The organism is Ruegeria sp. SATB045 (assembly GCF_059613525.1).
Window position 1 is genome coordinate 1 of record NZ_JBXWSR010000034.1, and the last position, 55,505, is coordinate 55,505.

54 protein-coding genes and 4 tRNA genes (1 of these 58 running past the window's edge) are annotated in these 55,505 nt (G+C 57.9%); 30 read left to right on the forward strand and 28 right to left on the reverse strand.

Annotated features, from left to right (window positions below; all coding sequences use genetic code 11):
- Positions 1–75 (reverse strand) — tRNA-Asn (locus tag AC2FNR_RS17940).
- 75 nt (positions 76–150) lie between these two features.
- Positions 151–1,065, reverse strand: a complete 915-nt coding sequence (locus tag AC2FNR_RS17945; protein ID WP_496850506.1) for an MBL fold metallo-hydrolase — start codon at positions 1,063–1,065, stop codon at positions 151–153.
- Between the two features lie 44 nt (positions 1,066–1,109).
- Here AC2FNR_RS17945 and AC2FNR_RS17950 point away from each other — a divergent pair, with 44 nt between their 5' ends.
- Positions 1,110–2,429: an ATP-binding protein gene (locus AC2FNR_RS17950; protein ID WP_496850507.1), complete on the forward strand. Its 1,320-nt coding sequence runs from the start codon at positions 1,110–1,112 to the stop codon at positions 2,427–2,429.
- Positions 2,430–2,432: 3 nt separating this feature from the next.
- On the opposite strand, the gene AC2FNR_RS17955 is transcribed toward AC2FNR_RS17950, so the two are convergent.
- Positions 2,433–2,509, reverse strand: a tRNA-Ile gene (locus AC2FNR_RS17955).
- 107 nt (positions 2,510–2,616) lie between these two features.
- Here AC2FNR_RS17955 and purM point away from each other — a divergent pair.
- The 3 genes from purM to rnd all read left to right on the forward strand — a co-directional run bounded on the left by purM (position 2,617) and on the right by rnd (position 5,530).
- Positions 2,617–3,663, forward strand: a complete 1,047-nt coding sequence (purM, locus tag AC2FNR_RS17960; RefSeq protein ID WP_496850509.1) for a phosphoribosylformylglycinamidine cyclo-ligase — start codon at positions 2,617–2,619, stop codon at positions 3,661–3,663.
- The gene (purN, locus tag AC2FNR_RS17965) at positions 3,660–4,256 is read left to right on the forward strand and encodes a phosphoribosylglycinamide formyltransferase (RefSeq protein ID WP_496850511.1); all 597 of its coding nucleotides are present in this window, start codon (positions 3,660–3,662) and stop codon (positions 4,254–4,256) included. Before purM ends, purN begins: the two co-directional genes overlap by 4 nt.
- Positions 4,257–4,372: 116 nt before the next feature.
- Complete coding sequence (gene rnd, locus AC2FNR_RS17970; protein WP_496850513.1) at positions 4,373–5,530, forward strand: ribonuclease D; 1,158 nt, start codon at positions 4,373–4,375, stop codon at positions 5,528–5,530.
- A 5-nt stretch (positions 5,531–5,535) separates the two neighbouring features.
- Here rnd and AC2FNR_RS17975 read toward each other — a convergent pair whose 3' ends face one another.
- Positions 5,536–6,066, reverse strand: coding sequence for a hypothetical protein (locus tag AC2FNR_RS17975; RefSeq protein ID WP_496850514.1), 531 nt, complete (start codon positions 6,064–6,066; stop codon positions 5,536–5,538).
- Positions 6,067–6,204: 138 nt separating this feature from the next.
- On the opposite strand from AC2FNR_RS17975, the gene AC2FNR_RS17980 reads away from it, so the two are divergent.
- Positions 6,205–6,615, forward strand: a complete 411-nt coding sequence (locus AC2FNR_RS17980) for a SufE family protein (protein ID WP_496850516.1) — start codon at positions 6,205–6,207, stop codon at positions 6,613–6,615.
- A 6-nt stretch (positions 6,616–6,621) separates the two neighbouring features.
- Here the strand turns inward: AC2FNR_RS17980 and AC2FNR_RS17985 are convergent, their stop codons facing one another.
- Together AC2FNR_RS17985 and AC2FNR_RS17990 are read right to left on the reverse strand one after the other, a co-directional pair.
- Positions 6,622–7,278 (reverse strand): DUF1638 domain-containing protein, encoded by a 657-nt coding sequence (locus AC2FNR_RS17985; RefSeq protein WP_496850518.1) that lies wholly within the window; start codon positions 7,276–7,278, stop codon positions 6,622–6,624.
- 78 nt (positions 7,279–7,356) lie between these two features.
- Positions 7,357–8,055, reverse strand: a complete 699-nt coding sequence (locus AC2FNR_RS17990; RefSeq protein ID WP_209194530.1) for a corrinoid protein — start codon at positions 8,053–8,055, stop codon at positions 7,357–7,359.
- Positions 8,056–8,346: 291 nt separating this feature from the next.
- Between AC2FNR_RS17990 and AC2FNR_RS17995 the strand changes: the two genes are divergently transcribed.
- Positions 8,347–9,411, forward strand: a complete 1,065-nt coding sequence (locus AC2FNR_RS17995; RefSeq protein ID WP_496850520.1) for a PA0069 family radical SAM protein — start codon at positions 8,347–8,349, stop codon at positions 9,409–9,411.
- Between the two features lie 51 nt (positions 9,412–9,462).
- Here AC2FNR_RS17995 and gltA read toward each other — a convergent pair whose 3' ends face one another.
- Together gltA and gltX are read right to left on the reverse strand one after the other, a co-directional pair.
- A complete protein-coding gene (gene gltA, locus AC2FNR_RS18000) occupies positions 9,463–10,758 on the reverse strand; it encodes a citrate synthase (RefSeq protein WP_480865632.1) in 1,296 nt (431 codons plus the stop codon).
- 121 nt (positions 10,759–10,879) lie between these two features.
- Positions 10,880–12,280, reverse strand: coding sequence for a glutamate--tRNA ligase (gene gltX, locus AC2FNR_RS18005; RefSeq protein WP_496850657.1), 1,401 nt, complete (start codon positions 12,278–12,280; stop codon positions 10,880–10,882).
- Between the two features lie 78 nt (positions 12,281–12,358).
- On the opposite strand from gltX, the gene AC2FNR_RS18010 reads away from it, so the two are divergent.
- Entirely contained in the window at positions 12,359–14,404 is a 2,046-nt protein-coding gene (locus AC2FNR_RS18010; protein ID WP_496850522.1) for a ComEC/Rec2 family competence protein, read from the forward strand.
- Here AC2FNR_RS18010 and lexA read toward each other — a convergent pair.
- From lexA to AC2FNR_RS18040, 6 genes are all read right to left on the reverse strand, one after another.
- Positions 14,398–15,096: a transcriptional repressor LexA gene (gene lexA, locus AC2FNR_RS18015; protein WP_170354295.1), complete on the reverse strand. Its 699-nt coding sequence runs from the start codon at positions 15,094–15,096 to the stop codon at positions 14,398–14,400. The two genes, AC2FNR_RS18010 and lexA, sit on opposite strands and share 7 nt — an antisense overlap.
- A 78-nt stretch (positions 15,097–15,174) precedes the next feature.
- Positions 15,175–16,347 carry a molybdopterin molybdotransferase MoeA gene (locus AC2FNR_RS18020; protein ID WP_496850524.1) on the reverse strand — a complete coding sequence of 391 codons (1,173 nt, stop codon included), beginning with the start codon at positions 16,345–16,347 and terminating at the stop codon, positions 15,175–15,177.
- Entirely contained in the window at positions 16,344–16,817 is a 474-nt protein-coding gene (moaC, locus tag AC2FNR_RS18025) for a cyclic pyranopterin monophosphate synthase MoaC (protein WP_496850525.1), read from the reverse strand. Before moaC ends, AC2FNR_RS18020 begins: the two co-directional genes overlap by 4 nt.
- Positions 16,817–17,629 (reverse strand): indole-3-glycerol phosphate synthase TrpC, encoded by an 813-nt coding sequence (trpC, locus tag AC2FNR_RS18030; RefSeq protein ID WP_496850526.1) that lies wholly within the window; start codon positions 17,627–17,629, stop codon positions 16,817–16,819. Before trpC ends, moaC begins: the two co-directional genes overlap by 1 nt.
- Positions 17,626–18,645 carry an anthranilate phosphoribosyltransferase gene (trpD, locus tag AC2FNR_RS18035; protein WP_496850527.1) on the reverse strand — a complete coding sequence of 340 codons (1,020 nt, stop codon included), beginning with the start codon at positions 18,643–18,645 and terminating at the stop codon, positions 17,626–17,628. The genes trpC and trpD overlap by 4 nt, the downstream gene beginning before the upstream one ends.
- Positions 18,642–19,223, reverse strand: coding sequence for an anthranilate synthase component II (locus AC2FNR_RS18040; protein ID WP_496850528.1), 582 nt, complete (start codon positions 19,221–19,223; stop codon positions 18,642–18,644). The genes trpD and AC2FNR_RS18040 overlap by 4 nt, the downstream gene beginning before the upstream one ends.
- Positions 19,224–19,416: 193 nt before the next feature.
- Here AC2FNR_RS18040 and AC2FNR_RS18045 point away from each other — a divergent pair, with 193 nt between their 5' ends.
- On the forward strand, positions 19,417–20,925 hold the full coding sequence (locus AC2FNR_RS18045) for a divergent polysaccharide deacetylase family protein (RefSeq protein WP_496850530.1): 1,509 nt from the start codon (positions 19,417–19,419) through the stop codon (positions 20,923–20,925).
- A gap of 35 nt (positions 20,926–20,960) precedes the next feature.
- Here the strand turns inward: AC2FNR_RS18045 and trpE are convergent, their stop codons facing one another.
- The 5 genes from trpE to fabI all read right to left on the reverse strand — a co-directional run bounded on the left by trpE (position 20,961) and on the right by fabI (position 26,969).
- Complete coding sequence (trpE, locus tag AC2FNR_RS18050) at positions 20,961–22,472, reverse strand: anthranilate synthase component I (RefSeq protein ID WP_496850532.1); 1,512 nt, start codon at positions 22,470–22,472, stop codon at positions 20,961–20,963.
- Between the two features lie 11 nt (positions 22,473–22,483).
- Positions 22,484–24,325: a peptidyl-prolyl cis-trans isomerase gene (locus AC2FNR_RS18055; RefSeq protein ID WP_496850534.1), complete on the reverse strand. Its 1,842-nt coding sequence runs from the start codon at positions 24,323–24,325 to the stop codon at positions 22,484–22,486.
- Between the two features lie 79 nt (positions 24,326–24,404).
- A complete protein-coding gene (locus AC2FNR_RS18060; protein ID WP_170752938.1) occupies positions 24,405–25,580 on the reverse strand; it encodes an aminotransferase in 1,176 nt (391 codons plus the stop codon).
- 67 nt (positions 25,581–25,647) lie between these two features.
- Positions 25,648–26,157: a xanthine phosphoribosyltransferase gene (gene gpt / locus AC2FNR_RS18065; RefSeq protein WP_170354285.1), complete on the reverse strand. Its 510-nt coding sequence runs from the start codon at positions 26,155–26,157 to the stop codon at positions 25,648–25,650.
- Positions 26,158–26,162: 5 nt separating this feature from the next.
- A complete protein-coding gene (gene fabI / locus AC2FNR_RS18070) occupies positions 26,163–26,969 on the reverse strand; it encodes an enoyl-ACP reductase FabI (RefSeq protein ID WP_170354284.1) in 807 nt (268 codons plus the stop codon).
- A gap of 136 nt (positions 26,970–27,105) precedes the next feature.
- Between fabI and pdxH the strand changes: the two genes are divergently transcribed.
- The 4 genes from pdxH to AC2FNR_RS18090 all read left to right on the forward strand — a co-directional run bounded on the left by pdxH (position 27,106) and on the right by AC2FNR_RS18090 (position 28,954).
- Positions 27,106–27,711, forward strand: coding sequence for a pyridoxamine 5'-phosphate oxidase (gene pdxH, locus AC2FNR_RS18075; protein ID WP_170354283.1), 606 nt, complete (start codon positions 27,106–27,108; stop codon positions 27,709–27,711).
- A gap of 142 nt (positions 27,712–27,853) precedes the next feature.
- Entirely contained in the window at positions 27,854–28,360 is a 507-nt protein-coding gene (locus AC2FNR_RS18080) for a cold-shock protein (protein WP_174821856.1), read from the forward strand.
- 6 nt (positions 28,361–28,366) lie between these two features.
- Complete coding sequence (locus AC2FNR_RS18085; protein ID WP_480865622.1) at positions 28,367–28,834, forward strand: DUF192 domain-containing protein; 468 nt, start codon at positions 28,367–28,369, stop codon at positions 28,832–28,834.
- 43 nt (positions 28,835–28,877) lie between these two features.
- Positions 28,878–28,954: transfer RNA gene (locus tag AC2FNR_RS18090), tRNA-Pro, on the forward strand.
- 7 nt (positions 28,955–28,961) lie between these two features.
- On the opposite strand, the gene AC2FNR_RS18095 is transcribed toward AC2FNR_RS18090, so the two are convergent.
- Positions 28,962–29,372, reverse strand: a complete 411-nt coding sequence (locus tag AC2FNR_RS18095) for a hypothetical protein (RefSeq protein WP_353389949.1) — start codon at positions 29,370–29,372, stop codon at positions 28,962–28,964.
- Between the two features lie 559 nt (positions 29,373–29,931).
- Between AC2FNR_RS18095 and AC2FNR_RS18100 the strand changes: the two genes are divergently transcribed.
- Positions 29,932–33,546 carry a vitamin B12-dependent ribonucleotide reductase gene (locus AC2FNR_RS18100; protein ID WP_496850537.1) on the forward strand — a complete coding sequence of 1,205 codons (3,615 nt, stop codon included), beginning with the start codon at positions 29,932–29,934 and terminating at the stop codon, positions 33,544–33,546.
- 300 nt (positions 33,547–33,846) lie between these two features.
- Here AC2FNR_RS18100 and AC2FNR_RS18105 read toward each other — a convergent pair whose 3' ends face one another.
- Complete coding sequence (locus AC2FNR_RS18105) at positions 33,847–35,391, reverse strand: trimethylamine methyltransferase family protein (protein WP_496850539.1); 1,545 nt, start codon at positions 35,389–35,391, stop codon at positions 33,847–33,849.
- A gap of 414 nt (positions 35,392–35,805) precedes the next feature.
- On the opposite strand from AC2FNR_RS18105, the gene AC2FNR_RS18110 reads away from it, so the two are divergent.
- Positions 35,806–36,324, forward strand: a complete 519-nt coding sequence (locus AC2FNR_RS18110; RefSeq protein WP_480865619.1) for an outer membrane protein — start codon at positions 35,806–35,808, stop codon at positions 36,322–36,324.
- A 6-nt stretch (positions 36,325–36,330) separates the two neighbouring features.
- Here the strand turns inward: AC2FNR_RS18110 and AC2FNR_RS18115 are convergent, their stop codons facing one another.
- Positions 36,331–37,518 (reverse strand): pyridoxal phosphate-dependent aminotransferase, encoded by a 1,188-nt coding sequence (locus AC2FNR_RS18115; protein WP_496850541.1) that lies wholly within the window; start codon positions 37,516–37,518, stop codon positions 36,331–36,333.
- Between the two features lie 258 nt (positions 37,519–37,776).
- Between AC2FNR_RS18115 and cysS the strand changes: the two genes are divergently transcribed.
- From cysS to AC2FNR_RS18130, 3 genes are read left to right on the forward strand one after another with little or no spacing between them, the layout of a single operon-like run.
- Entirely contained in the window at positions 37,777–39,174 is a 1,398-nt protein-coding gene (cysS, locus tag AC2FNR_RS18120) for a cysteine--tRNA ligase (protein WP_496850543.1), read from the forward strand.
- Positions 39,174–40,808 carry a citramalate synthase gene (cimA, locus tag AC2FNR_RS18125; protein ID WP_496850544.1) on the forward strand — a complete coding sequence of 545 codons (1,635 nt, stop codon included), beginning with the start codon at positions 39,174–39,176 and terminating at the stop codon, positions 40,806–40,808. The genes cysS and cimA overlap by 1 nt, the downstream gene beginning before the upstream one ends.
- A complete protein-coding gene (locus AC2FNR_RS18130) occupies positions 40,805–41,587 on the forward strand; it encodes a squalene/phytoene synthase family protein (protein ID WP_170752956.1) in 783 nt (260 codons plus the stop codon). Before cimA ends, AC2FNR_RS18130 begins: the two co-directional genes overlap by 4 nt.
- A gap of 4 nt (positions 41,588–41,591) precedes the next feature.
- Here the strand turns inward: AC2FNR_RS18130 and AC2FNR_RS18135 are convergent, their stop codons facing one another.
- On the reverse strand, positions 41,592–42,818 hold the full coding sequence (locus AC2FNR_RS18135) for an MFS transporter (RefSeq protein WP_496850546.1): 1,227 nt from the start codon (positions 42,816–42,818) through the stop codon (positions 41,592–41,594).
- Positions 42,819–42,915: 97 nt separating this feature from the next.
- Between AC2FNR_RS18135 and AC2FNR_RS18140 the strand changes: the two genes are divergently transcribed.
- From AC2FNR_RS18140 to AC2FNR_RS18155, 4 genes are read left to right on the forward strand one after another with little or no spacing between them, the layout of a single operon-like run.
- Entirely contained in the window at positions 42,916–43,548 is a 633-nt protein-coding gene (locus AC2FNR_RS18140; RefSeq protein WP_496850548.1) for a DNA-3-methyladenine glycosylase family protein, read from the forward strand.
- Entirely contained in the window at positions 43,545–44,210 is a 666-nt protein-coding gene (locus AC2FNR_RS18145; protein ID WP_480865613.1) for an alpha/beta hydrolase, read from the forward strand. Before AC2FNR_RS18140 ends, AC2FNR_RS18145 begins: the two co-directional genes overlap by 4 nt.
- Positions 44,211–44,214: 4 nt before the next feature.
- Complete coding sequence (locus tag AC2FNR_RS18150; protein WP_496850550.1) at positions 44,215–44,709, forward strand: GNAT family N-acetyltransferase; 495 nt, start codon at positions 44,215–44,217, stop codon at positions 44,707–44,709.
- A 2-nt stretch (positions 44,710–44,711) separates the two neighbouring features.
- Positions 44,712–45,014, forward strand: a complete 303-nt coding sequence (locus tag AC2FNR_RS18155; RefSeq protein WP_496850552.1) for a putative quinol monooxygenase — start codon at positions 44,712–44,714, stop codon at positions 45,012–45,014.
- Here AC2FNR_RS18155 and AC2FNR_RS18160 read toward each other — a convergent pair whose 3' ends face one another.
- Together AC2FNR_RS18160 and AC2FNR_RS18165 are read right to left on the reverse strand one after the other, a co-directional pair.
- Positions 45,015–45,440 (reverse strand): VOC family protein, encoded by a 426-nt coding sequence (locus AC2FNR_RS18160; RefSeq protein WP_496850554.1) that lies wholly within the window; start codon positions 45,438–45,440, stop codon positions 45,015–45,017.
- Positions 45,441–45,471: 31 nt separating this feature from the next.
- Entirely contained in the window at positions 45,472–46,077 is a 606-nt protein-coding gene (locus AC2FNR_RS18165) for a pseudouridine synthase (RefSeq protein WP_496850556.1), read from the reverse strand.
- 211 nt (positions 46,078–46,288) lie between these two features.
- Here AC2FNR_RS18165 and AC2FNR_RS18170 point away from each other — a divergent pair, with 211 nt between their 5' ends.
- On the forward strand, positions 46,289–46,876 hold the full coding sequence (locus AC2FNR_RS18170; protein ID WP_170354266.1) for an HNH endonuclease: 588 nt from the start codon (positions 46,289–46,291) through the stop codon (positions 46,874–46,876).
- Here AC2FNR_RS18170 and AC2FNR_RS18175 read toward each other — a convergent pair.
- Both AC2FNR_RS18175 and AC2FNR_RS18180 read right to left on the reverse strand, forming a co-directional pair.
- Positions 46,846–47,331 (reverse strand): disulfide bond formation protein B, encoded by a 486-nt coding sequence (locus AC2FNR_RS18175; protein WP_496850558.1) that lies wholly within the window; start codon positions 47,329–47,331, stop codon positions 46,846–46,848. The two genes, AC2FNR_RS18170 and AC2FNR_RS18175, sit on opposite strands and share 31 nt — an antisense overlap.
- Positions 47,328–47,906 (reverse strand): YqaA family protein, encoded by a 579-nt coding sequence (locus AC2FNR_RS18180; protein WP_496850560.1) that lies wholly within the window; start codon positions 47,904–47,906, stop codon positions 47,328–47,330. The genes AC2FNR_RS18175 and AC2FNR_RS18180 overlap by 4 nt, the downstream gene beginning before the upstream one ends.
- A gap of 144 nt (positions 47,907–48,050) precedes the next feature.
- Between AC2FNR_RS18180 and AC2FNR_RS18185 the strand changes: the two genes are divergently transcribed.
- Positions 48,051–48,136 (forward strand) — tRNA-Leu (locus AC2FNR_RS18185).
- Between the two features lie 142 nt (positions 48,137–48,278).
- Here the strand turns inward: AC2FNR_RS18185 and AC2FNR_RS18190 are convergent.
- Positions 48,279–48,500, reverse strand: coding sequence for a hypothetical protein (locus AC2FNR_RS18190; protein WP_496850562.1), 222 nt, complete (start codon positions 48,498–48,500; stop codon positions 48,279–48,281).
- Between the two features lie 471 nt (positions 48,501–48,971).
- Between AC2FNR_RS18190 and AC2FNR_RS18195 the strand changes: the two genes are divergently transcribed.
- The 7 genes from AC2FNR_RS18195 to AC2FNR_RS18225 form a co-directional block, all read left to right on the forward strand.
- Complete coding sequence (locus AC2FNR_RS18195; RefSeq protein ID WP_496850564.1) at positions 48,972–49,922, forward strand: Bug family tripartite tricarboxylate transporter substrate binding protein; 951 nt, start codon at positions 48,972–48,974, stop codon at positions 49,920–49,922.
- A gap of 68 nt (positions 49,923–49,990) precedes the next feature.
- Positions 49,991–50,476: a tripartite tricarboxylate transporter TctB family protein gene (locus tag AC2FNR_RS18200; RefSeq protein WP_496850566.1), complete on the forward strand. Its 486-nt coding sequence runs from the start codon at positions 49,991–49,993 to the stop codon at positions 50,474–50,476.
- 5 nt (positions 50,477–50,481) lie between these two features.
- On the forward strand, positions 50,482–51,981 hold the full coding sequence (locus AC2FNR_RS18205) for a tripartite tricarboxylate transporter permease (protein ID WP_496850568.1): 1,500 nt from the start codon (positions 50,482–50,484) through the stop codon (positions 51,979–51,981).
- A gap of 2 nt (positions 51,982–51,983) precedes the next feature.
- On the forward strand, positions 51,984–53,159 hold the full coding sequence (locus AC2FNR_RS18210) for an L-rhamnonate dehydratase (protein WP_496850570.1): 1,176 nt from the start codon (positions 51,984–51,986) through the stop codon (positions 53,157–53,159).
- Positions 53,156–54,070: a dihydrodipicolinate synthase family protein gene (locus AC2FNR_RS18215; RefSeq protein WP_496850572.1), complete on the forward strand. Its 915-nt coding sequence runs from the start codon at positions 53,156–53,158 to the stop codon at positions 54,068–54,070. The genes AC2FNR_RS18210 and AC2FNR_RS18215 overlap by 4 nt, the downstream gene beginning before the upstream one ends.
- Before the next feature lies 1 nt (position 54,071).
- Complete coding sequence (locus tag AC2FNR_RS18220) at positions 54,072–54,782, forward strand: GntR family transcriptional regulator (RefSeq protein WP_496850574.1); 711 nt, start codon at positions 54,072–54,074, stop codon at positions 54,780–54,782.
- A gap of 3 nt (positions 54,783–54,785) precedes the next feature.
- Positions 54,786–55,505 carry the 5' portion of a 4-hydroxythreonine-4-phosphate dehydrogenase PdxA gene (locus tag AC2FNR_RS18225; protein WP_496850575.1) on the forward strand. 276 nt of this gene lie beyond the right edge of the window, so only the first 720 of its 996 coding nucleotides appear in the window; its start codon is at positions 54,786–54,788; its stop codon lies off the right edge, out of view.

Below are 55,505 nucleotides of genomic sequence, written 5' to 3' on the forward strand. Positions count from 1 at the left end.
TGGCTCCGGCGGTAGGGATCGAACCTACGACCAATTGATTAACAGTCAACTGCTCTACCGCTGAGCTACGCCGGAACTGAGGGCCGTATAACAACCTCGAAAATTGCCGTCCAGAGGGGAACGACCCGAAATAACGAAAAATTTTTCTGATCATGCAATTCGATGGAATTCGGCGTCTATAGCTAGGTTCCCTTTCGGTGAAGCCATTGATTTTACGGTTAAATCGACCAAATGAGCGAACACGTTGCGTTCGGCGGCAGGAAGCAACGCTTTGGGAGTTTCGATGTAGATACGCTCAGCCAATTGTCTCGCCGTGCCGGGTTGATCGGCAAGCGCACCCAGAATCTGTGCCTCGCGTGTTACGCGATGCTGTATCAGCCAATCCAACCGCGCAGCTGGATCAGTGATAGGAGCACCGTGTCCTGCGTGAAAGGTTGACCAAGTGCGGTCGCGCAGACGGTGACAGGCTTGCATAAAGTCCGTCAGATCTCCGTCAGGAGGTGAAACCAATGAGCTGGCCCATCCCATGACATGATCGGCGGTGAAACAGGTATTACCCCAGCCCAAAGCGATGTGGTTGCCCAAGTGCCCCGGGGTATGAATGACTTCAAGCTGCCACTCGTCACCTTCGATGGTTTCGCCATCGGCGAGTTCGATATCCGGACGAAAGGCGGTATCGATTCCTTCGCCGCCTCCGGCCAGGCCCTGTTGCGCCAGGTCCGCCATCACTGTACTGCGCCCGGCTTCGGGGCCTCCAAAAGCCAGAATCGGCGCGCCGGTGCGCCGCGCCAAAAGAGCGGCGAGCGGAGAGTGATCCAGATGGGTATGCGTGACGATGATATGGCTTATGCGTTGACCCGCTTGAAGGGCGGATAGAATCGCGTCCAGATGTGTCTCGCTCATCGGTCCGGGGTCGATGACCGCGCAATCCTTTGTGCCCAGCAAATAGGTATTCGTCCCGCGATACGTCATCGGCGACGGGTTCGGCGCCAGAATGCGCCTAAGCCCGGTTTGTAATTCGACCGCTTGGCCGGGCGGTGGGTTGAAATCATCGGGGGCCTGCATTCTGCGCTCTTTCTCTTGTCCGATCAGCCCGTTAGGTTTAGCGCATGTCGAGTGCATGGCTCAAACCCTATATGCCGCGAAGTCTTTATGCGCGAGCGGCCCTAATACTGGTTCTGCCAGTTATCGTGCTGTTGCTTGTTGTTGGCATCGCTTTTTTGCAGAAACACCTTGAAGACGTGACAGAGCAGATGACACGCACGGCTTCCCGAGAGGTGATGCTTGTGCTTGCGACGATGCAGGATGCCGAGACCCAGCAGCAAGCCATGGCCGAGATTCGGCCTGATCTGAGCGCGCTTGATATGAAGGTGCGTTTCCTTGGCATCAATGAACGCCCCGAAGTTGGTTATCGCCGATGGTACGATTTCATTGCGCCACAGGTCGATTCCGATTTGCACGCCTTTCTACCCAATCTGGTGGCAATTGCGCTGCCCAGCGGGGATGAAGCGCGCCTATATTTGAATACAGATTTGGGATTGTTGCAGCTTACAATGGATCGGCGACGCTTGTCTCCGGCTGCTCCGCACCAGCTGATTGTGACGATGGTGTTTTTTGCGGTCATCATGACGTCGATATCGTTCTTGTATATGCGCAACCAACTGCGTCCGATTACACGGTTGGCTGATGCAGCGCAGGCGTTTGGCCGTGGCAGGGTAGTACCGTACGCGCCCGGAGGCGCAATTGAGGTCAGAGCTGCGGGAAACGCATTTCTCGATATGCGCGCCCGAATCGAGCGGCAAATGGAACAGCGCACCATGATGTTGTCAGGTGTCAGCCACGATCTGCGCACTCCCTTGACCCGTCTGAAACTGGGGCTGTCGATGTTGCCCGAAGATGAAGCCACGCCGTTGCAGAAAGACGTGGACGAAATGCAGCTGCTGCTGGACGCGTTTCTCGACTTTTCACGCGGTGCGGCGGAAGGCGCGCCCGAACAGGTGGATCCGTCTGAGCTGTTGAAACAGATCGTCAACGACGCCCAACGGGCCGGGCATACCGCTGAACTTGTCGCAACCGAAGGCTCGGGTACCGCCATGTTGCGTCCAACGTCGATCCGCCGGGCTGTCGAGAATCTGATCGGAAATGCTGTTCGATACGGAAACCGAGCTGAGGTCAGCCTATCGCTTACCCCCAAAACGCTGCGTATCCGGGTCGAAGATGACGGGCCGGGCATTCCGCCAGAACAGCGCACCGAGGCCGTGAAACCGTTCTCGCGCCTGGACCCGGCGCGCAACCAGAATCAAGGCAGCGGTGTTGGCCTGGGGCTTGCAATTGTTGCGGATATTGCCCGCGCACACGGGGGTGTTTTGCGGCTTGGGAAAAGTGAACGCCTGGGCGGGCTCAGCGCGGATATCATCATAGGACGGTAAATTTGGTAGGCCCGGCAGGACTTGAACCCGCAACCAAAGCGTTATGAGCGCTCTGCTCTAACCAATTGAGCTACAGGCCCGTCTGAGCGCTTTGAGTATCACGGTGAACGCCCGCGTCAAGCCTGACCGTTGCAACGACGGCCACAATCGACTAACCCGCGCGGGAACCATTCATAAGGGGTTGGCCATGACAGCGGGCAAGAACGGAATCACCTATGCGGACGCGGGTGTTGATATTGATGCAGGCAACGCGCTGGTCGACCGGATCAAACCTGCGGCCAAGCGGACCAACCGCTCGGGCGTGATGAGCGGGCTGGGCGGGTTCGGCGCTCTGTTCGACCTCAAGGATGCGGGCTACACCGATCCTATTCTGGTGGGCGCGACCGATGGTGTGGGCACCAAGCTGCGTATCGCTATTGATACCGGCGTGGTTGATGGCGTTGGCATTGATCTGGTGGCCATGTGCGTCAACGATCTGATCTGTCAGGGCGCCGAGCCTCTGTTTTTCCTCGACTACTTCGCCACCGGCAAGCTGGACACGGATACTGCCGCGCGGATCATCGAAGGCATCGCCGAGGGCTGTGTGCAGTCCGGCTGTGCCCTGATCGGTGGTGAGACGGCGGAAATGCCCGGCATGTACCCCGATGGCGATTTTGATCTGGCCGGGTTCTCGGTCGGCGCGATGGAGCGTGGCGCGCATCTGCCCGCAGGCGTGCAGCAGGGCGACGTGCTGCTGGGGCTGGCGTCGAACGGGGTGCATTCCAACGGCTATTCGCTGGTTCGCAAACTGGTAGGGATTTCGGGGCTAGGATGGGACGCCGAGTCGCCGTTCAGCGACGGTACGCTGGGTGAGGCACTGCTGACGCCCACGCGTCTTTATGTCAAGCAGGCGCTGCAAGCGATCCGGGCAGGGGGCGTTCACGCGCTGGCCCATATCACCGGCGGCGGTTTGACAGAAAACCTGCCGCGTGTCTTGCCCGAAGGGCTGGGTGCCGGGATCGACCTGAACGCCTGGGATTTGCCGCCCGTCTTCCGTTGGATGGCTGAAACCGGTGGGATTGCTGAGACTGAGATGTTGAAAACCTTCAACTGCGGTATCGGCATGATCGTAGTCTGCGCCGAAGACCGCGCCGATGAACTGGCCGATCTGCTGGTCGAAGCCGGGGAAACCGTATCGCGCATCGGCACAGTCACCGAGGCGGCCGGTGTGGCCTACACTGGCAAACTGCTGTGAGCCACAAGCGCGTTGCCATCCTGATCTCGGGCGGGGGGTCCAACATGGTGTCGCTGGTCGATTCCATGATCGGCGACCACCCCGCGCGACCCTGTCTGGTGCTGTCCAACGACGCTCAAGCCGGGGGGCTGGTCAAGGCGGCTGAGCGGGGCATCCCGACGGCTTCGGTCGATCACCGTCCGTTCAAAGGCGACCGCGCTGCGTTCGAGGCAGAGCTGCTGAAACCGCTTGAGGCTGCGCAGCCTGATATCGTCTGTCTGGCTGGGTTCATGCGCGTTCTGACCGGCGATTTTGTATCGCGCTTTCAGGGGCGGATGCTGAACATCCACCCTTCACTGTTGCCGAAATACAAGGGCCTGAACACGCATGCCCGCGCGATCGAGGCAGGCGATGAGGAACATGGATGTTCGGTTCACGAGGTAACGGCGGCATTGGATGACGGTCCGATCCTTGGCCAAGCCCGTTTGCAGATTGAGCCAAACGACACACCTACGACTCTGGCGGCACGCGTTCTGGTGTGGGAACATAAGCTCTATCCAGCCGTGTTGCGCCGCTTTAGCTCTGGCGACCACACACCCGTGTTGCTGCCCTGATCGCCGCAGAGTGATTTACACGCCAGTGTTATTCGGCCTATGGTCTGGGCTATCGCCCTGAACGGCACAAAAGCGACGGGCTACGACGAAAAACAAGAGCAAGAACACCACCGCGCATGAAGACCCTGACAACGACGCAAGAGCTGGCCGAGTACTGCAAGGCCGCTGCAAGCCATGACTATGTGACAATCGATACCGAGTTCCTGCGCGAGCGGACGTATTATTCGAAACTCTGTCTGGTGCAATTGGCGGTGCCATCTTCGGACGAGAACAGCGCAGTGCTTGTTGATCCACTGTCTGAGGGATTGTCGCTTGAGCCTCTGTACGAACTGTTCAGAAACGAGGGTGTGGTAAAGGTTTTTCACGCGGCCCGCCAGGATCTTGAGATCTTCTGGGTTGAAGCAAATGTGTTCCCGACGCCCCTGTTTGATACCCAAGTTGCCGCGATGGTTTGCGGCTTCGGAGAGCAGGTCGGTTATGAAACGTTGGTGCGCAAGATTTGCAAGCAGGGTTTGGACAAGACCTCGCGCTTCACCGACTGGTCTCGCCGTCCGTTGTCGGACGCGCAAAAGACCTATGCCTTGGCTGATGTGACCCACCTGCGACAGATCTACGAGCATCTGGCGAAAGAGTTGAATAAAACGGAACGCAGCCATTGGGTTGCTGAAGAACTGCGCACACTGACCCATCCCGAAACCTATGATATCCGCCCGGCAGATGCGTGGAAACGGGTTAAGACACGAACGAACTCGGCCAAGTTTTTGGCTGTGGTACGTGAGTTGGCCCAGTTTCGTGAGGCCTATGCGCAAGAAAACAACGTACCCCGCAGCCGTGTGTTCAAGGACGACGCGCTGATCGAGTTGGCCTCGACCAAGCCGAAATCCCCGTCTGATCTTGGTGGCTCGCGTTTGTTGCTTCGCGAGGCGCGCAAAGGCGCGATTGCCGAAGGTATTCTGGCGGCCGTTAAAAAGGGTGTGAATTGCCCGCCCGACCAGATGCCGCGTGTTGATAACAGCCGCGACAAGCTAAAGGTCAATCCGGCGTTGGCCGATCTGCTGCGGGTATTGCTAAAGTCCAAGACCGAAAGTTCGGGCGTGGCAGCAAAACTGATCGCCACCAGTTCGGAATTGGATCAGATCGCGGCGGGAGAGCGTGACCTGCCTGCGATGTCAGGTTGGCGGTTCGAAGTGTTTGGCGAAGACGCCCTTAAACTGTGCGAAGGTAAGATCGCCTTGGCAGCCAAGGGCCAGTCGGTCAAGGTTGTGTCGTTGTAGCCGACTTAGCGCCGCCGCGATTCCAGAGCATTTTCCTGACCGACTACGCGAACCAGACGGATGCCTTGCAGATCGTCTTGTGACACGTTGATTGCATCCAACACCTGACGTGAACGTTCAGAGCCTTGATTGGTTGCTGTGGCCGGATACGAAACGCGGAAGGTATATTCCAGTACGCCGTTCTTCTGGTTTTCTTCACTTTCAACACGAACGAGTCGGGCATCATAGGCGCCCTGACGTGCGGCGACGCCAGTGACCAGAATGATCGCCCCCCCGGGTGTTGAGTCGATCCTCAGCTCATCAACGCGCGCAATAGCAACGCTGTTGTCCACGGGGTCTGGCCGACTGAATAGGCCGGCGCCTTCACGCTGTTGGGGCACCAGTGCGTTTGGGTCATTGGCCAAAGTCTGTGTCGGTGCAGGCGCGGGTGTGCTGGACCCAAACCAGTTGGTCGGATTTACACGCGACTCGCGCCATCCGCTACAAGCCGACAGTGTTAGCGTGGCGACCAAAAGAACAGACAGTGTTTTTTGCATGGATTTAAAGCTCTGACCGGTATTTCCCGAACTGGCCTAACGCAAATTCCCTGCTTTGAAAACCCACGCTGGGGCTGGACAGGCAGGGGGCAGAGGCATAGGTCACGATTGTGACCGCAATGAAAGGACCGCAGGGATATGGCAACGCCTGCCTTTGAAGACATCGTCGAGGATTTCGAGTTTCTGGAAGACTGGGAAGACCGCTATCGCCATGTCATTGAGCAGGGCAAGGCCATGGAACCCCTTGAGGACGCGCTGAAAGTTCCCGCAACCAAGGTTCATGGCTGCGCCAGTCAGGTCTGGCTGCATCCGGTTATCGAAGCTGGAGTATTTAGGTTTGACGGAGACAGCGACGCGCTGATCGTGCGCGGCCTGATCGCGGTTTTGCGGGCTTTGTACAATGGCGTGCCAGTTGCCGAGGTTGCCAAGGTTGACGCCGGCGCAGAATTGGCGCGATTGGGCCTGAACGACCACCTCTCAGCGCAGCGGTCCAATGGTCTGCGGGCGATGATCGAGCGTATTCGCGAAGTTGCGCAAGAAAACGCGTGACGTAACTCAGTGGCGATTGGCCCAATCGGTTAACGTTGCCTCGAGATCGCCATATCCGGTGAAACGCCTTTCGAACGCCAGGCCAAGGCGGTCGGCGCACTCCTGAGCGCGTTTCGTCAGCAACGGGTCGTCAGTCTGAGCCTGATAGACCAGTTTCGTGTAGTTGCCGAAATACATGTCGCGCAATTCAGGATGCCGGTCCAGGCCCAGCGGCTTCCAAACAAAGGCATCAAACTGGCGTGCCAGAAAATCGGTCAGGTAGAAGGCAGTTGTTTCATCCTCGCCGCGTGCGTCGAAAACATCATTGCCTTCAAAAAACGAATAGCAATGCGGGCCTTTGACCATCTCGACGCCCAATTCTGCACACGCGTTTTGCAGCAGGCCCCCGGTGCCGCAATCGGCATAGACCACATAGATCGTGTCGTACTGCGTGCGATGTTTGGTGATTGCATCCTGCACGGCCTGAGTAATCCGCTCGGGATGGACATGTAAGATGGCGGGCAGGCAGGTCAGGTCCATATGGTCCCAACCATTGCGGTTCTTCAGGTCCAGAATCTCGCGTGCCAGCGCGCCGCAAGCCAGCAACAGAATTTGCCCTTGCGCAGCGGACTCGTACCCGTCTGTCGTCAAGCTTGCATCGTCTGGCAGATTGTCCTGCGGCATGGCTTGGCTCCTGCGCCAAAGATGTAAACGAAAAGGCCGCCCGTTGCCGGACGGCCCTGAATTCAGATGTCCGTCTGATCAGCCCGCCAGTTGGTTGTGCTTGCGCGACACGAAGTCTTTCGCGGTCTCAACGGCGACGGCCGCATCGCGGCAATATGCGTCGGCACCAATGGCTTTTCCGAACTCTTCGTTCAGCGGAGCGCCACCGACCAGTACGATGTAGTCTTCGCGCAAACCTTGCTCGACCAGAGTATCGATCACGACTTTCATGTACGGCATGGTGGTTGTCAGCAGGGCCGACATGCCCAGAATGTCGGGCTTTTCGGTTTCCAGTGCTTCCAGGTAGTTCTCGACCGGGTTGTTGATGCCGATATCGACGACCTCAAAACCGGCGCCTTCCATCATCATCGACACAAGGTTTTTGCCGATGTCGTGGATGTCGCCCTTGACGGTGCCGATCACCATCTTGCCAACGCGCGGTGCGCCGGTTTCGGCCAGCAGCGGCTTCAAGATGGACATGCCGCCCTTCATCGCGTTTGCGGCTAGCAGAACTTCGGGAACAAACAGGATGCCGTCGCGGAAGTCGTGGCCTACGATGGTCATACCGCCAACCAGCGCCTTGGTCAGAATGTCATAGGGGGTCCATCCGCGTTCCAGCAGGATGTTCACACCTTCTTCGATTTCTTCCTTCAAACCGTCGTAAAGATCGTCGAACATCTGTTCGACCAATTCCTCGTCATTCAGTTCGGACAGGACGATGTCTTCTTCATCGGACATTGGGTGTTTCCCTAGAGCTGTTCGGGCTTAGCGCCCATTGGTGGCATTTTTTTCGTTTTGGCCAAAACGTCGCATTTAGACTGTGACGATTGCGACCTTGGCGGTTCCGAGACCGACCTATACGTCAAAATATTGATCAACTCGACGTCATAATCTGCAAGATGATCCTGCATTCGGTTCAATTCCAGCATGTTTGGCCAAGCAATTTGAAATCAACACGTAAGACGAGGGGCGCTTGCCTGAGCCGCGTATGGCGAGTATACCTGCAGATGGAACATAAAGAGAACAAATATGACTGACGCGCAAATCCGGGGCCGAGGTGTCGCTACAAATGTTGCTGGTCGGTTCGAAGCGTTTACCACTGAACGCTGCGCGGATGGATGGCCCGAGGACGATGATCTACCGCTATTGCGCACCGAGTTGCGCGACGAGGTCGCGCGCAGCATCATAACCTACAACCGGTCGCCCGATTTGCCGTTTGACCGCTCGATCAACCCGTATCGAGGATGCGAACACGGGTGTGTTTATTGCTTTGCGCGGCCGTCCCATGCCTATCTCGGTCTGTCGCCGGGGCTGGATTTTGAAACACGCCTGATTGCCCGGCCCAACGCGGCCGAGGTGCTGCGGCGGGAACTGTCCTCGAAATCCTACAAGGTGGCCACAGTGGCGTTGGGCACCAATACTGACCCTTACCAACCAGTCGAAAAAACACGCTCTGTCACAAGGGATTGCCTGCAAGTCTTAAGCGATTTTCAGCACCCGGTCGGAATCGTCACCAAAGGTGCTTTGATCGAGCGTGATCTGGACATTTTGTCCCCCATGGCAGCCAAGGGGCTGGTACGGGTGGGGATTTCCCTAACAACTTTGGACGCCGGCCTGTCGCGCCGGATGGAGCCTCGTGCCCCGTCGCCCCGGCGGCGTCTGGCGATCATACGGCGGCTGACCGAGGCCGGGGTACCGGTGCGGGTCATGACCTCGCCTCTGATCCCCGGCTTGACGGATCATGAGCTTGAACAGCTGCTTGAGGCCGGGCGCGACGCAGGTGCCGATGCGGCCAGCTGGATCATGCTGCGCCTACCACGAGAAGTGTCCGAGCTGTGGCAGCGTTGGTTGGCAGATCATGAACCGGCCCGGGCGGAGAAAGTCATGTCGAAACTGCGCGAGATGCATGGGGGCCGCGACTATGACCCGCGCTGGGGGCATCGGATGCGGGGTGAGGGCGAATATGCCGCGCTGATTGCGAAACGATTTACCGTGGCGGTCAAACGGTTGGGGCTGGCCACGCGCACCCCGGCGTTGCGTCTGGACCTGTTCACAAGGCCACCACAGGCGGGCGACCAACTGGCTTTGTTCTAACGAAAAACGCCCCGGAACCGGTCCGGGGCGTTCTGCAATCTGTAACCGCGATCAGCGGTTTTCGATATCCACATAGTCACGAGTGGTCTCGCCCAGATACAGCTGGCGCGGACGGCCGATCTTGTTCTGGGGGTCGGCGATCATCTCTTTCCACTGGCTGACCCAGCCCACGGTGCGCGACAGGGCAAAGATCGGAGTGAACATCGAGGTCGGGAAGCCCATCGCCTCGAGGATGATACCCGAATAGAAGTCCACGTTCGGGAACAGCTTTTTATCGGCGAAATACGGATCTTCCAGAGCCTGCTTTTCCAGCGCCTTGGCAACCTGCAGTTTCGGGTTGTCTTCGATGCCCAACAGATCCAGCACTTCGTCGGCGGACTGTTTCATCACTTTGGCGCGCGGGTCAAAGTTCTTGTAGACGCGGTGGCCAAAGCCCATCAGGCGGAACGGATCGTCCTTGTCCTTGGCGCGGGCGATGAATTCGGGGATGCGATCAACGCTGCCGATTTCTTCCAGCATCTCCAGACATGCTTGGTTTGCGCCACCGTGCGCCGGACCCCACAGGCAGGCGATGCCAGCCGCGATACAGGCAAACGGGTTGGCACCCGAGCTTGACGCCAGACGCACGGTCGAGGTCGAGGCGTTTTGCTCGTGATCTGCGTGCAGGGTAAAGATGCGGTCCATCGCACGGCTGAGGATCGGATTGACTTCATATTCTTCGGCCGGAACGCTGAAGCACATGCGCAGGAAGTTCGATGCATAGTCCAGATCGTTGCGCGGATATACGAAGGGCTGGCCAGTGTGGTACTTATAGGCCCATGCCGCGATGGTTGGCATTTTTGCGATCAGGCGGTGCGAGGCGACCTCACGCTGGCGCGGGTCTGCGATATCAGTTGAGTCGTGATAGAAGGCCGACATCGCGCCCACAACACCGACCATGATTGCCATCGGATGCGCGTCGCGGCGGAAGCCACGGTAGAAATACTGCATCTGCTCGTGCAGCATGGTGTGGCGCGTGATGGTGGTTTCGAACTTTTCCAAAACGGGCGCGCTCGGCAACTCTCCGTACAGCAGCAGGTAGCAAACCTCGAGGAAGTGAGATTTTCCGGCCAGCTGGTCGATCGGATATCCCCGGTGCAGCAGCTCGCCCTTTTCGCCGTCGATGTATGTGATGGTGCTGTCACAGCTGGCGGTCGACGTAAAGCCGGGGTCATACGTGAATACACCTGCCGTTCCGTAAAGCTTACGGATGTCGATCACGTCAGGCCCAGCGGTCGGTGAATGAATCGGCAGCTCATAAGTTTCGCCATTAAGTGACAGAGTGGCTGATTTGTTGCTGTCGGTCATAGTGTCCCTTCCTCAATCATGCGCAGTATGGATCGCTGTCCGATCCTGCGGGCAACGGATGCGCGCAATCGCGCAAACCGGGTGTTAGCGGAGCAGCGTTACCCAAATGTGAACCTTTTACTCAGGTCGCTGCGTCAGAAAGCCGTGCCAGGGTTTCATCCCGCCCAAGCACCAGCATCATGTCAAAAACCGAAGGTGTCACCGCGCGGCCTGCCAGTACGGCGCGCAACGGCCCCGCCAGCTTGCCGAACTTGATGCCTTGTGCTTCCGCAAAGGAATTCAGGGCGTCCTCCAGTTCGCTTCGCGTCCAGCTAACACTTTGCAACTGCGGCGTCAATTCATTCAGTATACCGTCGGATACTGAGGCAAGCGCCTTGGCCGCTTTCTCATCCGGTTGAATAGGGCGGGAAGTCAGGGAAAAATGTGCCTTTTCAAGGAGCTCTGGGAATGTGCGCGCCCGATCCTTGAGGCAATACATCGCACGTTCCAGATCACTGGATTGTGTTTCTGTCAGCGCAGGCAAGTCAGCCGCGGCCAGATACGCCTCGATTTCCTGCCGCAATGCGGCATCATCGGCGACGGCAATATGCTGACCGCACAGGTTTTCCAGTTTTTTCAGATCGAAACGGGCCGGGCTTTTGCCGATTCCGTCCAGATCGAACCACTCTTTCGCCTGCGCGTCGGTAAAGAATTCGTCGTCGCCGTGACTCCAGCCCAGACGCGCCAGATAGTTGCGCATACCGGCCGCCGGATACCCCATGGCTTGATATTCCTGCGCGCCCAAAGCGCCGTGGCGTTTCGACAGTTTCTTGCCATCGGGCCCGTGAATGAGCGGGATATGCGCCCAGACGGGAACATCCCAGCCCATCGCCTGATAAATCATCATCTGGCGCGCTGCATTGTTCAGGTGGTCGTCGCCCCGGATCACATGGGTGACGCCCATATCGTGATCGTCTACCACGACGGCCAGCATATAGACCGGCGTCCCGTCCGAACGCAGCAGGATCATGTCGTCCAGCTGATCATTGCGGATGGTCACGTCCCCCTGAACCTGATCGCGGATCACCGTCTCTCCGTCCTGCGGGGCCTTGATGCGGATCACGAAAGGCGCGTCGGGGTGGGTCGCTGCGTCAGCGTCGCGCCAAGGGCTACGGAACAGGGTTGATTTGCCCTCGGTCTTCGCTTGTTCACGGAAGGCGACGATTTCTTCTTGCGTCGCAAAGCACTTGTACGCTTTGTCCTCGGCCAGCAGTTGATGGGCGACCTCAGCGTGACGGGCCGCGCCCTCGAACTGGCTGATCACATCGCCATCGTGGTCAAGACCCAGCCAAGCCATACCCTGCAGAATGGCTGCCGTCGCCTCGGGGGTAGAGCGTTCGCGGTCCGTATCCTCGATCCGCAGCAGGAACTTGCCACCGCGACCACGGGCATAGAGCCAGTTGAAGAGCGCAGTGCGCGCGCCGCCGATATGCAGAAAACCGGTGGGCGAGGGGGCGAAACGGGTGACGACCTGATCGGACATTGTTTGGATTAACCTTTTGGTAACCGTGTCGGGCATAGTTTGACGCCTGTCTAACGAGGCTGAGAGACGGGGGCAACCATGCGTGTTCTGGCCCGGGTCGAGGCCGCTTTGCTGAACCAGACAGGGTACCTATTTCAATGGTCTCCGGTCTGTCTGGCGATCGGAATCGGCCTGTACTTCGGTTTGCGGTCTGAGCCGGAATGGCAGGTCTATGTCGGCGTGCTCGCCGCGGGTATGGCAGCTTTGGCTGCTGCGCGCTGGATACGGTCAGGCTGGGCGTCGTTGGCAATCGGGGGGGCGCTTGTTTGTGCGGGGTTTATCCTTGCAGGAGCCCGCGCCCATACGGTGGCAGAGCCGGTCTTGTCATGGCGTTACTACGGCCCGGTCGAGGGGCGGGTCGTTGCCATTGACCGCTCTGCGTCGGATGCGCTGCGGGTAACGCTGGATCGGGTGCGAGTAGGGGACGTACCACTAGATCGCAGACCGCAGCGCGTCCGGCTATCTTTGCATGGCGGTGATGCTTCGCTTGTGCCAGGACAGCGGATCATGACCACCGGTCACCTGTCTCCGCCACAAGGCCCGGTTGAACCCGGCGGGTTTGATTTCCGGCGTCATGCTTGGTTTCAGGGTTTGGGTGCGGTCGGTTACACCCGCGTTCCTGTTCTGACGGTTTCGGGTCCGGATCCGGCCGGCGTCCGCATCACCGCGTTAAGGCTGGCATTGTCCGAACATGTGCGTGCGGTGTTGCCCGGAGAGATTGGAGGGTTCGCCGCCGCAGTAACGACAGGGGATCGAAGCGGAATGGGGCAACAAACGCTCGCGTCTTTGCGGGCGTCGAATTTGGCGCATTTATTGGCGATCTCCGGTCTGCATATGGGGCTACTGACCGGTTTTGTTTATCTACTGTGCCGAGTTGCTTTATCGGCGATTCCTGCTATCGCGCTTAGGGTCTCGGTCCGAAAGGTCGCGGCGGTTGGTGCACTTATTGCCGCAACGCTGTATCTGCTGCTGTCTGGCGGAAACGTGGCAACCGAACGCGCCTTTGTCATGGCCGCCGTGATGCTGGGTGCGATTCTCGTCGACCGGCGGGCCATCTCATTGCGCGCGGTCGCGGTGGCCGCGTTGATCGTTTTGATCCTGCGGCCGGAATCCCTCTTGAGCCCCGGTTTTCAGATGTCCTTCGCGGCAACCACGGCGCTTGTAGCGGTGTTTGGGGCGTTGCGAAATGTTGGCCCGGTTCCGGGGCCGAAATGGTTAAAGCCAGTGATTGGATTGTTGATGTCGTCTGCCATCGCAGGGCTTGCGACCGCACCGATCGGAGCTGCACATTTCAATACGATGTCCCATTATGGCTTGGTGGCTAACATGTTGTCAGTCCCTGCGATGGGGACCGTCGTTGTTCCAGCAGCGGTCGTTGCAGCCCTGTTGGCACCGTTTGGTCTGGACTGGGTCGCGCTCGCCGTTATGGGCCTTGGGTTAGAGTGGATATTGCTGGTTGCTGAGACCGTATCAAACCTGGATGGAGCGCAAGGCTATATCGTTAGCCCGCCTTACTATGTATTGCCTCTGTTCGCTTTGGGGGCGTTGTGGACGGTTTTGTGGCGTGGGTCCGCGAAATGGGGTGGTTTGGGACCATGTATCGCGGCCGTGTTCATATGGGGTCAGGGTGAACGTCCCGATGTCTTGGTCGCGGATTCAGGTGGATTGGTCGGGGTCTTGACGGACAAAGGGCGCGCCTTGAGCAAAGAGAAAGGCAGCGGGTTCATCGCCACAGTATGGTTGGAAAATGATGGCGATGGTGTGAACCAGAAGACAGCCGCCGACCGATGGCCCCCAGCTGACGACCTTGTCCAAAGATATGTGTGGAAGGGGCAGGAGGTGATCCACCTGACCGGAAAGCGATCTGCAGGTAGCTTTACCGAGTGCCACGAAGGCCAGATTGTTATCTCAGCTGTGCCAGTTGTACTAAGCGGAAATTGCGTATTGTTCGACCCGGAAAAATTGATGGAGACCGGGAGTCTGGCTTTTCAGAACGGTAAAATAAAGACCAGCGCAGAGGTCATCGGTCGCAGATTGTGGTCCCCGAAGGAAGCCGAAGACCACCAGACACAAAAAGGTCAGTAGCTGCGGATCAGGCCGACCAATCGGCCTTGCACCTTGACCTTGTCTTCGGGCAAGACGCGGGTTTCATAAGCCGGGTTCGCGGCCTCAAGCGCAATGGCATGACCGCGGCGGAAATACCGCTTCAGTGTTGCTTCTTGATCTTCAACAAGTGCCACTACGATATCGCCGTTGTCTGCGACCGATGTCTCGCGGATCACCACAACGTCGCCGTCATTTATGCCTGCATCGATCATCGAGTCGCCCCGAACCTCAAGCGCGTAGTGCTCGCCCTTGCCTGAAACCATTGATCCCGGCACAGCGACGCGGTGCGAGACATGGCTGATCGCTTCAATCGGAACACCCGCCGCGATACGGCCCATGACTGGCAATTCCATGGCATCGACGGTAACGGGTTCGAAATTCGCCGGTCGCGGCCCTTCGGGCTTGTCGCCTTCGATCACACGCGGCTTAAAGGCGGCTGTCGGTTCGCCGCCAAGACTTTCGGGCAGTTTGACGATTTCGATCGCCCGCGCCCGATGGGCAAGTCGGCGGATAAATCCGCGTTCTTCCAGCGCGGTGATCAGCCGGTGAATTCCGGACTTGGATCTGAGATCCAGCGCGGCCTTCATTTCGTCGAAACTAGGGGGAACACCATCCGCTTGAACACGTTTGTGGATGAATTCCAACAAATCCAACTGCTTCTTGGTCAGCATTGCTCACACCTCGTCGGTCATGCGTTTTCTTTTGTTCTACGCATGTTCACGTTTTGTGTCAATGGATTTGAGCGTTTGCTAAATCGGTAGGTACAGGACCTCATCACCAGCAGGCCGCGCCGGATCATTCGGCTGTCGAACCAACAAAGCATTGGCCTGCGCCAGGACGCTTAAAAGCGAGCTGTCCTGATCGTCGCAAGCCCGTATGCCATCATTGTCAAGAATGGCGCGCATATAGTGTTCGCGCGGACCATTCTGGCCGAGCGGGGCAACCAGGCTAGCCGTTTGGAACGGCGTCAAAGCCTCGGCCAGCCCCACCATGCGGCGTACCATTGGTACCAAAAAGAGATAGCCGCAAACCATTGCGCTGACAGGATTTCCCGGCAATCCAACCATTGCAGCTTTGCCAAGCCGCCCGGCCATCAGCGGCTTTCCAGGGCGCATGCGTATCTTGTAAAATGACCGCTCCATCCCGAGATTGGCGGATACGTCCGACACCAGATCATAATCCCCGACCGAGGCTCCTCCGATCGTGACGACCAGATCCGCGCCTGTTGCCAGATCAAAGGCTGTTTCAAGCGAAGCGACTGTGTCTCGCGCGATAGGCAGAATGCGAACTTCCGCTCCAACATCTTCTAGCAACGCCTTGAGACCAAAGGTGTTTGACGCGATGATCTGATCAGGGCCGGGCGTATCGCCCGGCATGACCAATTCGTCTCCGGTCGAGATCAGTGCAACGATCGGCTTGCGGGCGACGGGAACCTCGGGGATGTTCATTGCGGCCATAAGGGCCACATCCTCGGGGCGGATGCGACGAGGGGCAGAGATCGTTGTGCCGGATTTAAAATCAACACCCTTGGGTCGAATGTTGGTCTTGTCGCCGGGCATGTCCGTGATTGTAATCAGATCATCCCTGCGTTCAGTATCTTCTTGGATCACGACAAAATCCGCGCCGTCTGGCACGGGGGCTCCGGTGAAAATGCGAACTGCCTGACCAGCGCCAACTTGACCAGAATACCTGCGCCCAGCGGCGGCCTCTCCGACGACTTTGAACATTGCGTGCAGTTCGACTTCGGATGACTTGACTGCGTATCCATCCATCGAAGATGCCGCAAACGGAGGTTGATCGCGTTTGGCCGCAACGTCCTGCGCCAAAATCCGACCGGCCGCTTGCGAGAGTGAAACGGTTTCTGCAGGCAGCCGGTCAACCAGGCCAAACAGGAGGGCCCGAGCGTCTTCGACAGTTATCATTTCGCTTCGTAACGGCCTGATTTACCGCCATCTTTTAGCAAGACTTTTATGCCGCCGATCTCCATTGCTTTGTCGACAGCCTTGGTCATGTCGTAAACCGTCAGGGCTGCGGTCGAGGCCGCGGTCAGCGCCTCCATCTCTACACCTGTTTGACCCGAGGTCTTGACGGTCGCTTTAATCTGAACGCCCGGCAGATCCGGGTCCAACGTCAATTCGACAGCAACCTTAGTCACGGGCAAAGGATGACACAACGGGATCAGGTCAGGGGTTTTTTTCGCGCCCATGATACCAGCAAGACGTGCAACGCCCAGCACATCACCCTTTTTTGCACGCCCTTCTGATATTAAATCAAAGGTTTCCTGCGCCATCTTGATGTGCCCAGCCGCCACGGCAACCCGGTCCGTTACCGCCTTATCGGACACATCCACCATGTGGGCTTGGCCCTGTGCGTCAAAGTGAGTGAGCGACATTACATTACTCCGGGGATCAAAGGGTTAGCCAGCAAGTTTCGCGTCGCCGCAGTGACATTGTCCTGCCGCATCAGGCTTTCGCCGATCAGGAAGGACCGTGCGCCATAGCGGGCGATGTCGGCCAGGTCGGCTGGCGTGCTCAGACCGCTTTCGCAAACAATAGTCCGATCGCCGGGCACCAGTTTTGACAACCTGCGCGTTGTATCAAGAGTTGTCTCAAACGTCTTGAGATTACGATTATTTATCCCAATCAGACTGCTTTTGAGCTTGGTTGCGCGTTCCAGTTCGGCCTCGTCATGCACTTCGATCAGGACATCCATGCCCCAGTCAAAGGCCGTTTGCTCCAACTCGGCGGCTTGTTCATCTTCGACCGAGGCCATGATGATCAGAATACAGTCGGCGCCCAAAGCGCGAGCTTCGACGACCTGATAAGGGTCGTACATGAAATCCTTACGCAGCGCAGGCAATGACGTCGCTGCGCGGGCCGTCGTCAGGTATTCTTTGGCCCCTTGAAAGCTGGGCGTGTCCGTCAAAACCGACAGACAGGTTGCGCCGCCTTCTTCGTAGGCTTTTGCCAGTACCGGAGGGTCAAAATCCGGGCGGATCAAACCTTTTGAGGGGCTTGCTTTCTTCACCTCGGCGATCAGCCCATAGCCGGATCGCGCGGCGGCGGTCAGTGCTGTCGCAAAACCGCGCACCTCAGACGCAGACTTGGCTTCATCCTCCAAATCTTCCAAAGACTTATTGGTCTTATCTAATGCGACTTCCTCAAGCTTGTATGCTTTGATCTTGTCCAGAACCGTCTCGGTCATGCGGCCTCCTGAGTGATGCGGGCCAGTACCGCGATTTTTTCTTTGGCAGCGCCGCTGTCGATGCTGTGCGCGGCTTTCTCGACCCCGTCCTTGAGGTCGCTTGCAGCGTCGGCCACCACCAGTGCAGCGGCAGAGTTCAAAAGGACTGCGTCCCGGTACGCGGACGGAGTGCCATCCAGCAGGGCGCGGAAGGCAACAGCGTTTTCTTCAGGTGTTCCGCCCAGAATGTCCTCGAACGGGTGCACTGGCAGGCCAGCATCTTCTGGATGCAGTTCAACCTCACGCACACCGCCGTTTTCCCATGAGGCAACCCAGCTGACACCAGTAATGGTTAATTCGTCGGTGCCATCGGACCCGTGAACCAGCCATGCGTGTTCGGTACCAAGCACGCCAAGCGTCTCGGCCATTGGGCGGATCAATTCGCGGCTGAACGCGCCCGTCAATTGCCGTTTCACTCCGGCCGGGTTTGTAAGTGGCCCCAGAATGTTAAAGATCGTACGTGTCCCAAGTTCCTGCCGTGTTGGCATCACGTGGGCAATGGCCGGATGGTGCATGGGGGCCATCATAAAGCCTATACCAGCCTCTTTCAGCGCTTTTTCAACGACTTCTGGCCCGACCATCACGTTGATACCCATCTGACCCAACGCATCGGCCGCACCGGATTTCGAACTTAGGTTCCGGTTCCCGTGTTTTGCAACTGTGACGCCAGCGCCCGCGACGACAAAGGCTGTTGCGGTAGAGATATTCAGCGTTCCCTTGCCATCGCCACCTGTGCCGACGATATCCATCGCGCCGTCCGGCGCATTGACCGCGTTGCATTTGGCCCGCATCACTGCCGCCGCCGCCGCATATTCGTCGACCGTCTCGCCTCGGGTTCGCATCGCCATCAGCAAACCGCCGATCTGGCTGGGTGTGGCGGCGCCATCGAAGAGGATGCCAAAAGCCTGTTCGGCTTCGGCGCGCGTCAAAGGCCGATCAGCAGCAGTGCCGATCAGCGGTTTCAATACGTCGCTCATGCGGGGACTTTCATCTCGGACAGGAAGTTCTTGAGCAGGGCATGGCCGTGCTCGGATGCAATCGATTCTGGGTGGAACTGAACGCCGTGAATTGGGAGCTGCTTGTGTTGCAGGCCCATGATCGTCCCATCTTCCAGCTCAGCCGTGATTTCCAGGCAATCGGGCAGGGTGGTCCGGTCGACCACCAGCGAATGGTACCGGGTTGCCTTGAAGGGAGAAGGCAGCCCGGCGAACAGACCTTTCCCAGTGTGATGCATGGTGCCCATCTTGCCGTGCACAATCTCATGGCACCGAATGACGTCACCGCCGAATGCTTGCCCGATGGTCTGATGCCCAAGGCAAACGCCCATCAAGGGGGTCTGGGTTTCAGCAGCTGCCTGTGTCAGCGCCAGGCAAATCCCAGCCTGATCCGGGTCGCATGGTCCGGGGCTAAGAAGGATTCCGGCCGGGTTCATGGCCATGGCCTCTTGCACATCCAGCGCGTCATTTCGCCGAATAACCATTTCGGCACCAAGTTCGCCTAAATAGTGTACCAGATTGTAGGTAAACGAGTCGTAGTTGTCGATCAGCAGCAGCATTTGGGCACTTGTCTCGGATTGGGCATTTGGGACTGGCGATACAGCCCCGAGCCGCGATATAATGTCGGGACATACATGCTCAGGCTTGCGAGGCAGCGTCAAGAGGACATCCGGTTCCATACGCGCTTACGGGTGAGTGTCGCAGAAGACGACGCAGGCAATCGAAGCAGGAATTAGTCGAAAGGCAATTAGAATGGGCGGATTTCTAGGAGGGATGATCGCAGGTGCGGTCGTGGTAATGCTGTTGGGAGCGGCGTTGTCTCTAACCACGCCTCTGTCGCGCAAACCCGTTGTTGCGGATGTTGCACCCGAACCTGCACCAAGCGAAGTACCCGAGGTCGAGGCAGACAAGCCCGAAGCCATTGCAGATGCCGATTTGGTCACTTTGCCCGCGACAGAGCCTGAATCAACCGATCAACAAACAGATACGCTGGCAGGGCTTTCGGAAATTGAAGAGGCTCCGGATGATCAGCCGCAGGTCAACGAATCCGCGCCCGTTGTCGAAGAGGCAGCCGTCGTCGAGCCTGATGAGGTGGCAGTGACGAGTGAGGCACCTGTTCAGCCGCAAGCGCCTGCAGTTTTGCCAGATACGCCTATTGCCGAAGGGCAGCCCGAGTTGATCGAGGAGCCCCCAGCCCCTCCAGCCCCTCCAGCCCCGGAAGTCGCTGCACTAGAAGTACCTGTCGAACAGCCCCAGCCTGAGTCTGTCGAGCCGGAACCAGACCAATCCCAGGCTGCCGAGTTGGAACCGGCCCCTGACTTTGAACCGGAAAGTACAGAAGCAGAGCCTTTGCCGGAAATTGCCGCGCTCGAGCCGAAGGAAGATTTACCTGAAGAAAATCCCATCGCGGTCGAGGGTGATGAAACGGACCTCAACCGCCGTCTGCCGCGCATTGCAGCCGTTCCACAGATCGGTGGCGACCAAAACGGCGCGGGGGGATCAACGGTTGGTCGGCGCGTTGTCCCGCTGACCGAACGAGACAACGCTCCGGCTGATCAGGACGGATCAGGTCAGACTGCGGTGCCGGGAAAACCGATCGAAGCCTATGCGGCCAAATTCGATAACCCCGACGCCAAACCGCTGATGTCAATTATCCTGATTGACGACGAAGGCGCTTATGGTGCCGAAGCGTTGCAGGATTTCCCGTACCCGATCAGCTTTGCCGTCAGCCCCTCCGACCCCGACGCTGCCGAAAAGATGGCTAGACATCGCTCTGCAGGTTTCGAGGTTCTTGCGGTGGCGGATCTTCCTAAAACCGCCAGTGCGCAGGATGCCGAAGTGTCAATGGCCGTATGGTTGCAGACCTTGCCAGAAACGGTCGGTATTCTCGAAGGGGTCGAGACAGGCATTCAGGGCAATCGCAAGCTGGCTGATCAGGTTGCCGCTATTGCTGCCGGGACAGGCCGTGGCTTGATCACCCAGGACAACGGTCTCAACACGGTTCAGAAGCTGGCTGCCCGCAATGGGACGCCGTCCAGCGTGATTTTCCGAGACATAGACGGCGCACGTCAGGACCCAAAGATCATGCGCCGCTTTCTGGATCAGGCCGCTTTCCGGGCCGGGCAGGAGGGGACGGTTGTCATGCTGGGACGGTTGCGCCCTGACACCATCTCGGCCTTGCTTGTCTGGGCCCTGGAAGACCGGGGAGGGCGTGTGGCCATGGCACCGATTTCCGCCGTCATGAAACAAGCCGTCCAATAAGCCCGTGTGGCTGGCCGGTTTGGCCAGCCGTTTGATCAGCTGTTACCCGGTCCCGTAAAGCGCGCAGCATCAGCAGCCGCGCGTCGGATGGCATTGGATTTGTGCACTGTCTCCATAAATTCCGCCTCGGGGTCGCTGTCATAGACAACACCGCCACCGGCCTGAATATACAGCTTGTGATCTTTCACAATCGCTGTGCGCAGGGCGATACACATATCCATGTCTCCACCCGCGCTGAAATATCCGACCCCGCCGCCATAGACACCGCGCTTTTCCGGCTCCAATTCGTCAATGATCTCCATCGCGCGGACCTTGGGCGCGCCTGAAACCGTGCCTGCAGGCATCCCGGCAAAGAACGCATCCAGCGCGTCTTTATCTTCGGCCAGTTCGCCGACCACGTTCGACACAATGTGCATCACGTGGCTGTAGCGTTCGATGATGAATTCTTCGGTAGGTCGCACGGTGCCGATCTTGGCCACGCGGCCCGTGTCATTGCGGCCCAGATCCAGCAACATGAGATGCTCGGCCAGTTCTTTCTTGTCGGCCAGCAGATCGGCCTCGTTCGCCTTGTCTTCCTCGGGGGTCGCGCCACGGGGACGGGTGCCTGCAATGGGGCGGATCGTGACCTCATTGCCAAAGACACGCACCAGAATCTCGGGGCTGGCGCCCACAACCTGAAAGCCGCCAAAGTTGAAGTAGAACATGAAGGGCGACGGGTTCGTGCGGCGCAATGACCGATACAGTGCAAAAGGCGGCAGCGGAAAATCCTGCGTCCAACGTTGGGCCGGAACCACCTGAAAGATATCGCCTGCGCGGATATAGTCTTTGGCTTTCTCGACTGCTTCCATATAGCCCGACTTGGTGAAGTTCGAGACAGGCGCGGCCACTTCGGACGCGTCGCCCAGATCGCGGGTTTCGGCGGGCATGGCGCGTTCCAGATCGCGAACGGCATCCATCACGCGCTCGGCCGCTTGGGCATAAGCCGCTTTGGCGGACTGACCTTCACTGACCCATGCGGGGGAAACAACTGTCACCTCACCTTTGACGCCGTCCAGAACGGCCACGACCGAAGGACGCAACATCACCGCATCTGGTAGCTCCAGAGGGTCAGGGTTCACGTCTGGAAGATACTCGACCAGGCGCACCATGTCATAACCCAGATAACCAAACAGCCCGGCGGCCGCCTGAGGCAGATCATCGGGCAGAGCGATCCGACTATCAGCAAGCAGTGCCCGCAAATTATCCATCGGGTTTCCATCCTGAGGCTGGAACGCCTCGGGGTCGAAACGCGCCGACCGGTTCAGCTCGGACACGTCGCCCTGGCAGCGCCAGATCAGATCCGGTTTCATACCAATGATCGAATAGCGCCCGCGTACCTCTCCGCCGGTAACCGATTCCAGCATGAACGCGTCTTTTTGCGCGCCCGTTAGCTTGAGCATCAGGGAAACGGGCGTATCCAGATCAGCCGCAAGGCGCGTATAGACTACCTGATTTTCGCCAGCCTCGTAGGCGCGGGCGAAACTGTCAAACTCAGGGGTAAGGGCCATATCGGTCTCTTTTAATAGCTCGCCTGAACGGCATTCAGGGCACGCTGGTCCACGGTTGGTCGGGCACGAACCTGCGCATCGCGGACAAAAGCGTCGAAAATATTCTGTGCCAACGCCTGGTCCAACTGCGCAGCAAGGGCCTCTCGGGCTTGCCGCAGTTCGTCTGTTTCATCTGGCGGCAGCAGCTCTTCCAGACGGACGATCAGAGCAGTACCCTCACCGGAAACAACACGCAGTTCGCCGGGCTCCATTTCAAACACCTGAACCATGAAATCGGCAGGAACATCTTCAAGGAATGCTGTACGCGTCAGGGCGTTCTCGACCCGGAATGGCAAACCCGTTGCGGTGAAATCGCCATCGCCCTCAAGCTGCTCAAGGACAGTTGCGGCTTGCTCCTCCAGCGCCTTGTTCGTCTCGGCCTGAGTCCATGCGGCGATTACACGGTCGCGCGCGCTGTCCAGCGGTTCGGGGCGGCGAGGTAACACTTCGTTCAAGCGCATCGCAAAGATCGAGCCGTCTTCCAGGAACGCGACCTCGGGGAAATCGCCCTCGTTCACGGCTTGTGCGGCAGTGCGGAACCCGTCATAGGCCGCCACCCCGTCCTCGCTTTGCGTGGTCCAGTCGATCTGACCCAGTTCCATCTCGGTTTTGCCGACCAGCTCTTCAAGCGTGGCACCACCTGCCAGCAGGTCGTTGATGTCTTCGGCTTGCGCCTCAATCTGGCGACGCGCGCGATCTGCGGCCAGCTCTTCGCGCAGGGCTGGGGCGGCGTCTTCGAATGAGGTGTTGTTTTCAGCCAGCGATCCATTGACGCGGAACAGAGCCGGCCCCAGAGAGGACGGAAGCGGGCCAACCACGGCGTCCAGATCGGCAGCAAAGACCCCGTCAGCTGCGTCCCCCAGATCGTCGCGGGTGACGTCGCCTAAATCAACATCGCTCAGTTCAAGCTCGCGCTCACGCACCAATTGCTCGAAGGTTGTTCCACCAACCTCAAGCTGCGCTTTGGCCGCTTCGGCGGCGGCTTCATCCGCAAAGGGCAGGCGTTCGACAAGACGGCGTTCGGGCTGCAGGTATTCGCCAGCGCGCTGGTCATACAGACGGCGGACCGAGTCTTCGTCAACGTCTACACTGTCCAGCAACATCTCCGGAGAAAGGATCGCATATGTCAGCTTCTTGGTGCGGGGCAGGGTGAACAGATCCCCGTTTTCATCGTAATATGATTGAATTTGCGCGTCTGTCGGCGCTGCAATCGGCGCTGCCAGTGCGTCCGGACCCAGCGTTGCCACTGTAAAGCTGCGCCGCGCGCCAACAAAGTTCATCATCGCATCCGTCAGGGTTTCGGGCATTTCGATACCCCCCATGACCGCGCCCTGAACGATGGTTCGAGCCGACTCTTTGCGCAGGTCGGATTCGAATTCGGCATCGGACATTCCTACCTGATCCAGTTGGAATTCATAGGCGTCGCGGTCAAAGTTCCCGTCGATCCCCTGAAAGGCCGGGATTGCGACAATTTCCTGTTGCAGGTTTGCGTCCCCGATCGAGATGCCCAGCAGCCCAACTTCATTGTCCAGCGACGCCAGCGCCGTCAGACGCGACAGTGCCAACTGATCCAACCCGAATTCATGTGCCTGCGCGATCTGCAGCGGCTGACCGGTCTGTTGTTCCACGGCGCGGATTTCGCGTTGCAGCTCGCGGACATATTCATCGACCGAGACGCTTTCGTTCCCGACCTGTGCGACTGTGCGCACTGTGCCGGACAAGCTGGTTGCGCCAAACCCTGCGAGCCCCAACATCAAAAGGCCCATGAGGATCCAGACAAAGGTCTTCGATAGCTTTTTTACGCCTGCGGCCATGGTGCCCTCTTGTTTTGTGGCAAAGGTCTGCCCTGTCGGTTGCGGCCCTGAATACGATGCGCGCCGCCGAGGGGCAAGCTCAGAAGGTCAACGCTTCGAGCCGGTCGAACAATTGCGCCAGTCCGGCGCGGTCCAGGTTGGCAAAAGCCACTCGGACTTGCTGCTTTCCAGCCGGGTCTGTGTCGGGCATGAACATCGTTCCCGGCAGCAACAGAATGCCTGCCTCGGAAACCAGTTTTTGCGCCAATACGTCCGAAGGCATGTCGAACGGGTGTTCGAGATAGGCAAAATACGCGCCCAGCCCCAGCAGGCGCCAGCCTTTTGAGGTCAGGCGCGGCAGCATCTCTTGGATAGCGACACGGCGATCAAGGATCTCATCCCGCTCGCCCGCAACCCACTGGGACAGGTTTTGCATCCCCCAGAGCGCCGCAAACTGCCCCATCTGGCCAGGGCAGATGGCGACTGTATCCAGAAACTTTTCGATTTCGGCCAAAAGGTCGGGGCTTGTCGCGATTGCACCGACGCGGTGGCCGGTCAGCCGATAGGCCTTGGAAAAGGAATACAGGTGAACCAGCGTTTGATCCCAGTCGGCCTGGCTGAACAGGCGATGCGGCGGACCGCTGCGGCTGTCGAAGTCGCGGTATGTTTCGTCGACCAGCAGCCGGATGCCGGTTTCGCGGGCGAGATCGTAAAAGGCTTGGACCAGATCGGATGGATATTCCACACCGCCGGGGTTGTTCGGAGTAACCAATGATATTGCGCGGGTTCGATCCGTGATCAGCGCCCGGGCGGCGTCGGGGTCAGGCAGAAGGTCGTCATTGGTTTGCAAGTCGACCGCCGTCACTCCGGCCATATCAAGCCACATTTTATGATTGAAATACCATGGGGTTGGCAGGATAACCTCATCCCCTTCATCAGTCAGCGCCGAGATCGCCGCGGCGAAAGCCTGATTGCACCCCGAGGTGATCGCCACCTGGGATGGTTGTACTTCGGCGTCATAGTGCTGGCTGATTTGTGTAGCCAGCGCCTCGCGCAGGTCAGGATTACCCAGAACGGGGCCATACAAATGCGCTGCATCTGTATTGACCGCGAAATCCGCCATTGCCTGACGCAAGGCCAGTGGCGGCGGGTCAACAGGGGCCGCTTGGCTGACATTGATCAGGGGGCGGTTTTCGGGGAAGTCCACGCCTTCAAGCCAGCGACGCGCCTCCATCACCGGAGGAGGAAAAGTGGCGCTGGTGCGGGTCTGTGTCATGGCGTGGCTGCTGTTTGCGAGGCGTTGCCTCGCATTCCCAAGTATTTTCGGCGGAAAAGGCTACGGATCAGTCCGTGCCTCGATATGGCTCGACATATTGTAGGGCCATATCCCAAGGAAAGAAGATCCAGGTATCTTGGCTGACCTCGGTGATGAATGTATCCACCATCGGGCGGCCCTTGGGCTTAGCGTAAACGGTGGCAAAATGTGCGTTGGGGTACATCGCACGCACCAATTCCAGCGTTTTTCCACTGTCGACCAGATCGTCAACGATCAGCACGCCGGTACCATCGCCCATCAACTGAGCATCGGGGGCTTTCAAAACCTCCGCCTCGCCTTGTTCCTGATGGTGGTAGGAGCGAACACTGATTGTATCGACGGTGCGTATATCAAGCTCGCGGCTGACGATCATAGCAGGCGCCATGCCGCCGCGGGTGATTGCGACCACAGCGCGCCACGCGCCGTCATCGGGGCCTTGCCCGTCCAGACGCCAGGCTAAAGCACGGGAATCACGGTGAATCTGATCCCAACTGATATGAAAGCCTTTTTCGTGGGGTAGGCGGTCTTTGGCGCTCATCGGTGTTAACCCTTCTCAACGTCTGGTGCATCGACGGCCTTCATACCGACAATATGATAGCCCGAATCCACGTGCAGGTTTTCACCGGTCACGCCACTGCTGAGGTCGGACAACAGGTACAAGGCCGAATTGCCAACATCGTCGATGGAGACATTGCGACGCAGGGGCGAGTTATACTCGTTCCACTTCATGATATAGCGGAAATCGCCGATGCCGCTGGCGGCCAGCGTCTTGATCGGGCCGGCCGAGATTGCGTTGACGCGGATACCGTCTTTGCCCAGATCTTCGGCAAGGTACTTGACCGACGCTTCCAGTGCCGCCTTGGCCACACCCATGACGTTATAATGCGGCATGACCTGCTCGGCCCCGTAATACGTCAGCGTGATCGCGCTGCCGCCGTCGGTCATCATCTTCTCGGCGCGTTGCATCACCGCTGTGAAAGAATAGACCGAAACGTCCATGGTGAGTTTGAAGTTGGCACGAGACGTATCCACGTACCGACCACGAAGCTCGTTCTTGTCCGAAAAGCCAATGGCGTGGACGACAAAGTCTAATTTGCCCCACTTTTCTTCAAGCGCCGCAAACAGCGCGTCAATCGACTCTTCGTCACTGACGTCGCAAGGCAGCACAATCTCACTACCAAGCTGAGCGGCCAGAGGGTCAACTCGTTTCTTCAGCGCGTCCCCCTGATATGAGAATGCAAGATCGGCCCCCGCGTCGGACAATGCGCGGGCAATCCCCCATGCGATTGATTTGTCATTGGCCAGTCCCATGATGAGGCCGCGCTTGCCGGCCATCAACTGATTTGACATGTTCGGTTCTCCGCCTGTCCTTCGCATTATGTCTGGATGGTTTATGCCATCGGATGGCCTGCATCAAGGCCGTGTGCTCTTGCTCGTGGCGGGTTCTGGCCGTAGTGTGGTTAACAAGAGTTTCCAGGGGATGGAAATGAGTGAAAGAGACGGCATTTTTGCTGGCACCGATCCGTTTGAAATCGCGACTCGGTGGCTGGAGGACGCCAAGGGCAGTGAACCAAATGATCCTAATGCGATTGCCTTGGCGACCGTAGACTCTGAAGGGTTGCCCAATGTGCGGATGGTCCTTCTCAAAGAGATCGAGCGGGATGCGTTTGTGTTTTATACAAACTATGAAAGTGCAAAGGCAGCAGAGCTGGACAGCGCTGGCAAGGCAGCTTTCGTGATGCATTGGAAATCTTTGCGGCGTCAAATCCGAGTTCGTGGTACAATTACGCGTGAAACCGGGCCGCAGGCTGACGAGTACTATGCGTCCCGCTCACTCAAAAGTCGTCTTGGGGCCTGGGCTTCGAAACAGTCACGCCCCCTGAGCAGCCGATCGGCCTTGATGGCCGAAGTTGCAAAAGTTACGGCAAAACTGGGTCCGAACCCTCCGCGTCCGCCGTTTTGGGGCGGATATAGGCTGGAACCAAACGAAATAGAATTCTGGGCCGACGGTGCGTTTCGGCTGCATGACAGGTTCCAATGGCGGCGCGATCAAGCGGGCTCTGGGTGGCAAGTGCAAAGGTTGAATCCATGACTTTCACGTATCGTGAAATGCAACACTCAGAGATCAAAGGGTTTTTTCGGCTTGAATTTGTGTGCCAATCCCATACACATCGGACCCTTAACAAATTGAAAAAACTCGCGATGGAAACACCGTGCCAGAAGATCTGAACAACATGTACCGCGTTCGCGGGCACGTAAAATGGTTCGACCCCGCCAAAGGTTACGGGTTCGTTGTGTCTGACGAAGGCGGTCCTGATATTCTGTTGCATGTGAACGTGTTGCGCAATTTCGGTCAAAGTTCGGTGGCTGATGGCGCCGGGATCGAGATCATGACGCATCGCACGGATCGGGGTGTTCAGGCAGTTGAAGTGATTAGCGTTGATCCGCCTGCGCGAGCCGACTCGATGTTGTTGGCGGACTTCGCGGAACTTGACCCGGTTGAGATCGCCCAAGCCCCACTTGAGGCGGCACGGGTAAAATGGTTCGACAAAGGCAAGGGATTCGGGTTTGCCAACGTCTTTGGTCGCGGTGAGGATGTGTTTCTGCATATCGAGGTATTGCGTCGGTCAGGTTTGGCCGACCTTCAACCCGGAGAAGCGCTTGCGATGCGTGTCATTGATGGAAAACGCGGACGTATGGCGGCTCAGGTCATGGCCTGGGAAGCGGCGCTGGACGACTGAATCACCATGAAAGGGCGGCTGGCGGTTCTGACGACTATTGCAGTTCTTTGGACGAGTTCAGCGTTTGCCGCATGCAGCCCGGACCGGGTCACACTAAAAAATGACAAATCCCAGGTCAGTTTCGATATCGAGCTGGCTGTAAGCCCTCAGGAAAGAGCGCAGGGTCTTATGTTCCGCGAGTCTTTGCCCCAACGGGCAGGGATGATGTTTATTTTCGATCCGCCTCAGCCCGTCGCGTTCTGGATGAAAAACACGCTGATTCCATTGGATATGATTTTTTTGGATCGCAGTGGGTCGGTCGTACATGTCCACAGCAACGCCATTCCTGGCGACCTGACTCCGATTGAGGGGGGAGATTCGGTCTATGCGGTCTTGGAAATCAATGCAGGGCTGGCCGAACGTTACCTGATCACGCCCGGAACTCAGATGCGGCACGAAGTTTTTTCACAAGGTCCTGCAATTTGGCCCTGTTAGGGCTTTTCAAATCAGAACAGCGCGTTTAGGAAGGCGCACGGTCCGGGGCGTGGCGCAGTCTGGTAGCGCACCTGTTTTGGGTACAGGGGGTCGTAGGTTCGAATCCTGCCGCCCCGACCACTTCTTCTTACAATGTTGGTGATCCACCCATTGCCTGGTAGAGCGCACTTAGCGCTTTATCCAGAGTCTTGCTTTCGACTGGCACCTGCACAGGCGGGCCTGTCCTTTGGGGGACATTAAAAAACACCTCGGCATCGATCCGATAACCAGCAGTGTTTTTGGTCGATGTCAGGCGCATGACACTTTGAGGCAAGTCCTGCGGATATCCCTCGTAGTTGAGAATCAGATAAGCAGTCGTGTCCGGAGGCAAAAGCTCGGTGCATTCAAACACTTGATTCCCGACCCGTTCGAACTGCTCTCCTGGACCGCTACAGCTGACTTCAAACGTATCGAACAGACGCTTTGGATAGTCTTGAAACTGCGCGCTGCGGGTTGGAGTGGGCACATCTTGTGCTGTGCACGCCACGATCAGGCCCATTAGGGATAGGATTCCAAGCCTCGGTATCAATTCCTGTATCCTCGATCTGTCGTTTGTCGCGGTATGCCCGGATGTGCTTGTCCGATATGGGCCGTGCTGATTCTGTTTCAGTTTAAATACCTTAACGTAGGTTTATCAAATGCCGATAACTGTGCCGGAAATCACAGTTAATTGCGCGTTAGATTTAGTCGGCGGCTGACCAATACCGGTGGATGAACTTGTGGAGGAATCGGGAAACACCTCGTTTCACGAAGGCGTTACAATCCGGTCAACAAAAAAGATTTCAAAAATGACGGAAAAATGACGTTGACGATCTATGGCTGAATACGTCAGATTGTATGGGCCGAATGTGGTGCCACTAAATCTGGTAGAAAAACCGGTGTTGGGCACAGGGCGAGGGTCGGAAAGCACATAATAGTAACGTGCAGCCGTTTGGACGGGTTTGCGCTGCCGCGGGTAGCGCAGGGTTCGTTGCGCCCGAATTTTTTGGCAGGTGGGCGATCCTTGATTTGGGGGTCAATCACTAAGGGACAAGTTGATTGAATCTAGGGCGGCGGACATGCAGATTGACAGGAAATTCACTAAATCGGGACAAGATGCCTACGCGGATTTGGACTTTGTGTCCGCAACGTCTGAGATTCGGAATCCTGATGGCACGATAGTCTTCCGGCTGGAAGATATCGAAGTGCCGTCAAGCTGGAGTCAGGTGGCCAGTGACGTCATCGCTCAGAAATACTTCCGCAAAGCCGGTGTGCCTACCAAGCTGAAGAAAGTTAAGGAAAAAGACGTGCCCGAATTCCTGTGGCGCTCGGTCCCGGCCGAGGGTGCAGAATTCGACGGAGAAACGTCTTCGAAACAGGTGTTTGACCGACTGGCTGGTGCCTGGGCTTATTGGGGCTGGAAGGGTGGCTATTTCTCGACCGAGGAAGACGCACGCGCCTACTTTGACGAGATGCGCTATATGCTGGCGACCCAACGCGCCGCGCCGAACTCGCCACAGTGGTTCAATACGGGCCTTCAATGGGCTTACGGTATCGACGGTCCTGCGCAGGGTCACCACTATGTCGACTATAAAACCGGCAAACTGACCAAGTCGAAATCCGCTTACGAACATCCGCAGCCGCACGCGTGCTTCATCCAGTCTGTCGATGATGATCTGGTCAACGAAGGCGGCATTATGGATCTGTGGGTGCGCGAGGCGCGCCTGTTTAAATATGGCTCGGGAACCGGGACCAACTTCAGCCATCTGCGTGCAGAGGGCGAAGCGCTGTCGGGTGGCGGCAAGTCTTCGGGCCTGATGGGCTTTCTCAAGATCGGCGACCGCGCCGCTGGCGCGATCAAATCAGGCGGAACAACCCGTCGAGCAGCAAAGATGGTAATCGTCGATGCAGATCATCCCGATATCGAGCAATTCATCGAATGGAAGGTGATCGAAGAGCAGAAGGTGGCCTCGATCGTTGCCGGATCGAAGATGCACGAGAAGATGCTGAACGGCATTTTCGAGGCCATCCGCAGCTGGGACGGTGCCGCCGATGACGCTTATGATCCGAACAAGAATGACAGCCTGAAAACCGCTGTGCGCGAGGCCAAAAAGGTCGCGATCCCCGAGACTTATATTAAGCGCGTACTGGATTACGCACGGCAGGGTCACGACAGTATCGAATTCCCTACCTATGATACGGACTGGGACTCGGAAGCTTATAGTTCAGTCTCGGGCCAGAACTCCAACAACTCGATCCGCGTGACCAACGCGTTCCTGACCGCCGTTGAGAAAGACGCCGATTGGGAATTGATCAACCGGACTGATGGCAAGGTCGCCAAGACCGTTAAGGCGCGCGATCTGTGGGAGAAAGTCGGCCATGCCGCATGGGCCTGTGCCGATCCGGGTATCCAGTTCCACGACACGGTTAACGAGTGGCACACATGCCCGGAAGACGGCGAGATTCGCGGATCGAACCCGTGCTCGGAATACATGTTCCTTGATGACACGGCTTGTAACCTTGCGTCGATGAACCTGCTGACCTTCCTGAAGGATGGTGAGTTCCAGGCGGCGGACTATATGCACGCTTCGCGCCTGTGGACCCTGACGCTGGAAATCTCGGTGACGATGGCGCAGTTCCCGTCGAAGGAAATCGCGCAACTGTCTTACGATTTCCGTACCTTGGGTCTGGGCTACGCGAATATCGGCGGTCTGTTGATGAACATGGGCTACAGCTATGACTCGGATGAGGGTCGTGCGATCTGCGGCGCGCTTACCGCGATCATGACTGGTGTGGCCTATGCGACTTCGGCGGAAATTGCCGGTGAGCTGGGTGCGTTCAAGGGCTATGAGCGCAACGCGGACCACATGCTGCGTGTCATCCGCAACCACCGCCGCGCGTCGCAGGGTGTCACGGAGGGCTATGAGAAGCTGGCAGTGAAGCCGGTACCTCTGGACCACGGCAATTGCCCGGACAAGCGTTTGATCGACTTGGCCATGTCAGCCTGGGATGAGGCACTAAGCCTTGGCGAAAAGAACGGGTACCGCAATGCGCAGGCGACCGTGATCGCGCCGACCGGCACCATCGGTCTGGTGATGGATTGCGACACCACCGGGATCGAGCCGGACTTTGCTCTGGTCAAGTTCAAGAAGCTGGCCGGTGGCGGTTACTTCAAGATCATTAACCGCTCGGTGCCTTCGGCGCTGGAGAAGCTGGGTTATTCCTCGTCTCAGATCGAAGAGATCGTGGGCTACGCGGTTGGTCATGGCACCATCGGCAACGCGCCGGGGATTAATCACACCTCTTTGACCGGCCACGGCTTTGGTCCGAACGAACTGGCGAAAGTGGACGCTGCGCTGGAAAGCGCCTTTGATATCCGCTTCGTCTTCAACCAGTGGACGCTGGGCGAGGATTTCTGCACCGGCGTTCTGGGCATCCCGGCCACCAAGCTGAATGACCCGACTTTCGACCTTCTGCGTCACTTGGGTTTCACCCGCGCGGATATCGAGGCGGCGAATGATCACGTCTGCGGAACCATGACTTTGGAAGGCGCGCCGCACTTGAAAGAGGAACACTATTCCATCTTTGATTGCGCCAACCCGTGCGGCAAGAAAGGTAAGCGTTTCCTTGGGGTTGACAGCCACATCACCATGATGGCGGCAGCGCAGAGCTTCATCTCGGGTGCGATCTCGAAGACGATCAACATGCCGAACGACGCGACCATCGAAGACTGTCAGAAGGCATATGAGTTGTCGTGGTCGCTGGGTGTGAAGGCGAACGCGCTGTACCGCGACGGCTCGAAACTGTCTCAGCCTCTGGCCGCTGCATTGGTTGAGGATGATGATGAGGCCGCCGAGGTTCTGGAAAGCGGCACACCGGCCGAAAAAGCTGCCGTGCTGGCCGAGAAGGTCATCGAGAAGGTCGTCGTCAAGGAGATCGTCCGCTCGCACCGCGAAAAGATGCCCGAGCGTCGGAAGGGTTATACTCAGAAAGCCATCGTGGGCGGCCACAAGGTCTATCTGCGGACGGGTGAATACTCGGACGGTTCGCTGGGCGAAATTTTCATCGACATGCACAAGGAAGGCGCTGGCTTCCGGGCCATGATGAACAACTTTGCCATCGCGGTCTCGGTCGGCCTGCAATACGGCGTTCCGCTGGAAGAGTTCGTGGACGCCTTTACCTTCACCAAGTTCGAACCGGCGGGGATGGTGCAGGGCAACGACTCGATCAAGAACGCGACGTCGATCCTAGACTACATCTTCCGCGAGCTGGCCGTCAGCTATCTGGACCGCACTGATTTGGCCCATGTGAAGCCCGAAGGCGCGACCTTTGACGATATCGGCCGGGGCGAGGAAGAGGGCGTCTCAAACGTATCCGAGGTCAGTGAAACAGCGGCTTCCAAGTCCTTGGAAGTGTTGAAGCAAATCAGCTCGACCGGGTATCTGCGCAAGCGGTTGCCGCAGGATCTGGCCGTGTTCACACCGCAAGCAGATGCGACCGGGATGGCGGAACCTGCCGCCGTGTTCGAAGCCCCTGCTGAAACCGCAGTGGCGACCGGTATGGACGCCCGCACCAAAGCCAAGATGCAAGGGTACGAGGGTGATCCCTGTGGTGAATGCGGAAACTACACGCTGGTGCGCAACGGCACCTGCATGAAATGCAACACCTGCGGTGCGACCAGCGGGTGTAGCTAAGGCAAACGCCCCGTCAGGCGGGGTGTAGGGACCTGGGCTTTCCCCCGAATGCCCGGTCCCGACGAATACGGAAGAAGGCGCCGAGACTTACCGACGATGCCTTTTTCCACTCGGCCGACATGCCCGTGTCGGCCGGGAACAGGGTGGGGCGGAATATTGCTCTTTCCCACTCTCTCACGGGACGGGTGCGCTCGTCCCATGCGCAGTCCAGGCCGCAGGCAAAAAAACACCGGGCGGTCAACGATATGAGCCTGGATGGCGAAACTTAAAGGGGGCCTCGGCCCCCTTTTTTTCATACACTTACGTTGGCAAGTGAATGTTGAATTTCTCGCGAAGGGCCGCGTCCAGCATGGGATCGAACCGTGCGGGTGACGGCGTGGACAAGATTTCCTCTTTCCGGGCCGTGGCCTTGGCGATCAGATCAGGCTTGTCCAATTCGGCCCATTCTTTGGGAGACGTGCGGTCGCCATAAGTCGGATACACGTAATCCGCTTGCATTCGGCTTAGCGTTGCATCGGTGCCGAGGTAATGGCCCGGGCCGCCCATGCAGACTTCGGCGATCTGGTCGAGCGCCAGCGTTTCATCCGTGACTTCGATCCCACGAACACAGCGCTGCGCCTGTCCTATAATGTCATCCCCTAGGATCAGGCTTTCAAAACAAAAACCCAGCAATGAGGCGTGCATTCCAGCGGCCTCGTACACCATATTCACGCCAGCCAATCCCGCCATGACATTCGAGCACATCTGCTCCCAGCCGGCCTGCATATCTGGCATTTTCGAGTCCGATGCGCCGGCCGCCGCGCCGCCGGGAAGATCATAGAACTGGTGCATTTGTCCGCACCCGGCAGTCAGTAGGGCTTGCTCGCCCGAGCCTATGGACATAGCGCCGGTTCGCAGGTCCAACCCAAAGGGCCAGGTGCCAAAAACTGCAGGTGCGCCTGGGCTTACGGCATTTACATAAACCAGTCCGGCCAGGCATTCGGCGGTGGCCTGTGTAATTGCGCCCGCGATGGTCGAGGGGGCCGTCGCACCGGCCATACCTGCGGACAACATTAGTACAGGCATTCCAGCCTTGATACACTCCTCCATCACTTCGCAACTTTCGGTGGCGAATTTCATCGGAGGAACAACGAAACAGTTCGAGTTCGATACAAATGGTCGCTCGCGCCACTTATCCTCTCCGCCCGCGATCATGTGCAACATCTCAACCGCTGGGGCGACATGGCTGGGCTCTGTGAACGACGTGCCGATGTGTTTGAACGTGCCAGAACAGGCGGCATACACGGTGTTCAGGTCCATCTCCATGTTGTCCGTGATGTCGCGACACACCATAGGGCGTTGAACGAAATGGATATTATCCAGTTGCTGACAAATCCGCGCTGCATCGTGCAGGTCTTGAACGGTCGAGTCCCGATACTCCCGACCATGGACGTCGACCATGCTGACAGCAGCGCCCGCGGTGCCATAGTGGACGCGCGTGCCCGACAGATCGAGATCCATCTGCCCATCACGGCTGTGCAGGGTCACGGAACGATTGGCATTGGCAATCGTGTCTTCGACCAGCGCCCGCGGAAAGCGAATGCGCCCGTCGTCGCCCAAGGTGCATCCAGCGCCGACCAGATAGTCAATCCCGCTTTGCGGCGCGTCCGCAAGCCCGATCGTTTCAAGCGCGGTCAGCGCGGCCTCGTGTATCTGTTCAACCTGCCGAGGGGTGAGCGGTTTCAGTGTTCCGCCTTCAAGGCCAGGGCGAACGGGGCGCAAGTGGTCGGGAAGGGCCGAGGCACGGGCCGCGCGACGTGCGGCACGGCCGCCGCTGCGAGAGGAGGTACGGGATTGGTCGTTCATATCAAAGTCCGATTGGTGAGTTGCGAGTGGTCTAAGGGCGGTTCAATCCCGGACTGGTCGCCCTCGGGCCGCGCGACCACGATCCGCACCGATGGTGCGGCTGATCAGCCGGATCTTCCAAACGTCACTGTGCATGAGGCTCCTCACCTTGTGGCATGCAGTGTTCCAAGTCGGGTCGCCTCATTCTGTTCTGTTTGCGACTTCGATGACCAAAAGCGAAACAAACCTGAGTTTTTCGGCACATAGATTACCTTAGGTAAAGAAATTACCCGTTTGATCCGGAAATCTGTTATACTTCGGTCACTTATTTAGCAGCAATTCGTGATCTCAATTGATTTTTAACGATTGGCTTCCAGTTGTATGGCACTCTGAAAAGAATACTCGAATGTTTTGATGAAAGGCTTTTGTAGTCTAATGAACCATCTGCTGCCCATCATTGTCGCGATGACACTGACCGGCACCATCTCGGCTTTTGCCGAGGATTGGAGCGGGGCTTATGCAGGATTCAGCTTTGGTTATGCAGATGCAGATGGCCGGAACGGCGCAAGCGGTAGTGATTCTAGCTTCGGTCCTCATGTCGGGTATGACCACGATTTTGGGAATTTCGTTCTGGGAGGTGAGCTTGAGTATAATCGGCTGTCTTTGAATCTGGGCCAGAACGAAGGTAGCCTAGACGGCATGACCCGCGTGAAACTGCGTGGCGGGTACGATTTCGGATCTGCGCTTGGGTATGTAGTTGTGGGAGCCGCACGAGTAGATTCTTCGGTCGAAAATGACACAGCTGCGGTCTACGGAATCGGCGTTGCCTATCCGGTCACCGATAGATTTGTCATCAGTGGTGAGGCTTTAAGACAGAATTTTGACGACGTGACCCGTTCCGAAGGCGGCCTCGATTCCAACGTTTTCAATTTGAGAACGACCTTTCGGTTCTGACCACGGCTACTCTGCTGCACTCTGGTCAGCCAACTCTTTCGCGAAATCACATATGGTTTTCAAAGCAGACGCAAAGCGCACGTCCTCGATTGTCATGGCCACGCGAATATGTCCTTTAGCAGCAGTGCCAAAACTCTCACCAGGCATCACCGCGATTCGACGCTTATCCAGCAGTGCATTTGCGAACTCTAAACCGCTGAGGCCGGTCGCACGCACGTCCAGCATCAGGTACATCGCGCCTTGCGCGGGCACTAAGCCGACCATGGTCTGCTCGCTCAGAATTTCGAGCGCCAGCGTCCGTCTGCGGCGGAACGGAGCCGCGATGCTGTTTTCAAGGTCATCTCCGGCGGTCAACGCAAAATGGGCCGCGTCCTGAACGAAGCCGGGTACGCCGTAGGTCGTGTGTGTGGCCAATGTGATCAGATAAGAGATCACTTTTTCTGGCCCGACGACCCACCCGCATCGAGAGCCCGTCATGGCATGCGATTTGGACATTGAGCCAACAACCAAAGTGCGGTCCGCCATATCAGGCAGGCTGCGGGGTGAGATGTGCGCTCCATCCCAAACCTGCGTGTCGTAAACTTCGTCGGAAATCAGCCACAGGTCGCGTTTACGGCAGACATCGGCCAGGCCCTCGAGGGTCTGGCGGGAATACACGACCCCGGTAGGGTTGTTGGGCGTATTGATGAGCAACGAAACCGCACCGTCAGAGGCGGCTTCGATCTGCTGGGGGTCTGGCTGAAAGGCTGCCTTGGCTGTGGTTTGAACCGCCCGGTCGATGGCGCCGGCGCCGCGGATCGTTCCAGGGTAGGTGGCATAGTACGGGTCCAGGTACAGGCCAACATCACCCGGATCGCAAACCGCCATATGGGCCGCGAACAGAGCCGATTGACCACCGGGTGTAATCAATACGTTGTTACGTGTGGTGGGAACACCGGTTCGCGTTTGAACGCGCGCAGCTACTGTATCGCGCAGCAGATCCGTACCGGGCACCAATGCGTATCCCGTATGGCCTTGTCGGGCGGACAGATTCATCGCACGCAGAATTGACGGGTCTGTGCGGATATCATGTTCCCCAATGGTCAGTTCGGTAACCGCAAGGCCTTCGGTTATCATTCGTCGGGCGCGGTAGAATACGTCCCACCCGTCGCCGTCGCCTCTGGTCAATTGCTTAATACGCCGTGACAGTTTCATGATGCGCCTCTGCCTGTTTTGTAGCCGAAAGGGCCAGAGCGTTTTGTGAATGTCAATTCGAGGCAGCGTGAAAACAGGGGCTTGGCGGAACAATGCCCGCATGATAACCAAACTCTATGAAACTGACGTTCTGCATCATTACCTGCTGCATTTCCTGCTGATTTATCAAGCGGGCCAGTTTCTTTCGTTTTCATCCCTGAGACAAGTTGCTAAGCCCGCGCCAACGCGAGACGCCACGCCGTTCTTAGGAGCCGACCGATGACTACGATCAAACTGCACAACACAAGGACCCGGACGAAAGAGGATTTCGTGCCGATCAGTGCTGACAACGTGCGGATGTATGTCTGTGGTCCGACGGTTTATGACCGCGCCCATCTGGGCAATGCGCGGCCCGTAGTGGTGTTTGACGTGCTCTATCGGTTGCTGCGCCACACCTATGGCGCGGATCACGTAACCTATGTGCGCAATTTCACCGACGTGGATGACAAGATCAACGCGACTGCTCTGGCGCGGCAGAAAGCGGGTGCAGCGGGCACGTTGGAGCAGCTTGTGCAGGAACGCTCGGACGAGACGATCGGCTGGTACCTGCATGACATGGGCGCTTTGGGCGCGCTGGAGCCCAACGAGATGCCGCGCGCGACGCAGTATATTGGCCAGATGATAGCCATGATCGAGGACTTGATCGCCAAAGGCCACGCCTATGCAGCCGAGGGGCATGTTCTGTTCGCTGTGGACAGCTGGAAGGCTAAATACGGCGCGCTGTCTGGTCGTTCGGTCGATGACATGATCGCCGGGGCGCGGGTCGAGGTTGCGCCTTACAAGAAAAACCCGATGGATTTCGTGCTTTGGAAACCGTCGAGTGACGAGTTGCCGGGCTGGGACAGCCCGTGGGGACGGGGACGTCCGGGATGGCATATCGAATGCTCGGCCATGAGCTTTGAGCTGTTGGGTGAGAGTTTTGACATTCACGGCGGCGGCAATGATCTGATGTTCCCTCATCATGAAAACGAGATAGCGCAAAGCTGCTGCGCCCATCCCGAGGGCGAGTTCGCGCGGGTTTGGCTGCATAATGAGATGCTGCAGGTTGAGGGCAAGAAGATGTCCAAGTCTTTGGGCAATTTCTTCACCGTACATGATCTGCTGGATCAGGGCGTTCCGGGTGAGGTGATCCGGTTTGTGTTCTTACAGACGCATTACCGCAAGCCGATGGACTGGACCGAGAAGAAAGCCCGCGACGCCGAGGCGACGCTGCGCAAGTGGCGGGCGCTGACAGCGGGCATCGAGCCCGCCGCCAGCGCGGCCCCCTCGTTGATAGCCGCGCTGGGTGATGACCTCAACACGGCGGGGGCTGTCGCGGAACTCCACCGTCTGGCGGCAGAGGGTGACGCAGCGGGCCTGTTGGCCAGTGCGCAAGTTCTGGGGTTGTTGGAGCCTGAAATGGGCGCTTGGGCCGATACGGGCTCGGCAGATCTTTCTGGTCATGCGGCGCGTCTGGCCGAGGCGCGGGCCCAGGCGATGCAAAGCAAGGACTTCTCGGAAGTGGACCGGTTGAAGGCGGCCTATGTCGCAGCAGGGCTGGAAGTGCGGATGAGCAAGGACGGTGTGGAGCTGGTGCCGGGGGCCGGGTTTGACGCTGCCAAGCTGGAGGGTGTGTGATGTCGAAGGAACGGCTTTATCTATACGACACCACCCTGCGCGACGGGCAGCAGACCCAGGGTGTGCAGTTCTCGACTGCTGAAAAGGTGCAGATTGCCAAGGCTCTGGATGAGCTGGGCGTGGACTATATCGAGGGCGGTTGGCCCGGTGCAAACCCCACCGACAGCGCGTTTTTCGAGGTTGCGCCAAAGACCTCGGCCCGGTTGACAGCGTTTGGGATGACTAAACGGTCGGGCCGGTCGGCCGAGAATGATGATGTGCTGGCCGCCGTGATGAATGCTGGCACGCAGGCCGTCTGTCTGGTGGGCAAGTCCCATGACTACCACGTGACCCACGCGTTGGGGACCACACTGGAAGAGAATGTCGAGAATGTCCGCGCCTCGTTCGCGCATATCGTGGCGCAGGGGCGCGAGGCGCTGTTTGACGCCGAGCATTTCTTTGATGGCTACAGGGACAATCCCGCCTATGCGGTTCAGGTCTGCCGGGCGGCTCTGGACGCAGGCGCGCGCTGGATTGTGCTGTGCGATACCAATGGCGGTGCGCTGCCAGCCGAGGTTTCGCGCATTGTGACCGAAGTGATCGCCGCAGGTCTGCCGGGCGATCGTTTGGGTATTCATACGCACAATGACACCGAAAACGCAGTCGCCTGTTCCCTTGCTGCTGTGGATGCAGGCGCGCGACAGATACAGGGCACGCTGAACGGGCTGGGCGAGCGGTGTGGCAATGCGAACCTGACCGCTTTGATCCCGACCTTGTTGCTGAAAGAACCCTATGCATCGAACTTTGATATAGGCGTCACCTCACAGGCGCTGGCCGGTCTGACGCGGATCAGCCGGATGCTGGATGACATCCTGAACCGGGTGCCCAGCAAACAATCGGCCTATGTGGGGGCCTCGGCCTTTGCGCATAAGGCGGGGCTGCACGCCAGCGCGATCCTCAAGGATCCCTCGACCTATGAGCATGTAGATCCGGGGGCAGTCGGCAATGCGCGGATCATCCCGATGTCAAATCAGGCTGGGCAATCGAACCTGCGCAAGCGCCTGACCGAGGCGGGGCTGTCGGTGGAAAAAGCCGACCCTGCATTGGGGCGCATCCTTGACCGGATCAAACAGCGCGAGGCCGAGGGCTATTCTTATGACACCGCACAGGCCAGTTTTGAACTGCTGGCGCGGGATGAGTTGGGGCAACTGCCCGAGTTCTTTGAGGTCAAGCGGTACAAAGTGACCGTTGAACGGCGCAAGAACAAGTACAACAAGATGGTCAGCCTGTCCGAAGCCGTGGTCGTGGTGAAAGTCGACGGCGAAAAGAAGCTGTCGGTCAGTGAGTCTCTGGATGAGGATGGCAGCGATCGCGGACCGGTGAACGCGCTTGCCAAGGCGCTGGCGAAAGATCTGGGGCAATATTCGCAGGTTCTGGCGGATATGCGGCTGGTGGATTTCAAGGTGCGCATCACCCAAGGCGGGACCGAGGCTGTGACCCGCGTCATCATCGACAGCGAAGACGGGCAGGGGCGGCGCTGGTCGACCGTGGGCGTCAGTGCGAACATAGTCGATGCCTCGTTCGAGGCTCTGCTGGATGCGATCCAGTGGAAACTGGTGCGTGATTGCGGGCCGCAGGCGGTGGTGGCCGAGTGAGCGTTGCCTTCGACGATGACGTAAAGGCCTGCGCCGCACTTGTGCATCGCGCTGATCCGGATCGGTTCATGGCGGTGATGGCGGCTCCGGTTGCGGTGCGACCCAAGCTCTTTCCGATTTACGCACTAAATGCCGAGGTGGCGCGCGCGCCGTGGGTCACGCAAGAGACGATGATCGCCGAAATGCGTCTGCAATGGTGGCGCGATGCGTTGCAGGAAATTGCCGAAAGTGGAACTGTGCGCCGGCACGAGGTGGTGACGCCCTTGTCCCGTGTGCTGTCGCCTCATCTGGCCGCGCAACTTGATGAGTATGTGGCCGTAAGGCGTTGGGATATATATCGTGATCCGTTCGAAGATCAGGCCCATTTCGACACCTATCTGGACCAGAGCGCAGGTAGCCTAATGGTTGCTTCTGCGCAGGTTCTGGGGCCAGCGGATGAGGGCGTTTTGCGCGACTTCGGCTATGCGGTTGGCGTGGCGAATTGGTTGCGCGCGATCCCCGAGCTTGAGGCGCGCGGGCGCATCCCATTGTTGGACGGCACACCTGACGGGGTGCGGGCGCTGGCGCAAGCAGGGTTGGACCAGTTGCGGCGGGCGCGGGCGAATGCGGCGATGGTGTCGGCACAGGCACGTCCGGCGCTGTATTCCGGGTGGCAAGCCGAATGGGTGCTGCGTCGCGCCATTGCCAAACCGGATCGTGTGGCTGCCGGGGATATGGCGCAGGGGGAAATGCGGCGCAGGTTGTCCCTGATGTGGACGGCCGCGCGGGGGCACTGGTAGGCGATCAGGCGGCCTCGGGTTCCGTAGGCTTCAACACCAGCCACAACAGCGCGCCACCGGCCAAGGTCAACAGAGGGATCATGGCAAGGTTCACCGCCGTCCACCCCTCGACCGCCGAACCGCCCGAGCAGTTCATCAACCCGCCCGAAGCAAGCGAGGCAAAGGTTACGCCGCCGAACACCAGCAGGTCATTCAAGCCCTGCATCCGCCCGCGTTCATTCACGTCATGGGCAGAGGCCAGCATCGTAGTGGCCCCGATAAAGCCAAAGTTCCAACCGATACCCAGCAGGATCAGCGCGATGAAGAAATTGCCAAGCTCGACCCCTTGCAGGGCGACCACTCCGGCTGCGCCCAGAATGGCAAGGCCAAGGGCAACGATTCTCTCGACTCCAAAGCGGGCGATCAACTGACCGGTGAAAAAGCTGGGGATATACATGGCCAGAACATGCCCAGTCACCACATCGGCCGCGTCATTGGCCGAATAGCCGCAGCCGACAACCGCCAGCGGGGTTGAGGTCATGACAAGGTTCATCAGCGCATATGACACCATCGCGCAGATGATCGCGACGGCGATGCGCGGGGTTTTCAACATCTCAAGCCGGGTGCGACCTTTGGGTGCGTCCTCTGCCATTTTTGCCGGGGTCGGGATGTCGAGAAAGAAGAACAGGACAGAGCCGATCACATTCACCGCAATCACCGCCATATAGGTGCCGAGGAACGGGATCACATAGGCGGTTGAGGTCAGCTTGACGATCTGTGGCCCGATGATCGCCGCCGCAAGCCCTCCAGCCATGACATAGGAAATCGCTTTGGGGCGGAAAGCGTCCGAGGCCGTATCGGCGGCGGCAAAGCGGTAAAAGCCGTGTGCGCTCATATAGATACCGGTCAACAGGCTGCCTAGCAGAAAGATGGGGAATGACCCCAGATACAGGCCGTAAGCCCCGACCAGACCGCCAAGCGCACCTGCAGTTGCGCCCACCAGAAAGCCAACGCGCCGTCCCCAGCGCTGCATGATGGCCGAGATCGGCGTTGCCGCCAGCATCGACCCAAGCACGATCAGTGAGATCGGAAGGGTCGCCAGACAGGCATTGGTCGCCAGCGACTCGCCCGCCAACCCGCCGACGATAAAGATCATCGGCATCTGTGCGCCCAGCACCGCTTGCGCGGCCACCAGAACGGCGACGTTGCGTTTGGCCTGGCTGTCATCGGGGGTAGTGGCGGTCATCGTCATGCGCCCATGGGTATCCGCGAAAAGCATGTCGCACAAGCGGGTTGCATATGCGTCAAAGCAGCCTAACGTGTGCGCAATCAAACAGCCTGAGGCCCGCATGTCCGTCGGACGTATCATCGAAACCAACGACTGTGTGCGTGAGGGGGCCGAGTGGCTGGGCAATGCCTGCCCGCGCATGGCCTATGCGCTGGATCAGGTGGGACCGTTGCCCCTGCGTCGCAAGCCTGACGGGTTCGCGCAACTGCTCAGCGCGATTGTCAGCCAGCAGGTCAGCGTGGCCTCGGCCAATGCGATCTGGAAACGGTTGCAGGACGCGAAACTGACCGGCCCGCGCAAGATCATGTGGGCCACGGATGATGACCTGCGCGCCGTTGGGCTGAGCCGTCAGAAAATTCGCTATGCTCGCGCGCTGGCCGAGGCGCGTATTGATTACAAGGCGTTACGCGATCTTCCTGACGCGGAGGTGGTCGCCGTTCTGACCGAAGTTCCTGGCATCGGGGTCTGGACCGCCGAGATCTACGCCATGTTCTCGCTGGGCCGCGCCGATGTGATCGCACCGGGCGATCTGGCGCTGCAAGAGGCCGCGCGTATCCTCTACGATCTGCCCAAGCGCCCGACCGACAAAGAATTACGGCAGATGGCCGACGCTTGGTCGCCCTGGCGGTCGGTTGCGGCGCGGGTGTTGTGGGCCTATTACCGGGTGGCAAAGGAACGAGAAGGGATCAGATGACTCGAGTATTGAATGCGCTCCGAAAAGAGCCTGTTTCGGGCGACACGCGCTCGGTCGTGGTGTTTGTGCATGGCTATGGCGCCAACGGGGCCGATCTGCTGGGGCTGGCCGAACCACTGGGTGAGCATCTACCCGACACGCTGTTCGTGGCGCCCGACGCGCCCGAGCAAATCCCTGGTATGCCCAACGGATTTCAATGGTTCCCGATCCCGTGGATCGACGGCTCGTCCGAAGAAGAGGCGCGTCGCGGTATGGAGATGGCGGTCGAGGATTTCAACGCCTTCCTTGACGCGCTGATGGTGGATGAGGACGTGCTGCCCGAACAGGTGGTGCTGTTCGGCTTCAGTCAGGGCACGATGATGAGCCTGCACGTGGCCCCGCGCCGCGAAGACCCGGTAGCTGGGATCGTCGCCTTCTCGGGCCGGTTGCTAGAGCCTGATCTGCTGCCCGATGAGACGGTCAGTCGGATGCCGATCCTTCTGGTGCATGGAGACGCTGATGATGTGGTGCCGCCGCAATCGCTGCCTGAGGCGGCCGAGGCGCTGCAGGCTGCCGATTTCAAAGAGGTTTACGCCCATATCATGAAGGGTACCGGCCACGGTATCGCGCCTGATGGCCTGAGCGTAGCGTTGGCCTTCATGCGTGACAAGCTGAGCCTGTGATCCAATGATCGCAGTCCGGCCGATGATGCCCGAGGATGTGGCAGCCGCGTGTCGGATCCTCAACCAGATTATCGAGATCGGGGGGACGACTGCGTTCGAGATCCCGTTCTCTGAGGCACTTTTTGCGCAAAGCTACCTGGATGGGCCGGACAAGATTTGTTGTCATGTTGCGCTGGACCGTGATGGCGAGGTGGCCGGTTTCCAGTGGCTGGGATCGCATGCAAAATTGCCTGACGACTGCGCCGATATCGCCACTTTTGCGCGCCGCGATCCGGTTTTGAAAGGTGTTGGGCGCGCGCTGTTTGCCGAAACCTCGAAACATGCGGCGGCTTTGGGGTTCAGCGCGATCAATGCCACGATCCGGGCCGATAACCGCCAAGGGTTGAGCTACTACGACAAGATGGGTTTTCTGGACTACTCGGTCGCTTATGGCGTTCCCCTTCGGGACGGCACACCGGTTGATCGGATTTCCAAACGGTTTGAACTGAGAAAGGGTTAAGAATGCTGGTCGTTACTGGAACGGTTGAGGTCGCGCCGGAAGGCGTTGAACGGGCGGCAAAAGCCGCGCAGGAAATGGTGGCGGAAACGGTGAAAGAACAAGGCTGTAACATCTACGAATTCAGCCAGGTTCTTGGGCATTCCAACCGCTTCCGAGTGTACGAAGAGTGGGAAAGCCAAGCTGCGCTTGAGGCGCATATGGCCACGCCGCATATGGCCGTGTTTCAGGATGCTTTGGGTAAGGTTGGGGTCACATCCGCAGATATTTACCGCATCGTAGGCGGCGAAAAACAGCCGCTTCGGTAATCAATTCCAAAGGTGGGGTTCTGTGAACTCCACCGAGTTGCCCGCCGGATCGCGCACGTAAAGCGAGTGCGCACCGTTCGGCCAATCGAACTCGGCATCCAGGGGTACGTTCCAGTCCAGCAGGTGTTTGCGCATCACCGCGATCTGGTCGCGGGGCATGGACAGGCAGACATGGCCCGGTCCGCGCGCTCCATGAGGGGGCACGGGCAGGTCGGGGTTCAGTGGCGGTTTCTCGGTCTCGTCAGCGTTGAAGATCAGCAGAACCGTCGCACCCACGCGATAGAACACATGCCGGTCGGTAACCCGCTGGATTTTTTTCAGCGCCAGAACCTCACCATAGAATTGTTCGGCCACGTCAAGGTCATCGACGTACAAAGCGGCCTCAAGAATGCCCTGCGGGGTGGGGATATCCGACGTGATTTTCATGGCCTAAGCCTATCACAAACGGAGTTTTTTGTCACCGACGGGGTCGGCGGTCACGTTTACGCTGTGGTGCCGCGTTGATCGCGGGTTCGGATAGGCTGTCCCATTGGCCGGGATCCAGCCCATCCAGCGTCCAGTCGCCGATGCGGGCGCGGATCAGGCGCAGGGTCGGGTGGCCCACAGCCGCCGTCATGCGGCGAACCTGCCGGTTCTTGCCTTCGCGTAGGGTCAGTTCGATCCAGCAATCGGGCACTGTCTGACGTTCGCGGATCGGAGGGGTGCGCGGCCAAAGCCCATCGGGTTCATCCATCATCCGGGCCTTGGCGGGGCGGGTCACGCCATCTTTCAACTCAACCCCGTCGCGCAGCGCCTTCAGCGCGGCGGCATCGGGCAGCCCTTCGACCTGTACCCAGTAGGTTTTGGCCATCTTGTGCTTAGGGTCGGCGATATGCGCCTGCAGCCGCCCATTGTCGGTCAGCAGCATCAGCCCTTCGCTGTCACGGTCCAACCGCCCGGCAGGATAGACGCCCGGTAGGTCGATGAAATCCGACAGGGTGCTGCGCGGTGTGTCCGCGTTCGCCCGGTCGGTAAATTGCGGCAGCACGTCGAAGGGTTTGTTGAATCGAATAAACCAGCTCATGGCCTTCGCCATAGCGCGGCGGATACTGTCGTGCAACCTGTGGATAACTGTCATGTGCCTGTTACGCAGGCAGCTTACCCATTCCCCGAGATATTGTGGATACTCAGGGCTTGTCAGAGTTTTAACACGATATATAGTTAACTTAAGGCCGGGGCGGGTGTTCCCCGCTCTGATGTCAAACGGGCAGAGCAGAGCGAGGAGCGATTCTGATATGGACGCAGACTTCAGGACCGAATTTGTCAGGGAACCCGGTGCGCTAAAGCATCATCCGGCACTGGTTTTGAACGCCGATTATCGCCCCTTGTCTTACTATCCACTGTCCCTTTGGCCATGGCAGGAGGCTGTGAAAGCCGCCTGGCTGGATCGGGTGGACATTGTGGCCGAGTATGACGAGGTCGTCCGAAGCCCCAGCACTGAAATCCGAATACCGTCGGTTGTTGTGCTGAAAGACTATGTAAAACCCAGAAAGCGCGTGGCCTTCACGCGCTTTAATTTATTTCTAAGGGATGAATTCCGCTGCCAGTATTGCGGCAGCCGGGGGGATCTGACGTTTGACCACGTGGTGCCGCGTGCCGCAGGCGGTGTGACCAGTTGGCAGAATGTGGTGGCGGCGTGCAGCCCGTGCAACCTGCGCAAAGGGTCGAAATCGCTGCGGCAGGCAGGAATGACCCTGCGCAAGCCGCCGCGCCAGCCCGATGCCGAAGCCTTGCGCAATGTCGGGCGGAAGTTCCCGCCCAATCACCTGCATGACAGCTGGATCGACTTTCTTTACTGGGATGCCGAGCTGGACGAGTTCTGACGCCAGGCCAGCATCCAGAATACAATCAGCACAGTCGAGATTACGCCGTTCCAGGCGGCCATGGACAATCCGAACATCTCCCACGGGATGTCATCGCAGCGTACAAGGGGCGCGGTCATGATCTGGTCGAACAGGTCCTGAGTCGATAGTCCTCCGATATCACCGGAAGTGCAGCTTGAGGGGCCTTCCCACCACCCTTGCTCGACCCCGGCGTGGAAAAAGCCGATAGACGCAGTGGACAGCGCAGCTAGTGCTCCGACGAGGGGTAAAAAGTTCAAACGCGGCAGCGCCAGAGCCAACGCGCCTACAACGAAAGCTACGGCATGAGGATAGCGTTGCCAAATGCACATTTTGCAAGGTGCCATACCGCCAAGGTATTGAAATGCCCACGCCCCCAGCAGCAACGCGCCAGAGCCGCCGGCAGCGACCAAAATCAGTTGAGCTCTTCGTGTCATATGTATTTCACCACGAGAAAGCCGCCGAACAGCAGGATTATGAACAACGTGAACATCAGGCCCAGTCGCTTTTCGATGAAGGCGCGGATCGGCTCTCCAAAGCCCCACAAAAGACCGGCTACAATGAAAAAGCGCAATGCACGTGCCAGAATCGACGTCGCAATGAATGTGCCCAGAGGCATGCCGGTCCAGCCCGACATAATGGTGATGACCTTGTAAGGAAAGGGGGTCACGCCCGCCGCCAGTACAGCCCAGAACCCGAAATCGTTGAAACGGGTGTTGAATTCCTCCATCGCGTGAGCCTTGCCCATGGATTCGAGGATGGGCTGACCGAGGCTTTCATAGAAAAACGCCCCAATCGCGTATCCAAGCAACCCACCGAGCACCGATGCGACCAACGCAACTGCCGCGATCAACCACGCGCGTGAGGGTCGCGCCAGGATCATCGGAATCATCAGCACATCGGGCGGAATCGGAAAGAACGAGCTTTCAATAAAGGCCACTACGGCCAATGCCCACAAAGCGTGCGGGTGTTCGGCCAGACGAATAGTCCAGTCATAGAGTGATCGTATCATTCGGCGCCAAAATCCCGGTCAACAGATGGGTTAGCCAAATCACGCGGTCATCCTAGGGTCAACTGCCGCCGGAAAAACAAATGACGATGGGTTGTTTTTTGCCTCTGGACCTTCCTGAACTTGGGCGCTAATCCAGTGTTCGTGGCCCAAGTGGCGGAATGGTAGACGCAGGGGATTCAAAATCCCCCGCCTTCACGGGCGTGAGAGTTCGAGTCTCTCCTTGGGCACCACAAGATTGCTATAAATATAATAGTATCAGTGACTTGTATTTTTCACTCCTGTTTAGCCCCCCAAATAGTCCCCCATGAGATCTATGGTGGATGAGTCGCTTGATCCTTTTGGAATCTCCGACACCGGATGTCCCGGATGTAATCAGTCCAGCGTGAAGTTGACTATGAGGCGGTCGGTATCCACCACTTCATCATCCTGTTTCCGCGGCAGAGCTTTGGCATGCCCAAATGGAATGAGAAACATCGCAATCTTGATAGCCTTGTCATGATTGCCCTTATCAACAGCGCCTTTCAGCTGCCCAAACAAGTATTGCATCGGTTCAACGTAGTTTCGACGCGATGCTAAATCTTCGTACCGCTTCATACGGTTACGCTTGAGTTTGTCCCGCTTTGACATGCGAGGATTATAACTATCCAACGCCTACTTGGAAAGAAAAGACGTTCGTTCTGCACGCAAAGCTGACGTTCGCTGTAAGTGCAGCGAAAGTCTGCGCTGAGCCCAAATCGGCCTTTCGTTTAAATGGATCAAACGTTTTGAAAGTGCACGAGTTCTGTGCGTTAGCATTGTGGCCTTACTCAAGCGAATAGCTGACGCAAAATTCTTGAAAAACCCTTTGAAATTGCTGGGCTGTTGAAAGTCAGATTTGGGCTGAGGTCGGTCAATCACCTAAGAATAGTCAAAACAGCTTTTCCTATTTTCTCTCCCATTTTTAAGGCAGGTGCCGGCAAATAAAAAACTTGGTATACCAAATTCCAAATACCTGATACGACAGCTGTGCGAGATTGCGAATCGGATCTGAGGAGGCCCGGTTCGAGAACTTAGGAGGATCGATAAATGATGAAGTTTCTTGCCACCGTTTCGGTTGCGGCCATGACCCTGACTGGGACCATCGCTGCTGCCGATGAATACCCGTCCAAAACCATCGAGGTTGTAACCCATGCTGGTAACGGCGGCGGTACTGACGTCACCACTCGCATGATGATGCTGCGTGCCCGTCGCGAACTGGGCACCGACATGGTCGTCGTAAACAAGAAAGGCGGCGGTGGCGCGGTTGCTATGGACCACTACTTGACTGTTCCGGCGGATGGCTATTCGATCTTGACCTTTACCATCGGTCATGCCGCAACAGTTGCCAAAGGCAAGACTGAGATGTCTCTGGATGATATCCGCCCGATCGCTCGTGGTACCGATGACCCTCAGATCCTGATGGTGCGTTGTGGTGAATACGAGGATGCTGAAGCTTTTGTCGCGGCTCAGAAGGAATCACCAATCAGCTATGGCACCACCCATTTGGGCAACATCGATGACGTATCGGCATTTATGTTCACCAAAAAAGGCGGCATGCAGACCCCGAAAATCGTTCCCTTCGAAGGCGGTGGCGAACTCGCGACCCAACTGGTTGCAGGTGCGGTTGACGCGGCTGTTCTGAACCTGGCCGAAGCCGGATCACAGATCGACGCAGGCGACGTTTGCCCGATCGTTGTTTTGGCCAGCGAGCGTATGGCAGGTCTGCCGGATGTGAAAACCGCCAAAGAGATGGGCATTGATGTCAGCTTCTCGACCGTTCGCGGCTTTGTTGTTCACGCCGATACGCCTGATGATGTTGCTGCAAAGATCGAGGATTCACTGCTGAAGTCCATGAACCACGGCGTTTACCAAGGCTTTTTGGAATCCGTCGGATTGGACAGCACGTCGGTGGTGGGTTCCGAAGAGTGGGGCAACCAGATCACTACTATGGTCACCGATATGGAATCCGCTCTGAAAGAGCTGGGTTTTATCGAATAATCTGACCCTTTACGCGCGGCAGGTCAGTTGCTTGCCGCGCTCACTTTTTGTGCGAACTGGTACAACTAATGCAAAAGTCCAATGAGAATACCGGACACGGTCCAAAGCGCGGTTTCGCGCAGCTCGCCGTCCCTTTGGGGATCTTGGTGTTTTGTGCCTGGGCCTTCTGGCTTTCGACGCAATTCGAACGCGTTCCGCCAATCCTGAAACGCGGTATGCAGCCCTCCGATTTCCCTCAACTGGTTATCGGTCTGATCATTCTACTGTCAGTCTGGTTGCTTTTTAAGGACCGTGATGAGGTCCCTGCAAAGCTCTCGCGACTTGTACAGTCCACAATCGGATTGCTCGTCGGGTTCCTGCTGATTGCCGAGATTGATCTCTTCCTTGGGCTGGGGCTGTTTGCTGTGTCGCTCGCGGCCCTGTGGGGTGAGCGGCGTGTCTGGGCACTTGTGCTGGTCGGCATCATCGCACCGCTGACGGTTTTCTTCTTGTTCAACGGCATTTTTGAGGTCCGCTTCCCGCGCGGGATCCTCACCAACCTCTGGTACGGGTAAAGACAATGGAAGCTGCTCTGATTGGCCTTTTGGCTCTTGCTGATCCCAACCTGCTGGCGCTGATATTTGCAGCGACACTGGGCGGTGTGTTGGTTGGTGCTCTCCCGGGATTGAACGCGACAACAGGTGTTGCGCTGCTTCTTCCCTTTACGATCACGATGCAACCTATTCCGGCCATCGCAATCCTGACAACGATTTATTGTGCCGCGACATTTGCCGGCGCAATCACTGCTATTCTCATCAATACGCCCGGGACTTCGGCCAGTGCCACCACTTGCTTAGATGGCTACCCCTTGGCGCAAAGGGGAGAGGCAGGCCGCGCGCTGGGGATGGCCGCGGTCTCCTCGACCATTGGTGGAATTATCTCTGTCGTGTGCCTGATGGCCGCTGCCCCATTGATGGCGCGGGCTGCGTATAACTTTGCACCGCCTGAATACTTTGCGCTGACAGTTTTCGGTCTGTCGATGTTGGCAACAATTGGAGATGGATCGCCGGTCAAGAACATCCTGTCCGGCGCGTTTGGCGTGCTGATCGCCACTGTCGGTATCGACCTGCTGACCTCGATCGAACGGTTCACCTTCGGCCTGAATGAGCTGAGCGAAGGTATTCCATTTGTGCCCGTCATGATCGGTGTGTTCGGCATCTCTGAATTGCTGGTACAGGCAGATAACCTGCATGTAGAGCGCAAACGCGTCATCATGAAGGCTATCCGCTTGCCATCTCGCGAAGACTATTCCCGCGTTTGGAAAACCATTTTGCGGTCGTCTGGCATAGGCACGTTCATCGGTATCCTGCCAGCCGAAGGTGCAACGGTGGCTTCGATGATCGGCTATAACGAGGCCAAGCGTTGGTCCAAGAAACCTGAAGAATTCGGCAACGGCTCTCTCGAAGGTATCGCCGGGTCTGAGGCTGCAAACAACTCGGCCACGGGTGGGGCGATGGTTCCGACGCTTGCCCTGGGGATACCTGGTAGCCCAACCGCGGCTGTGATCCTCGCCGGTCTAATGGTGCACGGCCTACGACCCGGCCCGACGATGTTTACAGAGCAGGCCGACTTTGCCTTCGCAATCTTCTGGTCGATGATGTTGGTGAACATCTTGTTCTTCTTCATCGGACTTTGGGGTGCCAAGATTTTTGCCCGCGTTACGTTGATCCCGATCCAGATCTTGTGGCCTTGCGTCTTCATCTTCTCGATCGTGGGTGCCTATGCGCTGGAACAATCCATGCTGGATGTCTGGATCGCCATCGGCTCTGGCATTTTGGGCTTTTTCATGCGTCGTCATGGTTTTTCCGTCGTGCCCATGGCGATCGGCTTGATCCTGGGCGGTATGCTGGAAACACGCCTCGGCCAGTCGATGGTGATGCTGGACGAAAAGTGGTGGCTCATGGTGACCCGTCCGCTGACACTCTTCTTCTTTGTTCTTACGGTCCTGGCTCTGTTCGGTCCGATGCTGTGGGGACGCCTTTTCAAACAACGCTCGCCGCTTAAGTCGACCGGAGAATAACAATGACCACAATTAAAAACGTCCGCACCCGTGTCTGGAATTGGAAAGGTAAGACCGTTCCGCCGCAGGGCAATTTCTGCACTAACGCCAGCGACTTATTGTGGGAAAAGGGCGATGCGATGTCCTCTTTCCGTTTTCACCAGTGGCTGACCTGCGAGATTGAAACCGAAGATGGCACAGTCGGCATCGGCAACGCTGCCCTAGCGCCAGGTGTTGTGAAAAAGGCCATCGACGAATGGTTCGCACCTATGGTGATCGGCGAAGACCCGTTCGACTATGCCTACCTCTGGGAAAAGATGTACCGCCGCTCGCATGCATGGGGCCGTAAGGGTATTGGAATGACAGCGATTTCGGCCATCGACATCGCCATCTGGGACCTGATGGGCAAACTGGCGGGCAAGCCTGTGTTCAAGTTGCTTGGCGGTCGCACCAAGGAAAAGATACCGGTCTATTACTCTAAGCTCTATTCGGGCCCCGTCGAAGCAATGCAGGCCGAAGCGGAAGAAGCCAAGAATAACAACTATCAAGGCTACAAGATGCGGTTTGGCTGGGGCCCAAAAGACGGCATGGCCGGCATGCGAGAAAATCTGAAGCGCGTCGAAGCGGTGCGCGAAGTTGTTGGCTATGACGTCGACCTGATGTTGGAATGCTATCAGGGTTGGAACGTCGATTACACCAAACGGATGCTGCCCAAGCTGGCGAAGTACGAACCGCGTTGGCTGGAAGAACCGGTGATTGCCGACGATGTGGAAGGATACCGAGAGCTTAACGCAATGAATATCGTTCCCATTTCGGGTGGCGAACACGAATTCTCGCTAATTGGCTGCAAGGATCTGATCCAAAAGAAAGCCGTCAGCGTGTTGCAATACGACACTAACCGAGTGGGTGGCATCACGGCTGCGCAAAAGATCAACGCCGTTGCCGAAGCTTTCCAGGTTCCAGTCGTTCCGCATGCAGGTCAGATGCATAATTACCACCTTACCATGGCCAATGCGAATTGCATGATCAGCGAATACTTCCCGGTATTCGACGTCGAAGTTGGAAACGAGCTGTTCTATTACATCTTCGAAGGCGACCCAGATGCCGTGGATGGCTATCTGGATCTGGACGACAACAAGCCCGGCCTCGGGATCGAGATCTCGAACAAGCATCTACATGACTTCGAGGTGACGGAATGAACCGGAAATACACAGGTATCTGGCCGGTCGCGCCAACACCGTTCAATAATGACGGGACACTTGATCTCGAAGGTATGAAACGGGTGCTCGATTGCCTGATTGATCAAGGGGCGGATGGAATCTGCGTTCTGGCCAACTTTTCAGAACAGTTTCTGATTTCGGATGCCGAACGCGAAGTTCTTGCGCGGCTGTCGGTCGAACATATCGCGGGGCGGGTGCCGGTGATAGTAACGATCAGCCATTTTGCTACGCAGATCGCTGTTGAGCGCGCGCAATTCGCCAAGGATTTGGGCGCTGATATTGTTATGATGATGCCGCCATATCATGGTGCACTTCTGAAAGGCACGCCCGAACAGAGCTTCGAGCAATTCGCAGCCGTTGGCGAAATCGGCATTCCGATCATGGTTCAGGATGCGCCACTTTCCGGCGTGGATCTGCCTGTGCCTCTGCTGGTACGCATGGCACAAGAGATTGAGGCCGTGAAGCTGTTCAAGATCGAATGTCCCCGTGCCGCCAACAAGATCCGAGCGCTAATTGAACAGGGTGGCGATGCAATCGAAGCGCCTTTTGATGGCGAAGAAGCCATCACGCTTCTGGCGGATTTGGATGCCGGTGCAACAGGTTCGATGACTTCTGGCATGATCGTGGATCAGATCAAACCGGTGCTGACCCTCCACCATGCCGGACGCATCGACGAAGCGACCGCCGCCTATGGCCGGGTAGCCATGGCAATTAATCACGAAAACCGTCAATGCGGTTGGCAATCGTGCAAGGCCGCGATGGTAGAAGGCGGCGTAATCAAATCAGAATTTTGCCGCCATCCAATTCCGCCGTTGCATCCCTCGATCCGCTCGCGTCTGATCGACCTGTTGCGGCTGTTGGATCCTATGGTTTTGAGCTGGGGGAAGTGATTTGAGCGAGAGCTGGATTGATAGCCTGAAAGAAGAAGGTGGTGTAAAGCCACGCAAGACGCTTGCCGAGGAAGCCGCCGATAACCTGCGCGAATTTATTCTGCTAGGCAAGCTGGCCCCCGGTACAGCAATTCCCGAACGCGATCTGGCCGAGGCGCTTGGCGTATCCCGTACGCCTTTGCGCGAAGCCTTGCGGTTGCTCGAAGTCGAAGGGCTAGTGGAGTACTCGGCCACGCGGCGCCCGCACGTTGCTGACCCTTCTCTGCACGAGTTGACGCAGTATATTTCGGTCCTGGGCGCTCTCGAAGCGTTGGCGGGTGAAATCGCCTGCGTCGAGGCAACGATGGCTGAAATAGCCGAAATCGTTCGCTTGGGCGCGCGTATGTCCAAAGGTTCCGGAAACCTCGAGCCGCTGGAGTTCTTCCAACTCGACATGCAGTTTCATGCGGCCATCGTTGAAGCCAGCAGGAATGAGCCCCTGATCGAAACGCACCGGCAATATAACGCCCGCCTTTGGCGTGCCCGCTTCTTGTCGTCGCAACAGGTTGATCGTCGTGACAATACCCTGTCTGAACACTCGCGGATAATTGATGCCCTGCAAAAGCGTGACGCAGCTGCGACACGGCGGGCACTGCGCGATCACCTGAATAGTACAATCAAGAATATTAAACGCCTTCACGCCCAAAGCAGTGGAGCAAAGTCTGAGGACTGAAACATGAAGCCCAGAATTGGAATTATCCCCGGTGATCCAAGCGGCATCGGGCCGGAACTGATCGCAAGGTTGCTGACTTCGGAAGGCGTATCCGATGCCGCCGACATTCTGCTGATCGGCGACAAGCATGTTTTTGAAACGGGGCAGATCGTCGCCGGTGAAACCTATGACCTAACTTCCGTTGACGCGTCGGCCGACTGGACCCGAGCACCGGCGTTCGCCCTGCACGACTTGGAGACGATTGCACCTGACGAAGTCAGGGTTGCCGAAGTGACCGAAGCTGGCGGAGCATCGGTTCTGCGAACGCTGGATACCGCTTTGGAATTGACGCGCACCGGTGTGATTGACGCCATCGTATTTGGCCCGTTCAATAAGGCCGCGATGCACTTGGCAGGGTTGGGTCACGATGACGAGCTTCACTACATGGCCGAAAAGCTGGGCGTGACCAACTACATCTCGGAACTCAACACGCTTGACGGCATGTGGACCAGCCGTGTGACCAGCCATGTTGCCCTGCGTGACGTGGCTGACATGATCAGCGAAGAGCGTGTTGCCGAAGCGGTGCACCTGATCCACAACACACTGCGTCGTTCAGGTCTCAAACACCCTCGGATTTCAGTGGCCGCGATCAACCCGCATGCCGGTGACGGTGGCAATTTCGGCACCGAGGAGATCGACATCCTCGAACCGGCAGTCCGTAAACTGGCTCAGGGGCAGATGTCG

What these genes read in the sequence shown, in the direction of transcription:
- AC2FNR_RS17945 (WP_496850506.1), bottom strand. Translation starts at nt 1,065, where the DNA reads ATGCAGGCCCCCGATGATTTCAACCCACCGCCCGGCCAAGCGGTCGAA.
- AC2FNR_RS17950 (WP_496850507.1), top strand. Translation starts at nt 1,110, where the DNA reads ATGTCGAGTGCATGGCTCAAACCCTATATGCCGCGAAGTCTTTATGCG.
- purM (WP_496850509.1), top strand. Translation starts at nt 2,617, where the DNA reads ATGACAGCGGGCAAGAACGGAATCACCTATGCGGACGCGGGTGTTGAT.
- rnd (WP_496850513.1), top strand. Translation starts at nt 4,373, where the DNA reads ATGAAGACCCTGACAACGACGCAAGAGCTGGCCGAGTACTGCAAGGCC.
- AC2FNR_RS17975 (WP_496850514.1), bottom strand. Translation starts at nt 6,066, where the DNA reads ATGCAAAAAACACTGTCTGTTCTTTTGGTCGCCACGCTAACACTGTCG.
- AC2FNR_RS17980 (WP_496850516.1), top strand. Translation starts at nt 6,205, where the DNA reads ATGGCAACGCCTGCCTTTGAAGACATCGTCGAGGATTTCGAGTTTCTG.
- AC2FNR_RS17985 (WP_496850518.1), bottom strand. Translation starts at nt 7,278, where the DNA reads ATGCCGCAGGACAATCTGCCAGACGATGCAAGCTTGACGACAGACGGG.
- AC2FNR_RS17990 (WP_209194530.1), bottom strand. Translation starts at nt 8,055, where the DNA reads ATGTCCGATGAAGAAGACATCGTCCTGTCCGAACTGAATGACGAGGAA.
- AC2FNR_RS17995 (WP_496850520.1), top strand. Translation starts at nt 8,347, where the DNA reads ATGACTGACGCGCAAATCCGGGGCCGAGGTGTCGCTACAAATGTTGCT.
- gltA (WP_480865632.1), bottom strand. Translation starts at nt 10,758, where the DNA reads ATGACCGACAGCAACAAATCAGCCACTCTGTCACTTAATGGCGAAACT.
- gltX (WP_496850657.1), bottom strand. Translation starts at nt 12,280, where the DNA reads ATGTCCGATCAGGTCGTCACCCGTTTCGCCCCCTCGCCCACCGGTTTT.
- AC2FNR_RS18010 (WP_496850522.1), top strand. Translation starts at nt 12,359, where the DNA reads ATGCGTGTTCTGGCCCGGGTCGAGGCCGCTTTGCTGAACCAGACAGGG.
- lexA (WP_170354295.1), bottom strand. Translation starts at nt 15,096, where the DNA reads ATGCTGACCAAGAAGCAGTTGGATTTGTTGGAATTCATCCACAAACGT.
- AC2FNR_RS18020 (WP_496850524.1), bottom strand. Translation starts at nt 16,347, where the DNA reads ATGATAACTGTCGAAGACGCTCGGGCCCTCCTGTTTGGCCTGGTTGAC.
- moaC (WP_496850525.1), bottom strand. Translation starts at nt 16,817, where the DNA reads ATGTCGCTCACTCACTTTGACGCACAGGGCCAAGCCCACATGGTGGAT.
- trpC (WP_496850526.1), bottom strand. Translation starts at nt 17,629, where the DNA reads ATGACCGAGACGGTTCTGGACAAGATCAAAGCATACAAGCTTGAGGAA.
- trpD (WP_496850527.1), bottom strand. Translation starts at nt 18,645, where the DNA reads ATGAGCGACGTATTGAAACCGCTGATCGGCACTGCTGCTGATCGGCCT.
- AC2FNR_RS18040 (WP_496850528.1), bottom strand. Translation starts at nt 19,223, where the DNA reads ATGCTGCTGCTGATCGACAACTACGACTCGTTTACCTACAATCTGGTA.
- AC2FNR_RS18045 (WP_496850530.1), top strand. Translation starts at nt 19,417, where the DNA reads ATGGGCGGATTTCTAGGAGGGATGATCGCAGGTGCGGTCGTGGTAATG.
- trpE (WP_496850532.1), bottom strand. Translation starts at nt 22,472, where the DNA reads ATGGCCCTTACCCCTGAGTTTGACAGTTTCGCCCGCGCCTACGAGGCT.
- AC2FNR_RS18055 (WP_496850534.1), bottom strand. Translation starts at nt 24,325, where the DNA reads ATGGCCGCAGGCGTAAAAAAGCTATCGAAGACCTTTGTCTGGATCCTC.
- AC2FNR_RS18060 (WP_170752938.1), bottom strand. Translation starts at nt 25,580, where the DNA reads ATGACACAGACCCGCACCAGCGCCACTTTTCCTCCTCCGGTGATGGAG.
- gpt (WP_170354285.1), bottom strand. Translation starts at nt 26,157, where the DNA reads ATGAGCGCCAAAGACCGCCTACCCCACGAAAAAGGCTTTCATATCAGT.
- fabI (WP_170354284.1), bottom strand. Translation starts at nt 26,969, where the DNA reads ATGTCAAATCAGTTGATGGCCGGCAAGCGCGGCCTCATCATGGGACTG.
- pdxH (WP_170354283.1), top strand. Translation starts at nt 27,106, where the DNA reads ATGAGTGAAAGAGACGGCATTTTTGCTGGCACCGATCCGTTTGAAATC.
- AC2FNR_RS18080 (WP_174821856.1), top strand. Translation starts at nt 27,854, where the DNA reads ATGTACCGCGTTCGCGGGCACGTAAAATGGTTCGACCCCGCCAAAGGT.
- AC2FNR_RS18085 (WP_480865622.1), top strand. Translation starts at nt 28,367, where the DNA reads ATGAAAGGGCGGCTGGCGGTTCTGACGACTATTGCAGTTCTTTGGACG.
- AC2FNR_RS18095 (WP_353389949.1), bottom strand. Translation starts at nt 29,372, where the DNA reads ATGGGCCTGATCGTGGCGTGCACAGCACAAGATGTGCCCACTCCAACC.
- AC2FNR_RS18100 (WP_496850537.1), top strand. Translation starts at nt 29,932, where the DNA reads ATGCAGATTGACAGGAAATTCACTAAATCGGGACAAGATGCCTACGCG.
- AC2FNR_RS18105 (WP_496850539.1), bottom strand. Translation starts at nt 35,391, where the DNA reads ATGAACGACCAATCCCGTACCTCCTCTCGCAGCGGCGGCCGTGCCGCA.
- AC2FNR_RS18110 (WP_480865619.1), top strand. Translation starts at nt 35,806, where the DNA reads ATGAACCATCTGCTGCCCATCATTGTCGCGATGACACTGACCGGCACC.
- AC2FNR_RS18115 (WP_496850541.1), bottom strand. Translation starts at nt 37,518, where the DNA reads ATGAAACTGTCACGGCGTATTAAGCAATTGACCAGAGGCGACGGCGAC.
- cysS (WP_496850543.1), top strand. Translation starts at nt 37,777, where the DNA reads ATGACTACGATCAAACTGCACAACACAAGGACCCGGACGAAAGAGGAT.
- cimA (WP_496850544.1), top strand. Translation starts at nt 39,174, where the DNA reads ATGTCGAAGGAACGGCTTTATCTATACGACACCACCCTGCGCGACGGG.
- AC2FNR_RS18135 (WP_496850546.1), bottom strand. Translation starts at nt 42,818, where the DNA reads ATGACGATGACCGCCACTACCCCCGATGACAGCCAGGCCAAACGCAAC.
- AC2FNR_RS18140 (WP_496850548.1), top strand. Translation starts at nt 42,916, where the DNA reads ATGTCCGTCGGACGTATCATCGAAACCAACGACTGTGTGCGTGAGGGG.
- AC2FNR_RS18145 (WP_480865613.1), top strand. Translation starts at nt 43,545, where the DNA reads ATGACTCGAGTATTGAATGCGCTCCGAAAAGAGCCTGTTTCGGGCGAC.
- AC2FNR_RS18150 (WP_496850550.1), top strand. Translation starts at nt 44,215, where the DNA reads ATGATCGCAGTCCGGCCGATGATGCCCGAGGATGTGGCAGCCGCGTGT.
- AC2FNR_RS18155 (WP_496850552.1), top strand. Translation starts at nt 44,712, where the DNA reads ATGCTGGTCGTTACTGGAACGGTTGAGGTCGCGCCGGAAGGCGTTGAA.
- AC2FNR_RS18160 (WP_496850554.1), bottom strand. Translation starts at nt 45,440, where the DNA reads ATGAAAATCACGTCGGATATCCCCACCCCGCAGGGCATTCTTGAGGCC.
- AC2FNR_RS18165 (WP_496850556.1), bottom strand. Translation starts at nt 46,077, where the DNA reads ATGAGCTGGTTTATTCGATTCAACAAACCCTTCGACGTGCTGCCGCAA.
- AC2FNR_RS18170 (WP_170354266.1), top strand. Translation starts at nt 46,289, where the DNA reads ATGGACGCAGACTTCAGGACCGAATTTGTCAGGGAACCCGGTGCGCTA.
- AC2FNR_RS18175 (WP_496850558.1), bottom strand. Translation starts at nt 47,331, where the DNA reads ATGACACGAAGAGCTCAACTGATTTTGGTCGCTGCCGGCGGCTCTGGC.
- AC2FNR_RS18180 (WP_496850560.1), bottom strand. Translation starts at nt 47,906, where the DNA reads ATGATACGATCACTCTATGACTGGACTATTCGTCTGGCCGAACACCCG.
- AC2FNR_RS18190 (WP_496850562.1), bottom strand. Translation starts at nt 48,500, where the DNA reads ATGAAGCGGTACGAAGATTTAGCATCGCGTCGAAACTACGTTGAACCG.
- AC2FNR_RS18195 (WP_496850564.1), top strand. Translation starts at nt 48,972, where the DNA reads ATGATGAAGTTTCTTGCCACCGTTTCGGTTGCGGCCATGACCCTGACT.
- AC2FNR_RS18200 (WP_496850566.1), top strand. Translation starts at nt 49,991, where the DNA reads ATGCAAAAGTCCAATGAGAATACCGGACACGGTCCAAAGCGCGGTTTC.
- AC2FNR_RS18205 (WP_496850568.1), top strand. Translation starts at nt 50,482, where the DNA reads ATGGAAGCTGCTCTGATTGGCCTTTTGGCTCTTGCTGATCCCAACCTG.
- AC2FNR_RS18210 (WP_496850570.1), top strand. Translation starts at nt 51,984, where the DNA reads ATGACCACAATTAAAAACGTCCGCACCCGTGTCTGGAATTGGAAAGGT.
- AC2FNR_RS18215 (WP_496850572.1), top strand. Translation starts at nt 53,156, where the DNA reads ATGAACCGGAAATACACAGGTATCTGGCCGGTCGCGCCAACACCGTTC.